The 55196-nt window shown below is 60.4% G+C and carries 59 protein-coding genes and 4 pseudogenes (1 of these 63 running past the window's edge); 39 read left to right on the top strand and 24 right to left on the bottom strand.

The genetic code is table 11. The annotated features are described in order from the left end of the window. Window positions 1-403 precede the first annotated feature (403 nt). A pseudogene (locus NKH17_RS18225) lies at window positions 404-1564 on the bottom strand (IS110 family RNA-guided transposase). A gap of 83 nt (window positions 1565-1647) precedes the next feature. Here NKH17_RS18225 and NKH17_RS33415 point away from each other — a divergent pair. From NKH17_RS33415 to NKH17_RS18235, 3 genes and pseudogenes are all read left to right on the top strand, one after another. Further along, window positions 1648-1913 (top strand): annotated as a pseudogene (locus NKH17_RS33415) (IS91 family transposase); the annotation flags it as partial. A gap of 7 nt (window positions 1914-1920) precedes the next feature. Next, window positions 1921-2427 (top strand): hypothetical protein, encoded by a 507-nt coding sequence (locus NKH17_RS33420; RefSeq protein ID WP_502910602.1) that lies wholly within the window; start codon window positions 1921-1923, stop codon window positions 2425-2427. Further along, a protein-coding gene (locus tag NKH17_RS18235; RefSeq protein ID WP_502910603.1) for an IS630 family transposase occupies window positions 2331-3261 on the top strand; the annotation gives its coding sequence in 2 pieces (ribosomal slippage) (window positions 2331-3184 and window positions 3183-3261; 933 coding nt in all). Before NKH17_RS33420 ends, NKH17_RS18235 begins: the two co-directional genes overlap by 97 nt. Before the next feature lie 59 nt (window positions 3262-3320). Here NKH17_RS18235 and NKH17_RS18240 read toward each other — a convergent pair. Next, a complete protein-coding gene (locus NKH17_RS18240; protein ID WP_352971582.1) occupies window positions 3321-3905 on the bottom strand; it encodes a thioesterase family protein in 585 nt (194 codons plus the stop codon). Window positions 3906-3991: 86 nt separating this feature from the next. Here NKH17_RS18240 and NKH17_RS18245 point away from each other — a divergent pair, with 86 nt between their 5' ends. Continuing rightward, on the top strand, window positions 3992-4351 hold the full coding sequence (locus tag NKH17_RS18245; RefSeq protein WP_352971584.1) for a helix-turn-helix domain-containing protein: 360 nt from the start codon (window positions 3992-3994) through the stop codon (window positions 4349-4351). A gap of 660 nt (window positions 4352-5011) precedes the next feature. On the opposite strand, the gene NKH17_RS18250 is transcribed toward NKH17_RS18245, so the two are convergent. The 3 genes from NKH17_RS18250 to NKH17_RS18260 form a co-directional block, all read right to left on the bottom strand. Then, window positions 5012-5287 (bottom strand): hypothetical protein, encoded by a 276-nt coding sequence (locus NKH17_RS18250; RefSeq protein WP_352971587.1) that lies wholly within the window; start codon window positions 5285-5287, stop codon window positions 5012-5014. 283 nt (window positions 5288-5570) lie between these two features. Next, a protein-coding gene (locus NKH17_RS18255; RefSeq protein ID WP_352971590.1) for an IS630 family transposase occupies window positions 5571-6519 on the bottom strand; the annotation gives its coding sequence in 2 pieces (ribosomal slippage) (window positions 5571-6182 and window positions 6184-6519; 948 coding nt in all). Between the two features lie 193 nt (window positions 6520-6712). Then, window positions 6713-8356, bottom strand: coding sequence for an MFS transporter (locus NKH17_RS18260; protein WP_352971593.1), 1644 nt, complete (start codon window positions 8354-8356; stop codon window positions 6713-6715). Window positions 8357-8976: 620 nt separating this feature from the next. Here NKH17_RS18260 and NKH17_RS18265 point away from each other — a divergent pair. From NKH17_RS18265 to NKH17_RS18275, 3 genes and pseudogenes are all read left to right on the top strand, one after another. Next, window positions 8977-9444 carry a Ros/MucR family transcriptional regulator gene (locus NKH17_RS18265; protein ID WP_352603893.1) on the top strand — a complete coding sequence of 156 codons (468 nt, stop codon included), beginning with the start codon at window positions 8977-8979 and terminating at the stop codon, window positions 9442-9444. A gap of 133 nt (window positions 9445-9577) precedes the next feature. After that, on the top strand, window positions 9578-10255 hold the full coding sequence (locus tag NKH17_RS18270; RefSeq protein ID WP_352971597.1) for a transposase: 678 nt from the start codon (window positions 9578-9580) through the stop codon (window positions 10253-10255). Between the two features lie 145 nt (window positions 10256-10400). Next, window positions 10401-10502 (top strand): annotated as a pseudogene (locus NKH17_RS18275) (HPP family protein); the annotation flags it as partial. Here the strand turns inward: NKH17_RS18275 and NKH17_RS18280 are convergent. Further along, a complete protein-coding gene (locus NKH17_RS18280) occupies window positions 10480-11121 on the bottom strand; it encodes a helix-turn-helix domain-containing protein (RefSeq protein ID WP_352971600.1) in 642 nt (213 codons plus the stop codon). The pseudogene NKH17_RS18275 and the gene NKH17_RS18280 sit on opposite strands and share 23 nt — an antisense overlap. Window positions 11122-11505: 384 nt before the next feature. Here NKH17_RS18280 and groES point away from each other — a divergent pair, with 384 nt between their 5' ends. The 3 genes from groES (at window position 11506) to NKH17_RS18295 (ending at window position 13991) form a co-directional block, all read left to right on the top strand. Then, window positions 11506-11802 carry a co-chaperone GroES gene (gene groES, locus NKH17_RS18285; RefSeq protein ID WP_006199659.1) on the top strand — a complete coding sequence of 99 codons (297 nt, stop codon included), beginning with the start codon at window positions 11506-11508 and terminating at the stop codon, window positions 11800-11802. Between the two features lie 63 nt (window positions 11803-11865). Next, the gene (gene groL / locus NKH17_RS18290) at window positions 11866-13521 is read left to right on the top strand and encodes a chaperonin GroEL (protein ID WP_352971604.1); all 1656 of its coding nucleotides are present in this window, start codon (window positions 11866-11868) and stop codon (window positions 13519-13521) included. A gap of 119 nt (window positions 13522-13640) precedes the next feature. Beyond that, window positions 13641-13991 (top strand): hypothetical protein, encoded by a 351-nt coding sequence (locus NKH17_RS18295; RefSeq protein ID WP_352971607.1) that lies wholly within the window; start codon window positions 13641-13643, stop codon window positions 13989-13991. Window positions 13992-14267: 276 nt separating this feature from the next. Here NKH17_RS18295 and NKH17_RS18300 read toward each other — a convergent pair whose 3' ends face one another. Continuing rightward, window positions 14268-14903, bottom strand: a complete 636-nt coding sequence (locus NKH17_RS18300; protein WP_352971610.1) for a helix-turn-helix transcriptional regulator — start codon at window positions 14901-14903, stop codon at window positions 14268-14270. A gap of 766 nt (window positions 14904-15669) precedes the next feature. Then, window positions 15670-15993, bottom strand: a complete 324-nt coding sequence (locus NKH17_RS18305) for a hypothetical protein (RefSeq protein WP_352757026.1) — start codon at window positions 15991-15993, stop codon at window positions 15670-15672. A gap of 308 nt (window positions 15994-16301) precedes the next feature. On the opposite strand from NKH17_RS18305, the gene NKH17_RS18310 reads away from it, so the two are divergent. Next, window positions 16302-16640: a hypothetical protein gene (locus tag NKH17_RS18310; protein ID WP_245263590.1), complete on the top strand. Its 339-nt coding sequence runs from the start codon at window positions 16302-16304 to the stop codon at window positions 16638-16640. 525 nt (window positions 16641-17165) lie between these two features. Here the strand turns inward: NKH17_RS18310 and NKH17_RS18315 are convergent. After that, complete coding sequence (locus NKH17_RS18315) at window positions 17166-17444, bottom strand: hypothetical protein (protein ID WP_352971614.1); 279 nt, start codon at window positions 17442-17444, stop codon at window positions 17166-17168. Beyond that, the gene (locus tag NKH17_RS18320) at window positions 17441-18502 is read right to left on the bottom strand and encodes an acyltransferase family protein (RefSeq protein WP_352971617.1); all 1062 of its coding nucleotides are present in this window, start codon (window positions 18500-18502) and stop codon (window positions 17441-17443) included. Before NKH17_RS18320 ends, NKH17_RS18315 begins: the two co-directional genes overlap by 4 nt. 67 nt (window positions 18503-18569) lie before the next feature. Between NKH17_RS18320 and NKH17_RS18325 the strand changes: the two genes are divergently transcribed. From NKH17_RS18325 to NKH17_RS18335, 3 genes are read left to right on the top strand one after another with little or no spacing between them, the layout of a single operon-like run. Continuing rightward, window positions 18570-19160, top strand: coding sequence for a hypothetical protein (locus NKH17_RS18325; protein ID WP_352971620.1), 591 nt, complete (start codon window positions 18570-18572; stop codon window positions 19158-19160). Window positions 19161-19218: 58 nt separating this feature from the next. Continuing rightward, the gene (locus NKH17_RS18330) at window positions 19219-19728 is read left to right on the top strand and encodes a hypothetical protein (RefSeq protein WP_352971623.1); all 510 of its coding nucleotides are present in this window, start codon (window positions 19219-19221) and stop codon (window positions 19726-19728) included. Window position 19729: 1 nt separating this feature from the next. Next, complete coding sequence (locus NKH17_RS18335) at window positions 19730-20428, top strand: transglycosylase SLT domain-containing protein (protein WP_352971626.1); 699 nt, start codon at window positions 19730-19732, stop codon at window positions 20426-20428. A 42-nt stretch (window positions 20429-20470) separates the two neighbouring features. Here NKH17_RS18335 and NKH17_RS18340 read toward each other — a convergent pair whose 3' ends face one another. Further along, window positions 20471-20803, bottom strand: a complete 333-nt coding sequence (locus tag NKH17_RS18340) for a hypothetical protein (RefSeq protein WP_352971629.1) — start codon at window positions 20801-20803, stop codon at window positions 20471-20473. A 142-nt stretch (window positions 20804-20945) separates the two neighbouring features. Then, on the bottom strand, window positions 20946-21398 hold the full coding sequence (locus NKH17_RS18345; protein ID WP_352907190.1) for a helix-turn-helix domain-containing protein: 453 nt from the start codon (window positions 21396-21398) through the stop codon (window positions 20946-20948). A 681-nt stretch (window positions 21399-22079) separates the two neighbouring features. Here NKH17_RS18345 and NKH17_RS18350 point away from each other — a divergent pair. The 3 genes from NKH17_RS18350 (at window position 22080) to NKH17_RS18360 (ending at window position 24407) form a co-directional block, all read left to right on the top strand. Continuing rightward, entirely contained in the window at window positions 22080-22382 is a 303-nt protein-coding gene (locus NKH17_RS18350; RefSeq protein WP_352971632.1) for a hypothetical protein, read from the top strand. Between the two features lie 596 nt (window positions 22383-22978). Then, a complete protein-coding gene (locus NKH17_RS18355; RefSeq protein WP_352971635.1) occupies window positions 22979-23731 on the top strand; it encodes a DUF7146 domain-containing protein in 753 nt (250 codons plus the stop codon). Between the two features lie 208 nt (window positions 23732-23939). Beyond that, window positions 23940-24407: an ABC transporter ATP-binding protein gene (locus NKH17_RS18360; protein WP_502910605.1), complete on the top strand. Its 468-nt coding sequence runs from the start codon at window positions 23940-23942 to the stop codon at window positions 24405-24407. Between the two features lie 180 nt (window positions 24408-24587). Here the strand turns inward: NKH17_RS18360 and NKH17_RS18365 are convergent, their stop codons facing one another. Beyond that, the gene (locus NKH17_RS18365) at window positions 24588-25070 is read right to left on the bottom strand and encodes an RES family NAD+ phosphorylase (RefSeq protein ID WP_352795002.1); all 483 of its coding nucleotides are present in this window, start codon (window positions 25068-25070) and stop codon (window positions 24588-24590) included. Further along, on the bottom strand, window positions 25067-25498 hold the full coding sequence (locus tag NKH17_RS18370; RefSeq protein WP_352971638.1) for an antitoxin Xre-like helix-turn-helix domain-containing protein: 432 nt from the start codon (window positions 25496-25498) through the stop codon (window positions 25067-25069). The genes NKH17_RS18365 and NKH17_RS18370 overlap by 4 nt, the downstream gene beginning before the upstream one ends. A gap of 823 nt (window positions 25499-26321) precedes the next feature. Here NKH17_RS18370 and NKH17_RS18375 point away from each other — a divergent pair. Both NKH17_RS18375 and NKH17_RS18380 read left to right on the top strand, forming a co-directional pair. Beyond that, a complete protein-coding gene (locus NKH17_RS18375; RefSeq protein WP_352971641.1) occupies window positions 26322-27341 on the top strand; it encodes a DUF1173 family protein in 1020 nt (339 codons plus the stop codon). A gap of 465 nt (window positions 27342-27806) precedes the next feature. Next, window positions 27807-28091, top strand: coding sequence for a hypothetical protein (locus NKH17_RS18380; RefSeq protein WP_352971644.1), 285 nt, complete (start codon window positions 27807-27809; stop codon window positions 28089-28091). On the opposite strand, the gene NKH17_RS18385 is transcribed toward NKH17_RS18380, so the two are convergent. Together NKH17_RS18385 and NKH17_RS18390 are read right to left on the bottom strand one after the other, a co-directional pair. Further along, entirely contained in the window at window positions 28048-28647 is a 600-nt protein-coding gene (locus NKH17_RS18385) for a thermonuclease family protein (RefSeq protein ID WP_352971647.1), read from the bottom strand. The genes NKH17_RS18380 and NKH17_RS18385 overlap by 44 nt on opposite strands. Further along, entirely contained in the window at window positions 28647-29186 is a 540-nt protein-coding gene (locus NKH17_RS18390; RefSeq protein ID WP_352971649.1) for a hypothetical protein, read from the bottom strand. Before NKH17_RS18390 ends, NKH17_RS18385 begins: the two co-directional genes overlap by 1 nt. On the opposite strand from NKH17_RS18390, the gene NKH17_RS18395 reads away from it, so the two are divergent. From NKH17_RS18395 to virB11, 11 genes are all read left to right on the top strand, one after another. Further along, on the top strand, window positions 29186-30133 hold the full coding sequence (locus tag NKH17_RS18395; protein ID WP_352971652.1) for a lytic transglycosylase domain-containing protein: 948 nt from the start codon (window positions 29186-29188) through the stop codon (window positions 30131-30133). The two genes, NKH17_RS18390 and NKH17_RS18395, sit on opposite strands and share 1 nt — an antisense overlap. 12 nt (window positions 30134-30145) lie before the next feature. Continuing rightward, the gene (locus NKH17_RS18400) at window positions 30146-30454 is read left to right on the top strand and encodes a TrbC/VirB2 family type IV secretion system protein (RefSeq protein WP_023819752.1); all 309 of its coding nucleotides are present in this window, start codon (window positions 30146-30148) and stop codon (window positions 30452-30454) included. A gap of 5 nt (window positions 30455-30459) precedes the next feature. Further along, window positions 30460-30768 (top strand): VirB3 family type IV secretion system protein, encoded by a 309-nt coding sequence (locus NKH17_RS18405; protein ID WP_352971655.1) that lies wholly within the window; start codon window positions 30460-30462, stop codon window positions 30766-30768. A 2-nt stretch (window positions 30769-30770) separates the two neighbouring features. Continuing rightward, window positions 30771-33182 carry a VirB4 family type IV secretion/conjugal transfer ATPase gene (locus tag NKH17_RS18410; protein WP_352971659.1) on the top strand — a complete coding sequence of 804 codons (2412 nt, stop codon included), beginning with the start codon at window positions 30771-30773 and terminating at the stop codon, window positions 33180-33182. A 17-nt stretch (window positions 33183-33199) separates the two neighbouring features. After that, window positions 33200-34060: a hypothetical protein gene (locus NKH17_RS18415; protein ID WP_352971662.1), complete on the top strand. Its 861-nt coding sequence runs from the start codon at window positions 33200-33202 to the stop codon at window positions 34058-34060. 50 nt (window positions 34061-34110) lie between these two features. Further along, a complete protein-coding gene (locus tag NKH17_RS18420) occupies window positions 34111-34785 on the top strand; it encodes a type IV secretion system protein (protein WP_352971665.1) in 675 nt (224 codons plus the stop codon). A gap of 226 nt (window positions 34786-35011) precedes the next feature. Beyond that, entirely contained in the window at window positions 35012-36082 is a 1071-nt protein-coding gene (locus NKH17_RS18425; RefSeq protein WP_352971668.1) for a TrbL/VirB6 family protein, read from the top strand. A 13-nt stretch (window positions 36083-36095) separates the two neighbouring features. Then, on the top strand, window positions 36096-36827 hold the full coding sequence (locus NKH17_RS18430) for a VirB8 family type IV secretion system protein (RefSeq protein ID WP_352971671.1): 732 nt from the start codon (window positions 36096-36098) through the stop codon (window positions 36825-36827). Continuing rightward, window positions 36824-37660 (top strand): P-type conjugative transfer protein VirB9, encoded by an 837-nt coding sequence (gene virB9, locus NKH17_RS18435; RefSeq protein ID WP_352971674.1) that lies wholly within the window; start codon window positions 36824-36826, stop codon window positions 37658-37660. Before NKH17_RS18430 ends, virB9 begins: the two co-directional genes overlap by 4 nt. A 7-nt stretch (window positions 37661-37667) precedes the next feature. Next, window positions 37668-38987, top strand: a complete 1320-nt coding sequence (gene virB10 / locus NKH17_RS18440) for a type IV secretion system protein VirB10 (protein WP_352971677.1) — start codon at window positions 37668-37670, stop codon at window positions 38985-38987. Beyond that, window positions 38953-39999 carry a P-type DNA transfer ATPase VirB11 gene (gene virB11, locus NKH17_RS18445; protein ID WP_352971680.1) on the top strand — a complete coding sequence of 349 codons (1047 nt, stop codon included), beginning with the start codon at window positions 38953-38955 and terminating at the stop codon, window positions 39997-39999. The genes virB10 and virB11 overlap by 35 nt, the downstream gene beginning before the upstream one ends. Window positions 40000-40147: 148 nt before the next feature. Here virB11 and NKH17_RS18450 read toward each other — a convergent pair whose 3' ends face one another. Beyond that, window positions 40148-40372: a hypothetical protein gene (locus tag NKH17_RS18450; RefSeq protein ID WP_352971682.1), complete on the bottom strand. Its 225-nt coding sequence runs from the start codon at window positions 40370-40372 to the stop codon at window positions 40148-40150. Window positions 40373-40375: 3 nt separating this feature from the next. On the opposite strand from NKH17_RS18450, the gene NKH17_RS18455 reads away from it, so the two are divergent. The 3 genes from NKH17_RS18455 to NKH17_RS18465 all read left to right on the top strand — a co-directional run bounded on the left by NKH17_RS18455 (window position 40376) and on the right by NKH17_RS18465 (window position 43124). Next, window positions 40376-42301, top strand: a complete 1926-nt coding sequence (locus NKH17_RS18455; protein WP_352971685.1) for a type IV secretory system conjugative DNA transfer family protein — start codon at window positions 40376-40378, stop codon at window positions 42299-42301. Between the two features lie 221 nt (window positions 42302-42522). Then, on the top strand, window positions 42523-42846 hold the full coding sequence (locus NKH17_RS18460; RefSeq protein ID WP_023819763.1) for a type II toxin-antitoxin system RelE/ParE family toxin: 324 nt from the start codon (window positions 42523-42525) through the stop codon (window positions 42844-42846). Next, window positions 42843-43124, top strand: coding sequence for a helix-turn-helix domain-containing protein (locus NKH17_RS18465; protein ID WP_006205593.1), 282 nt, complete (start codon window positions 42843-42845; stop codon window positions 43122-43124). The genes NKH17_RS18460 and NKH17_RS18465 overlap by 4 nt, the downstream gene beginning before the upstream one ends. 131 nt (window positions 43125-43255) lie before the next feature. Here the strand turns inward: NKH17_RS18465 and NKH17_RS18470 are convergent, their stop codons facing one another. From NKH17_RS18470 to NKH17_RS18480, 3 genes are all read right to left on the bottom strand, one after another. After that, window positions 43256-45328, bottom strand: coding sequence for a relaxase/mobilization nuclease domain-containing protein (locus tag NKH17_RS18470; protein ID WP_352971688.1), 2073 nt, complete (start codon window positions 45326-45328; stop codon window positions 43256-43258). Between the two features lie 194 nt (window positions 45329-45522). After that, window positions 45523-45933: a hypothetical protein gene (locus tag NKH17_RS18475; RefSeq protein ID WP_352971691.1), complete on the bottom strand. Its 411-nt coding sequence runs from the start codon at window positions 45931-45933 to the stop codon at window positions 45523-45525. Window positions 45934-46087: 154 nt separating this feature from the next. Next, on the bottom strand, window positions 46088-46321 hold the full coding sequence (locus NKH17_RS18480; protein WP_352971694.1) for a hypothetical protein: 234 nt from the start codon (window positions 46319-46321) through the stop codon (window positions 46088-46090). On the opposite strand from NKH17_RS18480, the gene NKH17_RS18485 reads away from it, so the two are divergent. The 3 genes from NKH17_RS18485 to NKH17_RS18495 all read left to right on the top strand — a co-directional run bounded on the left by NKH17_RS18485 (window position 46320) and on the right by NKH17_RS18495 (window position 47809). After that, on the top strand, window positions 46320-46949 hold the full coding sequence (locus tag NKH17_RS18485) for a nucleotide-binding protein (protein ID WP_352971696.1): 630 nt from the start codon (window positions 46320-46322) through the stop codon (window positions 46947-46949). The two genes, NKH17_RS18480 and NKH17_RS18485, sit on opposite strands and share 2 nt — an antisense overlap. Next, window positions 46946-47287 (top strand): hypothetical protein, encoded by a 342-nt coding sequence (locus NKH17_RS18490; RefSeq protein WP_352971699.1) that lies wholly within the window; start codon window positions 46946-46948, stop codon window positions 47285-47287. Before NKH17_RS18485 ends, NKH17_RS18490 begins: the two co-directional genes overlap by 4 nt. Before the next feature lie 213 nt (window positions 47288-47500). Next, window positions 47501-47809, top strand: a complete 309-nt coding sequence (locus NKH17_RS18495) for a WGR domain-containing protein (RefSeq protein ID WP_352971702.1) — start codon at window positions 47501-47503, stop codon at window positions 47807-47809. 170 nt (window positions 47810-47979) lie between these two features. Here the strand turns inward: NKH17_RS18495 and NKH17_RS18500 are convergent, their stop codons facing one another. Beyond that, a complete protein-coding gene (locus NKH17_RS18500; RefSeq protein ID WP_352971705.1) occupies window positions 47980-48828 on the bottom strand; it encodes a thermonuclease family protein in 849 nt (282 codons plus the stop codon). A 493-nt stretch (window positions 48829-49321) separates the two neighbouring features. On the opposite strand from NKH17_RS18500, the gene NKH17_RS18505 reads away from it, so the two are divergent. Both NKH17_RS18505 and NKH17_RS18510 read left to right on the top strand, forming a co-directional pair. After that, window positions 49322-49534, top strand: coding sequence for a hypothetical protein (locus NKH17_RS18505; protein WP_352971708.1), 213 nt, complete (start codon window positions 49322-49324; stop codon window positions 49532-49534). Window positions 49535-49861: 327 nt separating this feature from the next. Further along, a complete protein-coding gene (locus NKH17_RS18510; RefSeq protein ID WP_352971712.1) occupies window positions 49862-51157 on the top strand; it encodes a DUF2130 domain-containing protein in 1296 nt (431 codons plus the stop codon). A gap of 147 nt (window positions 51158-51304) precedes the next feature. Here NKH17_RS18510 and NKH17_RS18515 read toward each other — a convergent pair whose 3' ends face one another. The 3 genes from NKH17_RS18515 to NKH17_RS18525 all read right to left on the bottom strand — a co-directional run bounded on the left by NKH17_RS18515 (window position 51305) and on the right by NKH17_RS18525 (window position 54581). Further along, window positions 51305-51616 (bottom strand): DUF736 domain-containing protein, encoded by a 312-nt coding sequence (locus NKH17_RS18515; protein WP_031213246.1) that lies wholly within the window; start codon window positions 51614-51616, stop codon window positions 51305-51307. A 1114-nt stretch (window positions 51617-52730) separates the two neighbouring features. Continuing rightward, a complete protein-coding gene (locus NKH17_RS18520; protein WP_352972015.1) occupies window positions 52731-53657 on the bottom strand; it encodes an ArdC family protein in 927 nt (308 codons plus the stop codon). Window positions 53658-53993: 336 nt separating this feature from the next. Further along, complete coding sequence (locus NKH17_RS18525) at window positions 53994-54581, bottom strand: hypothetical protein (RefSeq protein ID WP_352971715.1); 588 nt, start codon at window positions 54579-54581, stop codon at window positions 53994-53996. Between the two features lie 511 nt (window positions 54582-55092). On the opposite strand from NKH17_RS18525, the pseudogene NKH17_RS18530 reads away from it, so the two are divergent. Beyond that, a pseudogene (locus tag NKH17_RS18530) lies at window positions 55093-55196 on the top strand (alkylphosphonate utilization protein); it runs 204 nt beyond the window's last position.

A 55196-nucleotide genomic window follows, 5' to 3' on the forward strand; every position in this document is an offset into this window, starting at 1 on the left:
AGGAGGACGAGACCATTCTTCCTGTCGGTGGTTCAGACCAGCGGCGGATACGGTTGTCTCCCTGGATCCGCGTGGGGCTGATTGGCCCCTCCGGACAGGTATGGGAGTTTCAGGTCAAGTGATATCAAAGGCGCATAATTCCTCCTTTTCTGTTGGCGGAGCTTCCAGGGTTTGAGCCCAGCTGCGTTGACGCGGCGCGGCGTATTTCCGAGCCTGGTCCAACTCACATGCGGTCGCCGTCCGGGACGGCTGCACCAATATCCCGCTTTCGGCGGGCAAGGGGCTCAGGAGGACGAGACCATTCTTCCTGTCGGTGGTTCAGACCAGCGGCGGATACGGTTGTCTCCCTGGATCCGCGTGGGGCTGATTGGCCCCTCCGGACAGGTATGCAGGGTTGATCGCCTTAGGCGGTTTTCATGACGGCGCCCTCGATGACCACCCCCTGCGGTCGCATATTTCCAGAGAGCGACGAGCAACTTTCGTGCGAGCGCGACGATCGTTGTTTTGCGCACGCGCCCGGCGTTACACTCGGCTCGTTCGCGGAACCAACGAGAGAGCGCTGACTCGGGCTGGTAGCGCAGCCACAGCCAGGCAAGCTCGATCATTGTTGTCCGGAGCCGGGGATTGCCAGCCTTTGAGACGCCTTGCTCGCGGTCGATTGATCCGCTCCGCCAAGGCGTCGGCGCAAGCCCGGCATAGGCTGCAACCTGCCTTCGGTTGTCGAACTTTCGAACAGCCCTTCCGTATACAAGATGGCGGCACTCTCGGTGCCAATGCCTTTGAGGTCGAGCAGCAACGCCACAGGCGTGTCAGCGACATCGGCGGCCAGCAACGCGTCACGCTCGGCTTCGACTGACTTGATCTGCTCGAACAGCAGCTCGAGGCGATCGAGCTCGCGAATGAGCTGCGCCTTGAGCTGCCTGCCCAGCACACGGCCATCACCCGTCCGGAGATCGTCAAGCCGCTCGCGCCGGTCACGTCGCAGCGGATCATAGCCGGTTATCCCTTGCGCAAATAGCAGCCCCTTGATGCGATTGGCGTGGCTCGTCCGCTCACTGACTAGGACCTTGCGCTCCCGGCAGATCCGGCGCCGATCCTCTGCTTCGGGCGTCGGTGGCTTCACCATCGCGCATACGCGTGGCTCGCCGCGTTTATAAGCAAGCAGTGCGCGCACCAACGTTTCGCCGTCGATCTTATCGGTCTTCGCCCGCCGTCGCCGGCGCGAGGTGGCAATGGAGGCAGGGTCAACAACATGGCTCTCGATCCCCTCATGCTCCAGGACACGGTGGATCCAAAAACCGTCCAAGCCGGCCTCTTGGATGACGACAATCCGAAAGGTCTCGCCGGTGCGCACTTGAGCCTTTTCCCGAAGCTGTGCAAAGCGCGCCAGCAGTCCCGCAATATCACCACCTCGCACCGCATGCCTCGACATACGCTCACCCCCGCCTGGTAATAGCGACGTCACCAGCCACGTCGACTTGCTGAGTTCCAATGAAACGAAAATCGCGCCAAGATGGGTGCGGATAGCGGCAGGCGCCGCAGATTGATCGGCTACAACATGCATGATTGGCCTCCACAGAGTTGTTGGTCAGCAACCCCACTCTGCCAGAGCGCGGGTCGCTATCCACCACCCGTCATGGGATCTCACTGCTGCACTGCCTGCCCGACAGCTTCCACGGCATCCGCCACTATGGCTTCATCGCCAATGGATGCCGCCGGACCCGGTGCGCCATCATCCGGCTACTCCTGGTGGCGATGAAACCCGCTCCGACCGCCGCATCCGGCGAGACCACCAGGCCGCTCCCGCGCTTTGACCCAACCGTCTGTCCCTGCTGTGGCGGCATTCTGCGCATCACCGCCACGCTGCCGCGCCGCACACCGGGCCGTCACGACCGCAGCCGGATACCTCATGACGACAGGATGTCGCCCCAGCATCGATCGTGGCAGCGTCGCGGCATCAGCGTCGACGGACGCAATAACCCCCATATCGTCATCTTCCCGACCAGCCCGAAGAGCAGACGCATTACCCCGCAGCACGCTCAAGATGCCGACGGGCGCGTCTATCACCTAGGTCAACGTCGGCGTCTCGGCCTCGTCTTCACCGACATGGCAGCATTGCATCACACCAAGCCGCTCACCTGGAACGGGCTTCGCGACACTAATCCCACAGCGCGTGGCCGCGTCAGCGGGTTCGCTCAATCCGGATTCAATGAGGTCGCGCACCGCCCCAAGCCAGACCATCACCGCCGCGCGACCTTACAGATCCCTCCAGATTCACGACGCGGTGATTTTGTGATTCAAGATGCTGGCTGGGCGGAGGCCAGCATCGGATGCCAAGACCCTATTCAAACGATCTTCGTGAGCGCGTTGCTGCGGCGGTTGCGGCTGGCCGGACATGCCGGGAAACGGCTGCATTGTTCGGGGTGAGCGTGGCGAGTGTTGTGAAGTGGTCGCAACGCCAACGATCGAGCGGAAGCGCGTCGGCGTTGCGCATGGGGCGTCAATCCGGCCGGGATTTGGAACCACATCGCGTGTGGCTGCTGGAGCGGGTAGCCTCACAGTCGAGCGTGCGAGCGCTGTCGGCGGAGCTTGCCGAGCGCGGCATCGTGGCAGCCCCGGTGTCGGTGTGGCGGGTGCTGAAGGAGGCCGGGTTCAGCTTCAAAAAAACGCTGTTCGCCAGCGAGCAGGACAGGCCGGCGATTGCGCGGCGCCGGGCGCAATGGAGGAAGTATCAAGACAGGCTTGATCCACGGCGCTTGGTGTTCATCGACGAAACCTGGGCAAAAACCAATATGGCGCGGCTACGGGGCTGGGGGCCTCGTGGGCATTGGCTGGTCGCCAAGGCTCCGCATGGCAAATGGCGCACGCTGACCTTCCTGGCCGCGCTGCGCTGCGAGCGCATCGACGCGCCCTGCGTTACCGATGGTCCCATCAACGGCGCAAGCTTTGCGGCCTGGGTTGAGCAGTTCCTCGTGCCGACGCTCTCGCCCGGTGACGTCGTCGTCATGGACAATCTTGGCAGCCACAAGGGGCAAGCCATTCGTCGCGCCATTCGCGCGGCAGGAGCCAAGCTCTTCTACCTGGCACCCTACAGTCCAGACCTCAACCCGATCGAGCAGGTCTTCGCCAAGCTCAAGCACATGCGAAAGGCCGCGGAACAGACTGTAGGCCACATGGCGACGTATCGGAACGCTCCTCGAGAGCTTTCAACCCGCAGAGTGCGCCAACTATCTCGTAAACGCTGGATATGCTTCAATCTAAGTGAAACACGCTCTAGCCGATTGTTTTGTGGAGCGAAGGTGTGACTTCGCTGAGCACGCCTACCGCTTGCCGGCGCCCACAGAGCGCCCTGCCCCATCGGGCGAAGGGAGATTGGCATGAGCGTCGAGTAATGGCTGGAGGGTCGCCATGATCTTGGGCAAGGGGGCCACGGAACGACCCTCACTTGAGGAGACATGGAGCATCAAGTTCTCATAGGTAGACAGCAATCGACCGTCCGAGGCTCTGTGCAAGGACATGAACGCATGGACCTTTTTCCCGTCCGAAGGAAGGAGTTGCGCCTCGACGTAGAGGGCGTCACCAAGCTTCGCCTCACCAAGGAGCCGAACATGGCTCTCCACGGTGTAGTAGCTGTGCCCGGCCTTGACATAGTCGGCGTCGGCGCCGATCAGTAGGAGAAGCGCATCGCAGGCGTCGGCGAAGCACTGTGTATACCGGTACTCCGTCATATGGCCATTATAGTCGATCCAGGCGGCCGGGACTGTTACTTCGAGCAGCGTCAACAGATGCTGGCTAGGACTGACCTCGCGTTTTGGCGCGGTTTTCCGAAGATGGGATTCGAAATCTGCCAGAAGCTTCCCAGCCCCCCACCCTCGCCCCTCGTCGCCGGCCTTGAGCGCATGCATAATCCCGACCAGGTTCTGGTCCCGGATGCGTTCGAGCTCCCTTATCCCGCGCTTCCCTGACTGTGCGTCAGAAAAATAATGTCACATTGACGACGCTGCAGATCATGGCAAACGGCTTGCAAGTGTCCTTTGCAGGACTGCTCGCCGGCGGTAAGAAAGTTCCGGAATGGGCGCATCGGTTGGACGACGATGCGATCCGCAAGCGGCTGGCGCACATCATCGATTTTGAGCGACAACGACGTACTTTGCACCGCTATGAGACGGCCGAACTCATCGGTGTGGCGGAGGCGACCTTCACGAAACTGGAGCGCGCGAGCGGCAACATCAGCGTGGACACGATTGCCGCGATCGCTAAGGCGTTGAAACTTGATCCAGCGACCTTCCTCTTTTCCGAAAAGATCTCGCCAACAGGGGATCTACCTGTTTCCGATAAAGTGGAGGGGTAGGCTTCCATTCGAGAGCCGATCCAGCATAATTATCCTTCTGGCGGAGAGTACGGAATGACCTGGCAGGCTCTGACGGTGCTCGCGCACACGGAGACCAGCGCCCTCTCCTCCTCCCGGCTGGCTCGGACGGAGGGCAGGCTGTTCGCGAGCGTAGGGCGCGCGGGGGAGAGCCTTTTTTCAACGAAGGAAGATGTCGCTTGTGCGTTTCGGTCAAGCAGTGGATATGTTTTAGTAACCTATTGCTACAACTGCAGGTTCCACAAGGTGGATGATGGATGATCTCCTCAGTAAGATAATACATCGCATCTAACTTCAGTATTGTTGAGATCCGTCGAAACAATGACGACGGTCATACATCTCGATTCGACAAATCTGTCTTACTTGAAACGCCCTGATCGTCTGGTCAAACTAGACGAACGCTCTAAGCTCCTCTGACCGCGGCTCCCCGAGCCAGACAATCAGGCGTAATGGTGAAATATCTCGCGAGCAAGGTGAATTGGTGCGTCGCGCGAGATACCTTTCGGAGCGCCCCTAGGATCTCGATCGTCTATCCGTGCAAATTCCGCGATGGCGGCTCGATTCCTGGGCCAAGATGCCATTTTCGGGTGGCAGTTCCAGCGCCACCCTTGAGCGGATCATGCCGCTTATCTTTTAGATGTCTCATGTCGTGCCCCGCTTAAGCCGGCCGGGCCTCCCGACCGCCGGATCGATAATGACCATCGCCTCTGGAGAATTGTTCTTGTTGTCGAGCGCGACGGCTTCCACCGTCTTGCCGTGCTCTACTCTTTGCCAATGGCCGGCACGCGGCCGAGCGATGTCATTGGCGTCGCAAGCCTGCCCGACGTGCTGGTCCCTGACGCCATGCAGTCTTGCGATCTCGATCATTGGTTTCGACCAGACCAGCCCATGAAGCTCGAGGCGCGTCATTTTCAGCATGTTTCTTTCCGCTCAGTGGTGAGCAACGCCAGCCAGCCTGCCGACACGTTCGACGAGGTCCCCTGCATTACCTGCATCGTGTGAAGGTTTTGTGGGTTCGCTCGGGCCGCCCCATCCCCAGCCTACCTCCCATCACGCCCAACAGAGAAGCATCCAATCCTAATTCGTGAAGCGTCGAGAAAACAAAAATTTGACTGGCAACCAAGTTTCTGCGGCGCCGACCTTCCTGGATGCGAGAGCCACACAGCCCAACCCACTGGAAATGCTTGCTGCCTAGAGTCTTTCACGTTTTGACGGAAGCGTAGCCGGCGTTTGCGAAGTAGTTGTTGCATTCGGTTGCCTCGATCGTTTCAACGAGGTGGCCGATGTGGCGCCAAGTGTCCTCGACGGTACGCTTCTGCGCTTGGCGCATCCAGTGTTTGATTTTGGCAAAGGCCTGCTCGATCGGGTTGAGGTCGGGAGAGTAGGGCGGCAAATACCAAAGCCTGGCGCCGGCGGCCTTGATCATCTGTCTGATGGCGGCCGACTTATGGCTTCCCAGATTATCCATGATGACGATATCGCCGGGCTTCAGCACGGTGATGAGCTGTTGCTCGACATAGGCGCGGAAGCATTGGCCGTTGATCGGGCCGTCGAAGACGCAAGGTGCCGCGAGCCTATCGCAGCGTAGCGCGCCGAGGAAGGTCAGCGTGCGCCAGTGGCCGTGCGGGGCCAAGCCGCGCAGCCGCTTGCCCTTCGGCCCCCAACCGCGCAGCGGAGCCATGTTGGTCTTGATCCAGGTCTCATCGATGAAGACCAGATGCTGCGGATCGAGGCCGGCCTGCCAAGAGCGCCATCGCTGACGCCTGCGGGCAATATCGGCGCGCGCCTGCTCAAGGGCGAACAGCGTTTTTTTTGAAGCTCAGGCCCTCGCGCCTCAAGAACATCCAGACCGCGTTGTGCGAGACCTTGACCCCGCGTGCGGCCAACTCATCCTTCAGACCGTGCAGCGTCAGATGCGGTGTCTCACGCAGACGCGCCTCGATGAAGGCACGGTGCGGCTCCAGCACCCTCTTGCGATGTCCGCCCATCTTGCCAGGCGCAACCGAGCCAGTCGCCCGATGGCGCTGCAACAACTTCACCGCCGCCGAAACCGAAATGCCGAACCGTTTCGCGGCCGACCGGCGGCTCTCGCCACCCAAAACCGCCGCTACAACACGTTCGCGAAGATCATCCGAAAGCGGTCGCGTCATCCGATGCTGGCCTCCACTCCAGCCAGCATCTTGAATCACAGAACCGACTGATCGGGAATCCCCTTCGATTCCGTCAAATCAGGAACCGCTCTAGACCTCGCTCCGGCCGGCCCACCGCCATCGCTTCCTCGTAAAACAAAGCGAAGGTGATGGACCGCTCAGGACTGACGACCAGCTTCCAACTGCGGAGGCGTTACGGACGGGACACAAAGGGCACAGGCTGAACCTGGCTGCCGGCGGCAGGACCTGTCGAGCGCTCGATCGAAAGTGCGAGACGAGGAGGACAACCATCGACCTGCAGAGCGGCAATGCGCTCGCCTAGCTCCCTGTCGGTTACCGTTAGCCGATGATTCAGGCGAAGATAGTCCGTCCATGTCGGCGTGCGGAATGTCTCGGTCCAAAGCGTCGGCTTCTGAAGGTCGCGCTGGAGGGTCCAGTCCCGCGCACCGGCACGGCTTTGAACGCGGCGCCTTTCGCGCATGCAGCGCAGAAATTCCTCGATGTTTTCCTCGGCGATCGAGTACTCTATCTTGATCACGATCGGACCGCTCCTGGGTTTCGGATCGAGGGCCAGTTCTGGCGGCGTAAAGTCGGAGGCCCCTTGATCCGATTCTTCCCATAGCTGTATCGGCAAGAGCTTTCCCGCTGCTGCAACCAGCAACAGTGCCCCTGCAGCACCTTCCAAAGCCCATGTCAGGGAATAGTTCTGCGCGACAGTACCCCAGATCCAGCTGCCCGCTGCCATGCCGCCGTAGGTCAAGGCGTAGTAGATCGACAGGGTGCGACCAACGACCCACCTCGGGCTTGCCAACTGGACACACACGTCGGTTCCGGTCCAGGTGACAACCCAGCCTGCGCCACCGATTGCAAGCGCGATCGCCGCTACAGCCACCGATGATGTGAGAGCCAGTAAAAGGCAACACGTTGCGCACGCAATGGACGCGAGCGTGATCAATCGATTTTGCGACGTGATGCTTCTCAAGTAGCTATTGCTAATGCCGGCGATCAAGGCGCCTGTGCCGAAGCCGGCCAACAGGACGCCGTAAACAATTGGCCCGCCCGCCAGTTGGTCGCGAACCAGGAGGGGGAGCAAAGCAAGAATCGAGATGCTCGACAGCCCGAACAGGGTAGCACGCACAATGGCCACTCTGATCTCCGAGGAAATCGCCGTGAAGCGCATGCCATCGTGAATGGCCGTCGTCATCCGCTCGCGCGGAAGAGGCGAAGAGCGAACTTGCCATTTGGAGCGCAAGACAGCGCTCAACGGGACCAGGTCGCTCAGCGCCGCGAAGACGAAAGCCGACAGCGGTCCCAGCAACGCCAAAATCACACCGCCCAGCGCCGGTCCTATGCTCCGAACAACGTTGTACCCCACCGACATCAGCGTTACCGCAGCGGGTATCTCGCGCTTTTCCAGGATGTCACCGACCGATGCGTGCCAGGCTGGATCGTTCAAGGCAAAGCCGCACCCGGCCAAGAAACTCAGCCCCAGGATCAGCCATGGACTGACAAAGCCCAGCCCCACAGAGAGCGCCAGCGCCGTGGATGCCAGTGCGATCAGGCAATGTCCGGCAAGCATCACCCCGCGGCGGCTGAAGCTGTCTGCAATTGCTCCAGCAACAATCGACAAGAAGAAGGCGGGCAGCGTCGATGCCGCCTGCACCAGCGCAACCATCAAATCAGAGGCCGAAATCGTGGCCATGAGCCAGCTTATGGCAACGCTTTGCACGAGCCAGCCAAGGCTGGATATCTGCGTGGCTGTCCAGATCGAACGAAAGACCGGGTTTCGAAGAGGGATCAGTGTGGTTGCCGCGAAGGGGCGGGAATCTCGACGCATGACTTCTCACCTCCACCACGTAGTTCTTTCGCTCGCTCACCTGCTGACAGCGGTGCGCTTGCGCCCAGCTGTGTCACAACCAAGTTATGATATCGCGCTCACAACAAAGCCGATGTCGCATCCACGGTGCTGATGCGCGATGTGTGTGCCGGTTGGGCGTCAGCTGGTCTGGGTCGCGCAGCCCGATGGGGTGTGGTCTGCCCTGCGACTCTTGGCCTTGGACGGTGCTACCGCGCCGATCGCTGCGTTGTCAAACTGCCGCGGGGCTGGCAGGGCCTCTAGCATCGGCTGGACGATTTCATGCACGCAACGAGCGACGCCAGTTGACGACGTTCAGCGAAGACCGCTGGGCATGTCGATATGCCCGGTTGGCTACTGCCTTGGCGCGAAGCGGAGTGCCTCGGTATAGGCCAGAAGCGCCAGAGACGCACGCCATCAGCAGCTGAGCCGTGTGATCGGACCACAACGTTGTTCGGCGGTCAGCACGCGCGAGGTGGCGATTGCGTGCACTGGAGTCATGGGCGCCCGGCTATTTGCCCGGTATGGGGTGCGATTGCAGACATCGCGGGGCTACTCTATTCTCGCCATTTGTGCGATTTGTCTGACTAGGAGGGAAAACGTTGGCTGAGGGTGAAACGAGCAACGCGTTTGTAGAGCTAACCGCCGAAATTGTTTCGGCATACGTATCCAACAATCCGGTTCCTATGGGAGAACTTCCCTCTGTGATCGATCATGTATACCGGTCGTTGCACTCGTTGCCGTCTGGTGCCCAATCCCAACCAGAGGCAGAGCCGTTGAAGCCCGCGGTTCCGATCAGAAAATCCGTGACGCCGGATTTTATCATCTCGCTGGAGGACGGCAAGAAGTTCAAGTCTCTCAAGCGTCACTTGGCTACGAGCTATGGTATGACCCCGGCCGATTATCGTGCGAAATGGGGACTGCCATCCGACTACCCAATGGTTGCGCCGAATTACGCGGCAACTCGCTCGTCTTTGGCAAAAAAGGCGGGCTTAGGGCGAAAACCACCCCAGCAAGCTGCAAAAGGACCGCCGGTGCAGAAATCGGGCAATCGGAAGCCAAAAGCCTGATCGAACGTTTTCGCCAAAAATCGCTCCTTCGCTCGGGTAAAGCTCTGCACCAACACTGGGAAGCGCCTGCGCGGTGCTGCTCTCTTCGGCAGTGGTGTCCCTGTTCAATTGGCATGCAATCAAGGATGAAATTATGAGGCGGCAGACCCGACCGTTTATCGTGGAAGTCAAGCAAAGGCGCGGCTATCAAAAACGCGACAATTCCCTTTGGGGCGACATGGATCTCTCAGCTGCTTTCGCCGAGACAACACGGCAACTCGAGGAGATGGACACGTCAAACCGTCAGTTTGTTGATTCCAATATCGTGACTTTTAATGCTGAACGTTTGGACCAGGCAAAAGAGGAGCATCACATGGCAGAGACCGAGCATACTGAACCGTTAAACGCCGCTACGAAAGGCGCTGCGAACATCGAGGCTCCAGAGACGAAGAAGAAGAGCCGCCCGCCGCGAAACACAAAGACGGATTTGAGGTCGGCCCGTAAGAACGGCGCTTCATCCGAGGCCAATAAGAGCGTCGGTTCAGTGCGGCTCGGCCGCAAAATGTACTCCGAAGAGGAGCGCGTCCAAAAGCTCAGTCAAATCGAAAAGTTGCTCAGTGGCGGCGCCACTCTAAAAAGCGCCGTGAAGCAGGCCGGCACATCGGAGCAGACCTACTATCAATGGAAGAAGAAGGCCGCGGTTGCCGCGCCAGCGGGTGACGATCTCAAAAATCTTCTGGCGCTGGAGGAAGAAAACAAGCGGTTGAAGAACCTGCTTGCGGAACGTCTGCGTACAGAGAACGCGGAACTGAAGAGACGGCTGGGACTATAACATGGCAGTCCCAGCCCCACGGGTTTGAATGGGAGCGGCGCCGGTCAAGCCCGGTCCAAGCTACCTCGATGGTCCGGGCGCCGCGGCCTATTAGGGGTCGACCTCGTCTTCCGTCGCTGTGCTCTCGCGTTCCTCGAAGGTGAGAGCATCGGCCGTACTGCTCATCGCCGTGCCGTTGGCGCAACCTTGGCCGTTTATCGGCGGCAATACGATTTCGGCGCTGGTCAGGGTGATCGCGGCGCAATTTGATCTTGGAACAAAAATGTCGTGGGATCCAGACAGAGTGATTTAGCGATGCCAGCAATTGTATCGACACTGACATTTCCAGCGCCGCGTTCCAACTTCCCGAATGTAATCTCCGAGACGCCGATCAACTCTGCCATCTGATACAGCAGAAGGTTCCTGCGCGCGCGCTCGCTGTTGAGAATGGCGCCAAGACGCCTCCGGATTGAGTGGTCTTCAAGCTCATGAACCCAAGGCTCGATATCGGTTCTGGCTGTCAGCAAAGCCGCAATCGAGATCCGAAGAGAACGGGCCATCATGTCTAAGGTACGCAAGGTGACATTGTTCCTACGCCGAGCAGTTTTGATGTAGGTCCGGTAGGCGAGACCCTCACCAGGCGAAGTATGAAACAACTGCGCCATGTCCTGGTGGCGAAGCCGCCTTCGCCGGCGTTCGGCCTCGAGGACCGTCGCAATGTTGGCGCGAAGCGGGTTGTCCACTTCGCCGTTTCCATTTCGTCTCATAAATCGATGCGTGCGCACAACTTGCCTGTCGCTCGGCCCTTTTGCCTCGACGATATAGCCCATAGTAAAATGACAGACAACATAGCTCGAGCGCCTGTCATTTCCAACCCCGGCGTTCATTCGGCAACCTTAGCGATTCCGACTTATCAGGAATGTCAGCGTCGATGGTACTGCACCAAAATTTCTATGCTATGGCGCTTCCGTCGGATGCAGCGTCGATTTGGGCCAACTGGACAGTGACGCGCCTCGCGTTTCCTGCCCTAACGACACCTGTTAGGGGTGCATGAGGAACGGTGGGGCAGTCACAGGCAGTCACAACAGTGACGGCGTCTTGCGCTCGCAGGGCCGCGCGTTTTTTGCTCTTCGCCCGTGCCTTTCTTCAGCGTCTTGACTGGTACGAGCCGACAGCCTATCTCACTGCCGCGTTAGCACTCGCCACTGGCGAGTGCTAACCTTCTCCGGCAACGGAGAACCGTTCAACATCCTCACCAGGGAAATCCAAAAATGGCAAAGTCGAATTTCCGGCCGCTTCATGACCGCGTGGTCGTTCGCCGCGTCGAGTCCGAAGCGAAGACCGCCGGCGGGATCATCATCCCCGATACGGCAAAGGAAAAGCCGCAGGAAGGCGAGATCATCGCCATCGGCTCCGGCGCCCGCGACGAAGCTGGCAAGCTCGTCCCGCTGGACGTCAAGGCTGGCGACCGCATCCTGTTCGGCAAGTGGTCGGGCACCGAAGTCAAGCTCAATGGCGAAGACCTTCTGATCATGAAGGAATCCGACATCATGGGCATCATTGGCTGATATCAGGCCTTTTCATCAACTGAATTCCCGGGCTCAATCTAAAGCCCCTGCCAGGAGCTAAAAATGGCTGCCAAAGACGTAAAATTTTCTCGTGATGCCCGCGAGCGCATGCTGCGCGGCGTCAACATCCTCGCCGACGCGGTGAAGGTCACGCTCGGCCCCAAGGGCCGCAACGTCGTCATCGACAAGTCGTTCGGCGCGCCGCGTATCACCAAGGACGGCGTCACCGTCGCCAAGGAAATCGAGCTTGAAGACAAGTTCGAGAACATGGGCGCGCAGATGGTCCGCGAAGTTGCTTCGAAGACCAACGACATCGCCGGCGACGGCACCACGACGGCGACCGTTCTGGCGCAGTCGATCGTCCAGGAAGGCCACAAGGCCGTTGCCGCCGGCATGAACCCGATGGACCTGAAGCGCGGCATCGACCTGGCCGTGACCGAAGTCGTCTCGGCACTCGGCAAGGCTGCCAAGAAGATCAAGACCTCCGAGGAAGTTGCCCAGGTCGGCACGATCTCGGCCAATGGCGACGAGTCGGTCGGCAAGATGATCGCGGAAGCGATGCAGAAGGTCGGCAACGAAGGCGTCATCACGGTTGAGGAAGCCAAGACCGCCGAGACCGAACTCGAAGTCGTCGAAGGCATGCAGTTCGATCGCGGCTACCTCAGCCCCTACTTCGTCACCAACGCCGACAAGATGGTTGCCGAGCTCGAGGACGTCTACATCCTCCTGCACGAGAAGAAGCTCTCCAACCTCCAGGCCATGCTGCCGGTTCTCGAAGCCGTCGTGCAGACCTCGAAGCCGCTGCTCATCATCTCGGAAGACGTCGAAGGCGAGGCCCTGGCCACGCTGGTCGTCAACAAGCTGCGTGGCGGCCTGAAGATCGCCGCCGTCAAGGCGCCGGGCTTCGGTGATCGCCGCAAGGCCATGCTGGAAGACATCGCCATCCTCACCGGTGGCCAGGTCATCTCGGAAGACCTCGGCATCAAGCTCGAGAACGTCGGCCTCAACATGCTCGGCCGCGCCAAGAAGGTGTCGATCTCCAAGGAGAACACCACCATCGTCGACGGCGCCGGCAAGAAGGCCGAGATCCAGGGCCGCGTTGCCCAGATCAAGCAGCAGATCGAAGAGACCACTTCGGACTACGACAAGGAGAAGCTGCAGGAACGTCTCGCGAAGCTCGCGGGCGGCGTTGCGGTGATCCGCGTCGGCGGTGCGACGGAAGTCGAAGTCAAGGAAAAGAAGGACCGCGTCGATGACGCCCTCAACGCGACCCGCGCGGCCGTGGAAGAAGGCATTGTCGCTGGCGGTGGCGTCGCCCTGCTGCGCGCTTCGGCCAACATCAAGGCCACAGGCGCCAATGCCGACCAGGCTGCCGGCATCAACATCGTTCGTCGTGCGCTGCAGGCTCCGGCCCGCCAGATCGCCGCGAATGCAGGTGCGGAAGCATCGATCGTTGCCGGCAAGATCCTTGAGAACAAGGGCGCGACCTTCGGCTACAACGCCCAGACCGGCGAATATGGCGACATGATCGCCATGGGTATCGTCGATCCGGTCAAGGTCGTTCGTACCGCTCTCCAGGACGCGGCCTCGGTCGCCGGCCTGCTGGTCACCACCGAAGCCATGATCGCGGAGGCTCCGAAGAAGGAGTCGGCTGGCGGCGGTATGCCTGGCGGCATGGGCGGCGGCGGCATGGGCGGCATGGGTGGCATGGGCTTTTAAAGGTCCACGCATCTCGACAATTTCGAAAGGGCGGCAAGCAATGCCGCCCTTTCTTCGCGCCCTTGCGCCGGTTGTCGGCGACCCGCAAGCCGGGGGATACGCCCGCCAAGGGTATGCTTATGTTTGAACGGATTCTGCCTTTTTTCCTGGGGCTGGCCTTACTGTTGGGCAGCGGCTGCGCGCACAGCGATGATGGTACAGTGATTATTCCGAGATCGCTTGATGCCAGGCGATTCTTCGACAAAGAGCCGCCACGCCTGCAGCAGCGGCGGATCGAAGCCAGCGTGTTCCCGGTTGCGCCACAGGAGCCGGAGAGACTCGAACCGCGCCGTACGGCAAGTCTCAAGACATCAAACAGACGGGCATCGCCGGCCGCAAGTCCGCCGCTCTCCTCTTCCGAGCCACACAAGCCGCTTGTCTGCAAGAACATCAGCGAGCCCGGCAAGCGGTACCGTGTGGTTTGCGAATAGGACACTTGGTTTGGCCAGCATTCTACCCTTGGAGCGTCGCGGTGCCTTTCCGGATCAGGTTGTCCAGAGCGACGCCTCCCTTTTTTCCCCATGATTCAGTCGTTCTAGCATTCCCAGCTTCACGAAACGGAACGAGTTTTGCCGGCGGCTTCCCGCGAAGCGCTTGGCTACCGATCAGAACAGTCTTTGAAAGAAAAGGCCGCGCTCTGCCGCGATCGCAACCGCATGGGCCAAGCTTTTGGCACCAAGCTTTGCCCGTGCCAGATCAAGATGAAATCAGACCGTGCGAGGGGATAGCGACAGTATCTCTGCGGTCCGTTTGACCTTCTCTCCCCTCGCGTACCATTTCAGGCATTCGATCTCTCTATCGGAGCAGACAGTCGGATGGCGTGGCCTTCCTTGGATTCGACCGATAGCATTGTGAAATTCACCGGCGAGATGCTGGAAGTCGCGAACCTCGGATTTGAGAAACGTCTGCCACGCCGCTGCGTTCTCGTTGCTCGTCACCGTCAGAATGCCGCGGTCGCCGTCGACACCCCTAACCGGGAACGTGACGCCATGCTTCCCGACACCATGTTCCCTCGCTTCACCGAAGAACGTGCGCACGGGCTTGTCCGATAGGTCGATCTCCTTCCAATCAACCAATTTCACAGCACGCAGCCCATAGCGAAGCACGGGATCGATGTCGAAAAAATCCTTCTCGATGTAGCGTTTCACCCAGTCAGGCGAATAGGTGGTCACATAGAACGGCTTACTCGGTTCCTCGTAAACCGGCCTGACGGTAAGAAAGGCCGCCGTCTCAAGACCGTAACTTTCGACAATTGTGTTCAGAAGGTCCGCCGCGTCCGCAGGAGAGGCAACTGCGTGAATACCCTCCGTCACGTCGTGAAAATTTGAGTCAAATCTCGCCATATCCAGCTTATCTCCTTGCTATCGACGCGCCTCTCCAAGCCATTCGCGCGGCTATCGAACTAGGTTGCTCCTCGCTGGATTCCAGCGTCTCACGACCTGTCAAAAGTGACAGGCAAAACCGCCAGTATACATAGGTTGCAACCCGCATTATTCCAGATTGGATGACCACAACCCGGCGTGGAGGAAACGCCTTGGATACGATTTTACTTTCGTCGAACGATGTGGGTCGGCAGACTAACCCTACGCGTACCTCGCGCCGTGCATCACATCGGAGTTCCGGAACGGACGACCACGAAATTTGCCGTCTCTGCTCGGAGCTAAAACAATTAGACGCTGATCGGGTAGCTCTTTTTGCTTTCTTCCCCCCGCCTGCGCCGGGCAACCCTGCGCAGAGCAGGCAGTTTTTCACAAAGCTGAACTCGATTACGGCTCGCTATTTAGCGCTCGAACAGCGGCTTCGAAAGGCTCGCAGCGATATCAGGCAAGGCCGCCCACGAAGCCGCTGAGTTCGTCCAGCGGATGCCGCTGCGACCGCCACGGCATAGCGCGCATTCAGAGTATCGATTGCCTGATGGCCCCGCGTCAACTCGACACCGAGGCCCTACCCGGCCCATCGGGCGCGGATCCGGATACGAGCACCCCTCCTCCCCTCGCGGGATATGATTCAGAGACACTTGCACAGCGATTTGCAAGATCGTTTACTGACTCAATGAATCTGACGAGGAGTGATCCATGGGAACCAGCAATCAACTTTTGTTTCGTGCACCTATCGCGGCGTCGACGGCTGCGACCTGGGCCAGACCGCGACGCTGGGAAAGCAGGCGTTGCCTTGCGGGGTTGTCGCCATGGCATGGCTCGTAACCGCCACCTTGAAAAAATGGCTTGTCTGCTCGCCGATCCGGAAAGACGAGGGCGTTGTGCAGCCAGCGAAATGGCCGACGTCGCCGGCGAAAGGCGGAAAGCAGGCGTAGCCGTCACCCTCCCCGATGAACTCGATCGTCGCATCCCCCTCTACGCCCAGATCGAGCGTCAGGCTCGCAAAACCCATCGCGGCATTTGGGCCAGCACCTTCCAGATGCCTTGGCTTCACCGGAAATTCTCACCTGCAAACCCATGACCCCCGAGCACGATATGCGTTCTTTTCGTCACATCCTCCACCTCGTCGCATCCGCGGCCTTGCTCGCCGGTTGCGCCGAGCGAGTGCCGGATGCTTCACATTCGGCCGGCCCCGTTTCGGCTACGGACTCCTATTGGAAGCCTGATCGGGTCAGTCGCAGCCGGCAAGAATATGCGCCAGACTGGGGGCGCTTCCCGCCGGTCATTACCCGGCGAGCCGGCTACCCAACCGAAGCTCAGGCGAATAACGCCTTGCGCCGCTCGCATTGGAACTCCGTGCCTGTGCGCACGCTCATCACCAAGGAAGGCATCAAGACGATCTCCGTCCCCGCGGAAGCCCCGGACACGATCGCTGCAGGCGTTCGCGTCTTTGCCTGCCGGCCAGGAGCGCTCAACGGCTATACTGGCCGCGTGCAATTTTACGACGGCCCCGTCGTCGCCTGCGCTTCCGACCTCCTGTCTGCCGATGGTCGCGTGCTCGCCCGAGTACCCCTCAATTTCTACTACTGGCAGAAGGCTTGGCGCGTCCAAGACCCGAGGCCGTCCTACAAGTCTGTCCCGTGGGCCTATCAGGAACCCTCGCCGCCCAAGAGCAAGGGCTGGTTCGGCGACCGCTACTAAGCGGCGGCCGTCACACTGCCGCGTGTCGGCTGGCCAGATGCGCACAGAAGCCGACGGCCAAACCAACGGCGCCGGCGTGGCAAGATTGTCCGCGGGCGTATGAGAGGTACGCTGCGAGCGGCTTTTACGACGCTCCGGATGTGTCGTCACGCAGCGTGCCAATTCACCACCGCGTCTCTTCGTGCAGATCCCAGTTCGAAGATTGCGACGACCGTCTTCGGCGACTTCGAGCGTATTGCGTGTGGTCGCGCCAGCAGTCATGGCGACCTTCACGCATGGAGGCCGCATCGCTCACCTCCGGCCGAAAGATCATGCTTCCCTATGCGAGACCGATCCTGTCGTTCGGCCAAAGCGTTTCGCAAGGCTTTAGTTCAATCTCTTTCCTGGCGAAATCAGTGTCAGTGCATGGCATTGCTGACGGTCGTCCACGAAGATCAAACTGCGGATATCGTGCATTCAGCATTCCGGGGGATCGAGCGGCAGGCCGCACAGCCCCCCAACATGGTAGCTACTTCGCGGTCGAAGTCATCTACCGGTCAGGTTCTGCTCTTCTGCTGGGAGCTCGCTTCGCACGAACACGTCCAGCACTTGCGCGATATCGACCCCTAACGGCGATCCGTTGCGCACCATACCCTTCGATACCGCCGAGCGCATGGCTCCAATGACGCAGCATGCCGCGACGAGCGCTGCCACGGCATCGCCGTCGGTCTCGGTCAAAAGCTGCTCCGCCAGCGCCCTCGCTCCTCGCGGAATTTGATCGACATCTTCACCACCAAGCGACCACTGACGATTTTCTTCCGTCACGGCAACACCTCCCGGACTGTTCGATTTGACCATTGGCGGCCGAGCTGCCGGAGCGGATCTCCGATTGCCACCGTCAGCACATGAGACAGCCCGATCGCGACCGCGATCGAGAGCGTTGCCGTCGCCGGAGCGTCCAGGAATTGGCCAAGCGACCAGTTGAACAGCGCCAGCACCGGCAGATGGATCAGATAGAGGGCATAGGAGATGCCTCCCAAGCGGCGCAGCATCCGCCCCGGCCAGTTCACAGAATCATCCCGCAAGGTCGCCCTTGTCACGATCCACCCGCACATCAGCGCCAGCACGGCAGTCGCCACGCCATGCATCGCCGGCGGCAAGATCGCCAACATGAAGGCCGCGATCGACATCCAGAACGCCGCTTCCATGTTGCCGATCACCCGCAGGTATTCCGTCAGACGGGGCCATGCGCTTGTGCCCATGGTTGCTCCGATCGCCAGCCCGACCGCGATTGCATCGATGCGGAACGTCCAAAGCGTCCCGCCCCAGGGCCGCAGCGTGAACGTCCCGACCACGAGAACGAGTCCGGCCAGCGCGAGGAGCGCCCGCCGCGATAGCAAGAACACCAGGAGCGGAGCCAGTAGATAAAATTGCATCTCGGCGGCAATCGACCAGAATGGCCCAAACGCAAAGGCGTTCCCGCATCCTGTGGCGCCCCCGAAACAGGGTGCCCAATGCGCATTCGAGATGAAGGCGAATGCCGCCTTCGCGTCTGCAGGCTCAACGCCGCTTCCCGGGATGATCAACCCGATCGAGAGGATGGCGCCGACGCACCAGGCCAGCGGCACGATCCGCATAGCACGCCTGACATAGAAGGCGGAGGCCGCCTCGAGCGCACCGCGCTCGAGGCGCAGGCTTCGCAATGAGCGTTCCACCACCAGGCCGGAAATCACAAAGAACAGGTCGACCCCGACGCTCCACGCCGGCGCAAACAGCAGAGCGGCGACCGTCCCGAAGACCGGCCCGACATGCGACAGCACCACCAGCCCGATCGCCAGGCCTCGCAATTCATCTAGCCCCGATAGGCGGGGTTTTTGTCTCATCCAAATATCACGCTCGACAATCATCACAACATTGATTTAATCATAGGGCACACAAGCGAGGCAAGGAATGCATGCACGCCTGACATTTGTCGCAGTCGCGGCTGCCCTTAGATTGGCGCCCCACGCTTCGGCCCAGTCGCTCACGCATGATCCGAACGCCTGGCGCGCCGTCACCTATGCCGATCTCGAGCTCCCGAACTCGGAAGCCGTGCCCTACGCCTCCCTATGGGCCGACCGACTGAAGAAGAACAACGACGCCTACGTGGCCAAAGGCGATACACGCTTTGCGGTCGCCAACGCGCCAGCTTCCGAGAGTCACATCGTCGTTCGCAGCCCGACCAAAACCGTCGTCCTCTCGGTCCTGCACACGCTCACCGGCTGCTCGCCGATCCGCACCGATCCTGTCGGCAATGCCACGCTGAAACGATGTCCCATGCGCTTGGCGATCTACCAGAACGGCCGATCAACGGTCGCTGACGCTGGCTCCGGCTGTTTCATCGAATATGGCGCGCAACCGAATAACGTCCGCCCCGACCTCGCTCGGAATGGTGCGATGGGTGCATATGATGTTCAGGCCAAAAGCATTCGGGCCGGCATCGTATTCCAAGGTGAAATCGCCCAGGAATGCCAATTCCGGGTCCCTATCCCGCAACCCTAGAGGAAGCAGCCCACGCCGTTGTGTTTCGGCAACCTCGATAGCCCCAAGGAGCGCAATCATGATCGACACGGAGAACCTGACGTTATTCAGGACACCAGCCTGCCACCGGCCATCGCCAACGGATCAATGCTTCCCTGACGGCGCGCGATGCGCGGCCTTGACCGCGGCTCCTGCCGGCGGCCACGGCGGGATGATGTTCCGGAGATCTGCCATGGCCAACCGGACAATCTTCGCAACTCTAGCCGTCTTGATCTCGCCGGCAATCGCGCAAGAACTTGATCCGCTCAAGGCTCCGCAGGGATCATATGTAGCGTCCACGCACACATGTGCCGATCTCGACCATGGCGTCGGCGCTCTCGAACTTGCCGAATTCGACGGCGACGCAATCACCGTCGGCGCAAGCACCTGCGAGATAGCAGGCAGCCGTCATGCAGACGATGCGTTCCAAGCCTCATGTACAGAGCGTGGCAGCAGCTCCCCGGTCATCACGCCGATGAAGATTACGCGCCCATCCAGCGACGCGCTCTCCATCAATGGCACCATCTATAATTTCTGCCCGGGGAAGTAAGATGCTGCGTCCCTTCCCAATACTCCTTTCCGCGCTCCTGGTCGTTGCACAAGCGCCTGTTGCGCAAGCGAATTCCTTTGACCAGGATGCAAATTCTTGCGACCTCAATGACAACACAACCTTGCGTTCCCTTTGTACGGACGGAGCGGGTCTGCCGAGCTATCCGCCCACGCAAGAGATGATGGAGCGCAGCCCGAACATCGCCAATATGATTGTCGACGCCGCCAACAAGTATGGTGTTGATCCCAAGCTCGCTCTTGCCGTGTCCGCTCACGAAGGCGCGATGTCAGCATGTGCCGGCTCCTTCAGTGGCGTTCTTGGACCGATGCAGCTTACGGGGGCGACCGGCCGGGCCTACGGAATGGATCGGGGCATCTTGTCCGAAAACATTGAAGGCGGCGTAATGACGCTTCGCGATGCCGTCAAATCGTGCGGCGGCACGTCAAGTATTCGCTGCCTCGCCGATCGTTACAACGGCAGCACTGAAAGCCAGCGCCGTAACTGGACGAACGACGTAAACCGCCGCTATGCCGCCCTCAATTCGGCCGGCCAATCCATTCCTCAGGGATGCGGCGCGCAAGCGGTCTGCCAAATGGGACCAGGCGACTTTCCGACGCCCAATGGTGGTGACACAAAACTCGCTTCATCCGCTCCCGGTCCCGCCGGCAGCGACATCAACGTTGCCCCTGGTCAGGTGTAACCCCGCCTTCCTATTGAGGGCCACGCCGTTGGCCCGCCGCCTTCAATGGGAGAGATTGCGCGACGAGAGCTTTCCAAATCCCCGTTTCAGATGGCTTGCCAACTCCTGGCGCACATCATCAGGCCATTGCTCCATCACAACGCAGTTCACTTCGGCCGCAACCAGCGACCAGTACAGCAGATCCGCGTATTGTCCTTCGAACAGAGCCGCCACGATGAACTGTCCGATCACCAAGGTGATCGTCTCGGGCTTGCCTTTCTTCCGCAGAAATTCCGAAACCTCTTCCACCCATGGTTTCGGGTGGCAATCGACGAACGCCGCCGCTTCCCTATAGAGCGCATTGTCTCCTGCGACTTGCCAGATATTCGCTTGCATCGTGAACCCTTCAGCAATGATGCCAATGCATCGACGCTGGCGGATTTTCTGATGCTAGTCAAAGAAATATAAGATAGATTTTTTGCCTATCGTAGCAAATAAATCTACGCTGATTGTTTAGCACCTTCTACTTTTCTTGTATCTACTGGCTTGTCCTGCGTCCCTTTTTGGCCGGAGGCAGCCGCTTCTTCTCGGAGGTTGCCCCAGCGGGGCTGGCTGCCTCTCTCAAAGAAGGAACACCACTGAACTCCGTCATCGAGCGCTTCACGGCACGCGTGGCCTCAATATGCCGCGCAATCTCGGTGAAGCTGAAGCCGAACGTCTCGATATCCCGCTTCACGCTGTCGTCGTCACCAGTCCGACCAATGAGCGTCCACACCGGAACCTTCAGGTGCCGCGCCAGCCGCTCCAGGGTGACGAATGTCGGGTTCCCCTTCCCCGTCCGCAACTGGTAGAGCGTGCCGCGCGATAGCCCCGTAGCGTCGGCAAAACTCGCATAGTCCGGGTACTCGTTCTCGATTTGGCGAAGTCGCAGCGCGAGCAGGATCGAAAGCCAACCATCGCTGTCTTCTGTCTTGTTTTTAAATATCGGCACAGCTGCCCCCCTGCTTATCGGTCGGAATATGACGGCCATTTTTTGCAGAATGTCTAGTGCTCAGGGCTTGTAGCCGAAACGATAACTCATTGCCCTATTAAAGTGTCGAGGCATCCTCCCCATACTCCGCAAAGTGACGGCGTACAGCTTTTGACCCGCTAAATCGTTCCAGATGCACGATAGCATTTGACGATCTGCATGCCCTGTTGAAAATGTATAATTAAATGAATCCGGTTTGGATCTCGTGGGTCCCCTTGCTAATGAATTGTCGTGTGCCACCTCATCCCCGGACAACCCTGATCTCTGCCCTTGCGGCAGGCAGGCCTTGCAATCGTTGCCCGACCACTTCGAATGACCTGGTTCAGGTCGACCAGAAGCGAGACCTCGACGCCGGTGCTTCGGGCGATTACACTCAAGGCGGGGCCGCAAGGCTTGGCCCCGGAACCAATCTCTATGCCTGTTCGAGATGGAAATGGCGCCGGGTAATACTCTGAAGCCGATACCGCCAAAAACGGCACCATGCCCCCAGCCGTCGAAAAACGCTTGATCCCATGAGGGGCCATCCTATCTCCATTGATCATTATAATGACGATCAATCTGTGATATTATATTGATCAGCATCGAAATAGGAGACATTCTGTCATGTTCATGAGGTTTGCGTTCGCAATTTTCGCCGGCGGCGTGCTCGCTTTCTTCGCCCTGCCCGATCAGGAAGCCGGCCTTCGCATGCTCAGCTTTTCCACTGCTTTCTTGATCCTGTCCCTCGCCGCCGTCTGTGTCATCGAATTTCTAACCCGCAGTATCGGACGTTATCGTCTTCGGTCGTCGTTACAACCGTCGCGCTGTGATGACGATCTTCCTTTGCATGACGCTGCAAAGGTCGAGCGCTCCGCCTGGTCAACGTCGGGCGTCAACCCCAAGGATTCGAAACTGGCCTGGCAGTACCGCGTCAACGATCAGCGCCTTGGCCGCTTCAAACTCTAACAGGCTCTGCGCGCCAGGATCTGCTCAATCACGCACACAGACGACCCTGCTGTTCCGTCAGGTCTGCGAGCTCCTGATACGGTAGCCCCAAATGATTCGAGGCTTGCGCAACGCAGCGTCCCGAATTCCCAAAAGGCCCCGACCGAGCCTCCTAGGAACGCCACAAAGGTGCCGATCGTCTAAAGGTCAGGTTGCGCGTTCGCGCGCAAATGGTTCTCGTAATTACCTCATGCAACGGCTCCTGATCGCTAATCTCGAGTGTTTGCGAACTCAGCGATGCAGGCTTGGGCTACCTGGCCGAGGCGATCCTGCCGTCACGTCACGAGGGCTAAGTCCTGGCCCTTGAACCGCCCCGGCTATTTCGCCGGCAATGTTCAACGCGCTATTGAATCATTCTATTGATCCGATAGCGAGTTGGCGGCATTATCAGGTCCATGACAAAGGTGTCGTGGCCAAGCGCTGCGCAGGTATATCGCGCTTTAGGAGGGTACCCGGCGCGCGGCAGCTACTTGTGCCGTTGCCCTGTACCAAGTCACGGGCAGGGGAAAGGCGACCGCCATCCCTCCCTCTCTGTTCGTGACGGGGATTATCGTCTTATGCTCTACTGCTTTGCAGGCTGCGATCCCGTCGACATCCAGACCGCCATTGCGGACCTGGATTTGTCGAAGCGCGCGGCCGAGCCTCTGCGTCGTGTTCGTCCGGCGGCGCCCAAAACCACGGCAGCGGACGCGCTCGCGCTCTGGTCGAGAGCGACTGCGCTCGCCGGTACGCACGGCGAAGCTTATCTTGCCTCTCGCCGTCTGCCGGCGACGTTGCCAACTTTGCGCTATCTGCCGGATTATCGGTTGGGAAAGAACCGCTTTCCCGCGCTGGTGGCTGCTCTGCAGGCCCCAGACCGTTCAATCTGTTCGGTGCAACTCACCCTCTTGCACCCGACACGGCCAGAAAAGGCAGGGCTGGACGAGCCGCGCCGCGTCATCGGCCCCAGCCGGGGCTTTGCCTTGCGGCTCGCCCCAGCGGCCGCCGTCCTTGGTATTGCCGAAGGCTATGAGACCGGCCATGCCGTAATGCTGCGATACGGCCTGCCCGTCTGGTGCTCACTGGGGGCACCACGTTTGCCGTTTCTTCAGCTGCCCGAATTCGTACAGCGGATCGTCGTCTTCGCCGATCCGGACAAGCCCGGCCTCAGCGCGGCCGAACGCGTTCGCGAAGCCAACCCTGAGCGCCAGGTCCTCATTCACAGACCGCCCGACGACCGGGATTTCGCGAAGCTGTGGGAGGACGATCCGACTCCCGAGACCCTACCCTTGGATCTTCTGCTGCGCGAAACACTCGGCGCAGACACCTGAACCTCTCGGCGGGCCAACTTGCCATCAACTTTGATCACGAATTTGGCACCACTTGTTCTGGCGAAGGGTGCCTTCGAGCATCTAGAACCGGCACCAGATGCGCGCCTATCTCTACTCGACACCCATGCCTTGGCTTCAGAAGACCGGCGCCGAAGTCTTCCGTCAGAGGATACTGTCGACCACTCGGTGAAGGCGCTAACCTACCTCGCTGCACAGTCGCTCAACGAGAACTCACAACCGCCAAAAGCGGAGGAAGGATGCCGAGGAACGGGCTCGCTTCTACATCTCGCTCGTCGGCCTCGCCGAATTCGCCGATGCCTATCCCGCGCAGCTCTCGGGCGGCATGGCGCAGCGCGTCGGCATCGCCCGGGCGCTCACTGTCCAGCCCGAGATCCTTCTGCTCGACGAGCCGCTGGGGGCGCTGGACGCGATGACCAAGATCGGCATGCAGGAGGAACTGGCCCGCATCTGGAGCGAAGAAAACGTCACCATGGTGATGGTCACCCACGATCTGGAGGAGGCGATCTATCTCGCCGACCGGGTGCTGATCCTGCCCACGGAGAAAGGCGGGGCGGCGCGGTTGATCGATGTCGACCTGCCCCGCCCGCGCGAGCGCAGCGAAAGCCGGTTCGTGCGCTACCGTGAAGAGTTGCTGCGCGAATTCGGCCTGCACTGACGGAAGTGAACGGATTAGCCCATCTCTATTGGCCGGTGTGGTAACCCTGCGGGATGGGCAAGAAAAACCGCTGAGGAATGCTCAAGCGCGATCGGTCCAACGCATGAAACGACGATGTCTCAACGCTGTGAGCCCATATGCGATAGCTCTGGAGTAGTAGGGCGCAGAAAGCCCCTCCCCTTACGCGCCAAACAGCCGCCGGTCCCAGTAGACAGGCTGATGGAGACTCGTCTGGATCCTTGAAAACTCCGGATGCGCTGGATTGATCAGCACATTGCTATCGAGACGTGCCACGACGCTCGGCACCAGCAGGATGACGCTGCGCCGTTCTAAACACCAGGTTTCGCCAAATCCCTTGCTTACCGTCGCCGGCATCGTGTCCCAGCCGGGCAGTGACGGCTGCGAAAAAACCTCGTAGCTCAGTCCGCGCGGAATTGTGATTTCGATGTAGTGCTGGTTGGGCGGCAGTCGGCCACTGCCATGCACCAGCTTTTCCAACAGGGCCGTCGAATAGTGCTCGCTGGTGTAGATGATAGGACTTCCGGGCGTGTTCCATCGCCCTGGTGCGACTGTCGAGCCTGTCGCGTCGAAGATCGGGTAGGTGCCGGCCGGATCGCCGACACGAAAGGACAATAGGGTGCGATCGAGAGTCTGCGCCGTCACGCAGCACTGCCATACTTCAGACCTCCGAGGATGTCGACCACCATTTCGGCGCCAAACTCGCTGAGGATAACGATGTCGATCGGTCGCTTGTCCTCAATCATCGGATGCGGCCGAAACAAGAAATCGCGTGCTTCCTCTTCGTTCTGCCAGACATCGACAGCAAGCCCCCAGACCCGCGCCACACGGGCCAATCGTGTGCCCTCATCCGACGACAGGCGATGCGCCGTCTTGCGCCGCTCGTAGGTTGCTTTGGGGATCAGCCGGTATTTGAACTGAGCATCTCCCGGGGCAACGAGATGGGCAACGCGCTCGACCACCCCAATGGGAAGTCCATTCTCGATCCGGGAGATCAGTCCGAATGGCGACCGCGCCGCCACCTCCTTAGCAGGCAGCCCCAACACGTCGGCTACATTTCCGAACGGTAGCATTCCACTTTCCATTCATGTGAGGCACAATATAGCCTCACATGATGCGCCCTGCAAGTCCCTGCGTCAGCGCGAACCGATCCGATCACCCTGCGATCCTTGCTGTCACGCGTTAGCCTTTGGCGCCCGCCAGCAGCATCAGTCCCACCGACACCTCCCCTGCGTAGCCTTCGAAAAGCGCTAAGGCGGCGAGTGCGAACCGCCTTGGTCGCGAATGATTGACACCAGGACAAACGCGTTTCCGCCAGCGCTGAACAAGGAAGCCCGGAAGAAAGAATGGCCGGGCTCGGATACGGCCCGGCCAAAGAAGGTTAAAGCCTTCAGGGAGGAACACCGTCCGGTGGAAATGGGAGGAAACCATCGAACGATTTTACCTGTTTGATCTTATTTCAACGCGTTGGCGACGAATGGGATTCCAAAGAACATATAAAACGGCAGAAATTTGTGCGCCACATTACAGAACGTCACAAGCGCGCGGTTCCGGTCTTGAGAGGTCACCATAGTGGCGTAGCTTCGTCGGATCATCCGGCACGAGGACATGACCGCGTGCTCTTCATGCACGCCATCGATGAAACAGTCTAAGTCGAGGATCGGATTGTCATCATGCTTCACCATCCCAGGCGGATCACGCCGCGGACGGCTACATCGCCGCCACAGCCGCTGCTTGCGGCTCTATGGTCGCCTACCTGAAACATCAGCCCATTCGAGTCTGCTGGGTTAACCACTGTCAATCCATGGGAAGCATCGTTGAACCCAATGGGTTGAACGAAACATCGGTTCAATGATTTAATCATAAGGCGAACAATCTTAAGTCGGATGGCACCTTATGAGTGACTTTGCTGTTCTGGGTCGCACGGTTGGCCCCCAGCACCCGGAAATTCAGACGCTCTTGCGTCAGGCGCGGGATCAGCAGGCTCGCGTCTTGTGTTTGTGTCGGCATCCCGGGGTGCCGATGTACATCGCCGCCGTCGGCGAGGAATTGATCATCAAGCGCATGCCGAACACCGGCAAGGACCATGCGGTCGACTGTGATCGCTATGAACTGCCCCTTGCACTATCGGGAAAGGCGGAGATCCTGGGTCAAGCAATCATCGAGGATCCTGCATCGGAGGCGGCGCAGCTGAAGCTGGCCTTCGCACTGACACAAGGCAAGGCGCGACAGGGATCATCCGGCGAGGGGGCTTCCCACCATACTGTGAAGGCCGATCCGAAGAAGCTCACGCTGCGAGGCTTGCTCGACTATCTCTGGGAAGAAGCGGAGCTGACATTAATGGCACCCGGCTTTGTGGGAAAAAGAAATTGGGGGTTGGTCCGGAAATTTCTTTGGGGCGCGGCCGATGCGAAGTCGAGCCAGAAGTTCCAGTTGCGCGAGCTGCTGTTTATGCCGGCAATGTACTCCCCTGAGTACAAGGATCGCCTGGCAGCGGATCGGGAGCGGGCTTTCGCGGCGGCAGCCAAGGCCAAGCACAAGAAGATCGTGATCGGCATTGTGAAATCGCTCGATCCTGCCCGGTTTGGCGGCAAGCTGTCGGTCAAGCATATGCCCGCCGCGCCGCTCTTCATGGATGAGAAAATGTTCAGGGCAGTGCCGAAGCGCTTTGCAGCAGAATTCGACCTGTGGCGACTGCACGAAAATTCGCACCTGATCACCATCGCAACGGTCATGCAGATGCCGTCCGGCATTCTGGCGATCGACGAAATCGGCTTTATGAACGTGACTGAGAGTTGGATTCCGTTTCAGCACAACGACGAAAAGGAATTGATCGAGGTCCTGACCGGGGAGCATCGGCGGTTTGTGAAAACGTTGCGCTACAACGTGCTGCCGGCATGGCGTTCGGTCTTCTGACCGACGTTGACCAGCAGGGAACCGCGCTTTTTGTCGTACCGCACGATGCTAACGAGGCGGTACGGGCGGAATTCGACAATCTGATTTCAAGCTGCGAGCTCGAGACCTGGCGCTGGGACGCAAGCGGCCCCCGACCGGCGCTACCGGGCAAACAGCAGCGGCTTTCGCCTCCGCCCGGCAGGCAGGCTTTGGAATATCGACCGAACAACTGAAAAGCCGAAGCGCGTGCGAGGCTGCAGCCGTAATTGGACCCAGCCAGGACATAAAAATCGTGAACAAGCGAAAGACAAGATGAGGGCAATGATTCGATGCGGTTGGCGAGGGTCCGTGAGCGCGACGAAGCGCGGACGACGGCTGGCACACCCGTAGGGCAGGCTACGCCTGAGCTTGCGTCTGGCGCCGGCGTTTGCGCTGGAAGCGATCGTTGATGGGGCCGTGACCAGGGAGTGCGACAAGGAGAAAGCGATGCTGAAGAAATTCGACATGGATCCGGGAACGGGCATTGTCATCGCAACAGTCCTCATTTTGGTGCTGTCCGGCGCCCGGCTTTTGAACCAGTGGGACAGTCTATCGTTTTGGCGAGAGCCGGGGCTGGTCGCGGCTATTGTTCTCGGATTGATTTCGGCGATTGCGCTTGCCGTCGCGTTCGTGGTCCGGCGATGGCCTCACCAGAATGTACAGTATGATCCAACGCGCCGGCGACCAGTTATCGATTTGCAGGCGGATTCGAAGACTGACCAACCTGGTTAGATGCGTTTCGGATATCGCGGAGGATGATGGCATTCGGATCGGGCACGTCGGCAAACTGCCACAGGCCAAGGTGCTGCTTTTTAGCGACCTCCTGCGCGACGATATAGGGAGCATGGACCGGAGCGCCGTTCGGAGTGACGGCCGCGAACGCCCAGCCGGTCGAGATCAGCGCCGTGCCGAGATCGATGCGAGAACCTCCCGCGGATCCTGAAGTAGGCTGCGCAACGCAAACGACGAAGCGCGTTTTGGTCGCGGCCTGCCAAGCGGCCGTGTAGCATTGAGGTTTGAGATCCCGGATGAGAGACACGAGCATTGCAAGGCTTGCCTCCCCGCAATCGACATGCCCCCCTGCGCTATTTGTGAAATATGTGCCTCGCAGGCAGGCTTGAACGCCGTAGAGGCGGTGGGTCTCACCGGCATAGGTCCAGGTGTCGCCTGTGCTGAACGATGCTGTGGCGGGGATCGGAAACCAGGGATTGGATTTGTCCTCGGCCAGTGCCGGAACACTGGCGAGGACGGCCGCGAGAATGCCGGCGGCGGCGAAGCCAGGTTTCATTATTGATACCTGCTCAGATTGAACCAGAACCGTTGTTTGCCGTCGTTCGTCGTGAGATCGAGATAGTTTGGCTCCGTCCTCTGCTCGCGCCGCGTCACCGCCGATGTTGGACGCGCACCGTAACCCGAACCTCTCGGGTTCGTGGCCCAAGAGGCATTCGTTGCATTCCGCGCAGCACAGAAAGCGCCGTTGCTGTCTGGCCTGTAGACAGTTTGTGAGCGAGAGCTGTTGTCGCTTCCGCTCGATTCCGTCTCAGGCGAGACGGCGATCGTGCCGTCCGGGCAGGGTTTGAATTTCTCATATCCGATACGACCGGAACTGCCGGCCTCGGGGCACTGGGGCCAGGGCTCCCCATGCGCGACCATACGGAAAGCGCGCTCGACCGGGGGCACACATTCCCCGACGCTCGCCCAACCCTGCGGGTTGAGGATGCACAGCAAGACCTTGCAGCCAAAATCATCAGCACGGGCCGGCGCCGCCGACAGAACCGACAAGGTCGGCAAAAACGCCACAACGGAAAGAACCCTGCTCATTTTCATTGTGTCTGCCTCAATTTCGCGATTGCAGTTCATCGAGTCATTGTATTAATTCAGCATTCCAGAATCGGCAACGGCGCAGGGCTATTTTAATGATTCGATCCCGCAAAACGGTGTTGGCAGCGGGTGCGATCCTGGTGACGTGCCAAGCGGCGTCTGCACAGGAAGCTTCCCGGAACTTCCAGGGCAGCGTCACGGCACCTACCGGTCGCATCGTCAATGCGGCCGTCGACGCCAAAGGCCGGGTGATGCCGGCCTACCAGGTCGAAAGCCAGGACGTTCAGCGGATCGGTGCGGCGGGAGGTGCTGACAGCGCGGCCGCTACGGTGACACCGACCTTGGCTGACAACCCCTGCCCCGGCGTCGCCGCCCTGTCGAAGGAAGAAGGACAGCGGATCGTAGAAACGGTCGCGCGCCAGCAAGGCTTTGCTCCGCCGCTCGTCTTCGCGGTTGCCCGGGCCGAAAGCCGCTTCAATACCGGTGCGCTATCGCCCAAAGGGGCCTACGGCCTGATGCAGCTTCTGCCGTCCACGGCGGCAAGCTACGGGGTCAATATCTGCGATCCCGCGGATAATGTGAAAGGTGGGATCGGCTTTCTGCGGGACCTGCATCGCAAATTTCCGAACCCGATATACATGCTCGCCGCCTACAATGCCGGCGAGATCGCGGTTCTCAAATACAAGGGCGTGCCGCCCTACCCCGAGACGGTTGGCTACGTCGCCAACGTCATCAATGATTTCTACCAATGGCCATCGGTCGGGTCTGAGGCGGTGATGCCCGCCGGGGCGGTGAGCCTTGACCTGGCCGGCGTTCAACCGGCTGCGGCCGGCGCAGCGGATCAACGAAATGATCCGACATCCCGCGCCAACTCCCGCAATGGCAGCACAATGACGTCTCGCGAAGCGACGGCGCCGGTCTGGCAAGGCGGGATGGTGCAAGACTTTGACTGAGGAGAAGCTTTGATGACCTTGTGGAAGATGTTTGCTGCACGCAGCACTGGTGTGGCGATGCCGCTCATGCTCTTGGCAACGCAGGCGATGGCTGGGGGCGGAAATCTCCAGCCGGTGCAAAGCACGCTGCAGACGCTGGTGCAGACCCTGACCGGGCCGATCGCGACGGCCTTGGCCGTTCTGTTCTGCATTTTCATGGGCTTCATGGCCTGGGCGGCACGCCTGTCATGGTTTGTGGCCGGAAGCTGGGTCCTGGGTATCGTGCTGGTCTTCGGCTCGGCCCAGATCGTCGAATTCTTTCAATCCGCGGTCGGCAGGTGATCGGTGTGGCAGACGGCCGGCTCGATCCTGGCGAGCCCAAATTGTTGATCACTCCGCTCGTCAAGGGCTTGACCCGAGCGCCGACGGTGCTCGGCATTCCCTACGAGCTTGCGGGGTTCATCGGCGTGCTGACCGCTGTCGTGTTCCTTGCAACCCATAATCTGGTCATGCTCTGTATCTGCGTGCCGCTCTATGCGGTTGCCAGGATCGCGATCATGCGCGATCCCATGTTCATCGAGATCATGTTCATCCGTTCACGAAAGACGCCGCCCCGAAGCGCCAGCTTCTGGGGTGCGCGCAGTTATCGGGTGTGACCATGGCAATCGCGCGGGCTCTTCGTGATGAACTGAGTTTCGGGGCCGTGTCTCGTCGGGAGAATCCGGTTTCGGCCCATATACCCTATTCGCGGCATGTGTCCGACGAGGTGATCAAGACGCAGGACGGCATGTTGATGTCCTTCGTTCACATGAGCGGACTGTGCTTCGAGACGATCGATATCGCCGAGATCAATTCGCGCCTGCTCGGCCGCAACGATCTCATTCGGGGGTTGGCGAATTCCCGCTATGCGATCTACTCGCATATCGTGCGCCGCGAGGTGAAGCCCGCGATCGAGTCGAGCTTCGAAAACAAGTTCTGCCAAGAGCTGGACCAGCGCTATACGGCGGCCCTGCGCACCCAGCGCATGTTTGTGAACGATATCTACCTGACCATCGTGCGGCGCGAGCTGCAAGGCACGGTCGGGACGGCGGATCTCGTGATCCGCAAGCTTTTGGGACGAAGGGCTGCGGACGGTCGATCTTCGAGCGAGGAGCGGGCGCTGATCGAACTCACGGACGTGATGAAAGCCGTCCGAGAGAGCTTGCAGGCGTATGGCGCGCGGGTTCTCACCGTCGTCAAGCGCAGTGACGTTTGGCATTCCGAGCCGCTGGAATTCCTGGTGCAGCTCGTCAATGGCGGATTTCCACGGCCGATGGCACTGCCGCGCATGAAACTCGCGGAGGCGCTAGCGACGAAGCGGCTGTTCTTCGGCCCGAATGCGCTGGAAATTCGGGGGGCGTTCCCTGGCGAAACGCGATACGGGGCCATCATTTCGGTAGGCGAGTACCCCTCCATCACGGGACCGGGGATGCTCAACCCCATGCTGAAGGTGCCGCACGAATTCATCGTGACGCAATCCTTCGCCATCATCGACAAGCCCCAGGCGCTGACCCAGATGGAGCGGGTCGGGCGCAAGATCGACATGTCGGATGAAGCCGGCTCGATCGTGGCCGATCAACTTGGTGAAGCGCGCGATGAGCTTTTGTCTTCGGAAGCGCTCTATGGTTTGCATCATCTGACGGTGCTGTGCCTTGGGAAAACCATGGACGACGTGGCGCGCTGCGTGACCGACGTCGGCACGGCGCTGACCGAGGTATCCGCCCTGTGGGTTCGCGAGGACCTGAATTGTGAACCTGCATTCTGGGCCACCCTGCCCGGCAATTTCGCCTATGTGGCGCGCAAGTCGATGATCTCATCGAAGAACATGGCGGGCTTCTCCGCCTTTCATAACTATCCGAGCGGCCGGACTGGCGGGGTGCATTGGGGAACACCGATAAGCGTCCTCGAGACGACGTCGCAAACGGCCTACTTCTTCAACTTCCATGTTCGAGACCTCGGCAACTTCACTCTGAACGGCCCCTCGGGCTCGGGCAAGACGGTGCTGCTCGGCTTTCTCGCGGCACAGGCGCAGCGCATCACGCCGCGCCCCAAGCTGGTGATGATCGACAAGGACCGCGGCCTGGATATCTTCGTGCGGTCGCTTGGCGGCCGCTATGATGTTTTGAAGGCCGGCGAGCCTTCCGGCTTCAATCCGTTGCGCTTGCCCGATACGCCGCGCAACCGGGAATTCCTCTTCCAGCTTTTCAGCTTCATGCTGCGTCGATCCGACGGACACGCCCACTCGACGCGCGAGGAGCAAGTCATCCGCAACGCGATCGCCCAGGTGGCGAGCGCGCCGCCGGAAGGTCGAACCATGGAGGAGTTCGCCGAGCTGTTGCGCGGTGCGATGCGCGCCGGCGATGACGATCTCTATTCGCGCTTGCAGCCATGGATGAGGCCCGATCAGCGCGGTTGGTTGTTCAACAACGCGGAAGACTCGTTTTCGATGTCGTCCATTTTCGGCTTCGACATGACGAGCGTGTTGAGCGACGCAACGACCAGCACGGCAGCCTTGCTCTATATCTTCCATCGCATCGAGGAGCTGCTTGACGGGCAACCGGTCATGATCTTCCTCGATGAAGGCTGGAAGCTGCTGGACAATGATATTTTCAGCTACTTCATCAAGGACAAGCTGAAAACCATTCGAAAATTGAACGGCATCATTGGCTTCGGCACGCAGTCTGCGGCGGATATCGTGAAATCGTCGATTGCCAATACGCTGATCGAACAGACGCCGACCAATATTTTTTTCCCCAACCCGAAGGCGGATGAGGATTCTCACAGGGCGTTCGGGCTGTCGGAGCGCGAGATCAAATGGATCCGTGAAACCCCGCCCGAAGCCCGCAAATTCCTGATCAAGCATGATCAGGACAGCGTCATTGCGCGCCTCAATCTGGGCGCGATGCCTGATGCGATCAAGATCCTCTCCGGTCGAATTGAGACGGTTCAGGAGCTCGACGCGCTACGCGCGCGTGTCGGCGACGATCCGCAGGTTTGGTTGCCAATCTTTCTTGGGAGGGACCCGGAATGAAGACCATTATAGGCACGATGGCCGCCCTTGTGACGGTGTTCGCCGGATCGACGGCGATGGCGGCCGTGCCGGTTTCTGACAGCCCTATTCTGTCGCAGCGGAGCGAGGACAAGGCCGACAAGGTTCAGATCAAGCTCATCCAGGAGGACACGAAGTCCGCCACGCAGGGCGTCAATTGCGCGGTGACGACGCCCAAAAAGGCGCAGAACGTGAAGAGCCCGAAGGCTTCGGTCGATCCGGCGAGTGGCCAGGCGTCCTTGGAACAGGCCAATCTGGACATCAAGGGCTCTTCGGCGTTCGCCTCGACCGGGTCGGGATCGGGCGCTGTCGGCGGCAATGCCGGCGAAAGGGGCCAGTTGGATATCACCGGTCAGGTTCTCGGGGGCATGAATGGCAGCATGTCAACGGTGGCCCCCAATAAGCAGTCCTTCGAGACCATGGGGCAGGATATCGGGACTGACAAAACGGTCATGGAAGCCTTCGACCGCAACAGCGCAATCCGCGCCCAAGGCGGGCTGACCTTCAACGAGGTGATCCAGGCGACAGGGTTCTTCGCCCAAGCTTTCAACGTGCGAAACATTGGCACTGCCACACTGACAAGTCGGGGATCGTCCGGCCTGGTGGTGCCCACTCCCGCGTCCCCGCCGCCTGGCTCGGGTGGCTCGACGAGCTGCCCTGGGAGTACCAGCGGCGGCGGCACGGCCGGCAACCCGTGCTGCCCGTCGGCGGACAGCGCATGCACGGCGCCGCGCACGACCGACACGGTTGAAAACGTCTCGCCCGTGCTTTCGCAAATCCAACGGGACGCGAACAGCGTTCCCGTTACCATGACGACCGACGAACTGATGTCGGCCATCAAGCAATATCAGGCTCAATAGGAGAAAGCGCTATGCGTGGAATTCCATTAACAGCGGCACTCTTGCTTGGCTTGGGCGGCATCGCCTTTGCGCAGGTGCCTACGATCGACGAGGCCAATCTGGAGCAGGCACGCCAGATTGCGTCGGCCACGAGCGAGATCCTCAACACCGACCGCAACATCATGAACTATACGCAAAAGACGCTGCAGGCCGTCACCGGCGACCGGTCGAGCCAGGCCGGCCAGCTCGCGCAGATAGCTTTGGGCAATGGCGGCTTCTCCATGGGGGACGCGCCTTCGCTTGGTAGCGTGATCTCGGGCGGCTCGTTGTCGTTCGCCGGCCTCGGCAATGGATCGCAGGGCATCGTTTCGAACATGATCAATGGCTTGCAGCTGGTGAAAACCATTTCGGGCCTGATCAATGGCCAGACGACGCAGATGGATAAGAACTACAGCGCCCTGGTGAACGTCGCGGCCACGGTCACTGGACTGGTCGACTCCTCGCAAAATGGGGTGAAGACCCGTTCCAGCGCTTTTCAGTCGGGCGCTCAACGGATCGGCACGGCGCAGGACATCAAGGGCTCGATCGATCAGAACAGCCAGATCATGGTGCAAACGGGTCTGACAGTGAACGAGCTGATCGGCGCGGTGAACACAGCTACGGCGGCCGCCAACCAGGAAAACATCGATCGTATGAACCTGATCACCCAGGCCTCGCGGGGGCTCGAATACAAATCCGGCCAATGACGGTGCGCTTGCTTCTATCGGCGGCCGCCATCATTGGCGCTGTCGCGACCTCGGGGTGCGGCCACAAGCCGCTCAAGGCTCCATGCTCGCGCGACGAGGGACCGATGCAATCGATGGCGTTCGCGGCGCCCGAACCAAGAACAGAAGCGAAGAAGCCATTCGAGTGCGGTCCGATGAAGGCACTGAATAGCGATCCATCTCTGTTTCCAGGTGGGACGGCGAAAAAATGAACTTCAATATCACGACGCTCCTGCAACAGGTCGATCAGTTCGGCAATAACTATGTATCGCAAGCCTACCAGAACCTCGCGTCGGCCCTGACCGGCGGCGGACAGGTGGGTGTCGCCGGCCTGATGCTGACGCTGTACGTGATATTCTGGGCCATCGGCATCTGGCAGGGAACCTCGACCGGATCGGGAAAAGAGATGGTCTGGCGCCTGTTCCGCGCCTTCGTCATCTACGCTCTGGCGACGAGCTGGGGGGACTTTCAAACATATGCCTATTCGTTCGCGAATGAGACACCTTCCGCGATCGGGAACAGCCTTCTCACGAGCGTTTCGGCCAATGTGACCGGGACATCGGCCGGGCTGAACTCCGTCAACTCCGTGCAGACGGCCCTGCAAAATATCTGGGATTCGCTCGCCAATTCCACCTCCGCCTTTATCAAGAGCCTTGGCGTGTTGAACTTCGGCGGCTACGTACTGGCGGCGATCATCCTTGTCGTCGGCGCGCTGCTCATCGGTTATGCGATCTTCCTCATCATCCTGTCGAAGATCTTTCTTTGGCTTTTGCTGGCGCTCGCCCCAGTGTTCATCATTCTTATGCTGTTCGGCTACACGACCCGGTTCTTCGCCGGCTGGATAACCGCGATCGTGCAGTACATGTGCGTGCAGATTCTGGTCTACGCCTTCTGTGCATTCTTCATCTCGATCACCCAGACCTATTTCGACGCGGTCAACCGGTCGAATGGTGCTGCGACAACGACCTTGACCGAAGCCGCGCCGCTGATCCTGATCTGCCTCGTCGGCGTGCTGCTGCTGTCGCAAATCACCAACGTTGCCGCCTCGCTCGCGGGCGGAATTGGTATTGGAACGCCTTCGTTTGGGCGCTTCTACGGCGGCGCCTTCGCAGCGATGGGCCAAGCCGGTCAGCGCAGGCTGATGGGACGCTTGGGCTGGAGCACCCGGCAGGAACGCCTGGCGGGTCGCGAGCGGGCACGCGTGAGCCTCGCACAGAGAAGGTATGAGAATTCAGCGGAATATGCACGGCTTTCCCGAAAGCTGACGGATCCCGCATAGGTTTGGGGCACCAATGAGCGATGTGAAGGAAAGCGCTGGGGGACCGGCGAAGGAAACCGAGTCTCCCTTGCCGTACTACGTGGATGCGGCAATCTGGGAAAAAGATATCGCGCGGCGCAATGGCTGGTCGCGATCTCTGGCGTGGTGTGTGGCAAGCGTCGCCTCGGTCATTGCCGTTGCAGCGGTGGGCGCGCTGATCCTTGCGCTGCCGCTCAAGACTTATGAGCCCTACATGGTGGTGGTCGACAAATCCACCGGGTTTGTCGAGGTCAAGCGGCCGCTGGCCGACGGGCCTTTGCAGCAGGACGAGTCGATGGGGATGTTCGATATCGTCCGTTATGTGAAGGCTCGCGAGACCTACGATCCGAAGGCGCTGAAGGACAACTTCGATCTCGCGCAATTGCTGAGCGCCGGCGATGCCTCGAGGGAGCTCGTCGAGCTTTTCAGCCCGGCAAACAAGGTGACGAACCCGGTCGTGCTCTACGGTCGAAACACCGTCGTGGCGGTGACCGTGAAGTCCGTGACATTTCCCAACCAAAGGACCGCCCTGGTCCGGTTCATGACGGAGGAAAAGAGCCAGGCGAACACCGTGCAGCGGCATTGGGTGTCGTTGATCCGGTTCCGCTACACCGGCGTGCCGGCCAAAAACGAGATCCGCTTTCAAAATCCGCTCGGCTTCCAGGTGCTCGAATACCGGCGCGATCAGGAGACGGCGCCGGCACCCACCGCGGAGACACCGCAATGAAGGTCGCCGCCATCCTGATGGCAATCGGGCTCGGCGGTTGCGCGGTTCAGCCGGCCCTTGCCGAACAGACCCCTCGGGCGGGATCTCGTGACAGTCGCATTCGCTTCGTCTGGTATCAAAAGGACGATGTGGTGTCGGTGCCGGCCAGCTATGGCGCCTCGACCATGATCGAATTCGGCGATGACGAGAAAATCGAAACCCTCGGCGCTGGCGACGTCCCGGCCTGGAGCATTGAGCCCAACAAGAAGGGCAATGTGCTGTTTGTGAAGCCGATTGAGAAGAATGCGGGCGGGAATCTCAATGTCCTGACCAACAAGCGCAGCTATGTGTTCTTCCTCAACGGCGAGTTTCGGCCGGTTGCGCAACAAGTCTATGCAATCAAGTTCCGCTATCCCGAAGAGGTGTCGGACGCGGCGCTGATGGACGAAGCCCAGGCCCGGGCGGCACAGCCGAACCGGCAGGGTTTCAAGGCCGAAAACGCCAACTCGTCCTATGCCTATAAGGGGTCGTCGGCAAATAAGCCGCTCGTGATCTACGACGACGGCGTGAAGACCTGGTTCCGCTTCGATCCGGCAAGGGAAGTGCCGGCGATCTATGTCGTCGACAGCGAGCGCAATGAGACGCTTGTGAATTATCGCCGCGAGGGCGCGTACATCGTCGTCGACAAGGTCAATTACCAATGGTCGCTGCGCAATGGCAACGAAGCAACCTGCGTCTTCAATCTGAGACTGAACAATGTGAACGAACCGACCGGGCTTGAACCTTACGAGCCGCAGCGTGTCGGCGGTGGGACTGTTCGGAAAGTGAGGGGGCCTGATGCCATCTCCCAATGAGTACAGAATGCTCGCCGAGGAAGGCACGGCGGTCGCCCCGCCAAAATTCGGGGCGAGCACATTCTTCAAGATCGTGGTGCCGCTGGGTGCGGTGGTCTTCGCCGGCTGGATGATCTATGCGGCGACGCGTGCGCCAGACAAGCCGCTGTTGACGGCGTCGGATGGCGAGGAGTTTCACACCACACAGTTTCCCGCACCGGGGCTCGATACGCCGCGTCCTCAGCTTGATAACGGCACCCTGAAAATCCCGACGGCTCCCGAGGAGCCGCCGGCGATGGTCGAGGCTCCGCCTCCCCCTCCACCAGCCTTGCAACCGCCTGCAGCTCCACCACAGGTGCAGGATGATTCCGAGGCCCGTCGTCTGGCTGAGGAAGAACGGCGCAGGCAAGAAGAAGAGGAGCGCCGCAAATGGGAGCGCTTGCGCGCCAAGCAGCTCGTCGTCGATAGCGGCGATGCGCCTGGCAGTGCATCAGCGCTCGGCGGCAATGGAGCGGATGCAGCGGCGGCCGTAAACGCGGGCGAGGGCGAGGGCGAGGAGGACCCCAATCGGCGTTTTTTGGCAAGGGCGAGCCAGAGCGGAGCGGATACATCGAAAGTCACGATGAACCCGCGCACGGACGCTCTGGTCGCCCAAGGGACGATGATCAAGGGCGTACTCGAGACCGCGATCCAGAGCGATCTTGCCGGTATGGTTCGGGCCGTCGTGTCGGAGGATGTGTGGTCATTCGACGGTCGCAGGGTTTTGATCCCCGCTGGCTCCCGCCTTATCGGTGAATATCGCAGTGGTCTCGCAACCGGCCAAACGCGGGTGTTCATAGTGTGGACACGCCTGCTTCGATCGGACGGCATGTCGGTGCAGCTCGGCTCGACCGGCACCGACGAGCTCGGTCGCAGCGGCATGCCGGGCGAGGTCGACAACCATTATTTCGAGCGGTTCGGCTCGGCGATCCTTCTAAGTGTCGTGGGCGGTGCGACGCAATTCATCGCCAACCTTGGCAACGACCAGAATGGGTCGAACACCAACCAGACCTACACGGACCCGCAGACCGGACAGACGGTGACAATCCAGACGCAGCCCAACCAATACTTGCAGAGCGCGCGCCAGATCGGCGCGCAACAGATTTCGCAAAGCCTCAACCGCATTGCCGAAGAGGCGCTTCGAAATTCAATCAATATCGCGCCCACGATCCATGTCGATCAGGGGTCGCGCATCATAGTGTTCGTCCGCCGGGACCTCGATTTTTCCGAGTTCTATCCGGACCCGGTGCGCGAGGCATTGACGGAGATACGACGTGAGCGGGCCGCAAAGAACCGTCTTTCTAAATAAGGCGCTGGAGCCGGTGCGGCGCTGGCTCGACGACGATCGCGTGGTCGAAATCTGTGCAAACGGCCCTGGACTTGTGTGGGTCGAAATTGTTGGCTCGACACATATGGAGCCCTTCGACGTCCCCGAGCTCGACCGCGCCGCGATCACCTACCTCATGGAGCGTATAGCGGCATCATCCTCGCAATCGATCAGCGAGGAAAATCCCTTGCTTTCGGCCGCCCTCCCCGGCGGCGAACGCTTCCAGGGCGTGCTTGCGCCGGCGACGCCGACAGGAGGCGCCTTCGCGATCCGCAAGCAGGTCGTGAAGGATATGCGCCTTGACGATTACCGGAAGCGGGGGTCGTTCGATACGATCTCCGTCCAGGATCCCGGCGAATTGAGCGAGACCGACAGCGCCCTTTGCGAATATCTCGACGCCGGCAAGATCGAGGATTTCCTCCGCCTGGCCGTGCGGGAACGGTATTCGATCCTGCTTTCAGGAGGCACATCGTCGGGCAAAACGACGTTTCTGAACGCGATTTTGCACGAGGTGCCTTCGGATGAGCGGATCCTCACCATTGAGGATACGCGAGAGGTTAAACCACACCAGCCCAACTATCTGCCCCTCGTCGCATCAAAGGGCGACCAGGGCCTGGCGCACGTGACCGTTGAAACGCTGCTGCAAGCCGCCATGCGGTTGCGGCCGGATCGAATCTTCCTGGGCGAGATCCGGGGAGCGGAAGCCTATTCGTTCTTGCGCGCCGTCAACACAGGTCATCCCGGATCGATCACGACGATCCATGCGGACAGCCCGACCGGTGCGTTTGAGCAGCTAGCATTGATGGTCATGCAGGCTGGGCTCGGGCTGAGCAAGGCAGAAATCATCGATTACGTGCGGTCGGTCCTGCCGATTGTGATCCAACAAACGCGCCGGGGCGGCTGGCGCGGAACTTCGGCGATCTGGTTCAACCGCATGACCGAATGGAGAGCCGCCAGAAAGGTTCCCCAGAATGTCTCGCGTATTCGCTTATAGGCTTCTCCTCGGCCTCATCGGCCTCGCCGCCTTCTTTGCCCTTTGGAGCCTGGCCTACGAGCTGGTGGCGACATGGCGGTGGAATCCCGCGCTGCCCTCTGAAGGCTCGCGCTGGGGGCTTCTAAAATACCAGAACGCGCAACGCAGCCTAAGCGGCCTGTTCGTTGCCTGGCAGCATTTCAGCCAGCGCCTGGCCTATCATCCCACGCAGGGCGAGACGATCATCCGGGGCGCGATCGCGGTCGCGGTTGTCGTGGCGATCGGCGTCGGCCTGATCTTTGCAAGCCTGATCAACCGCAAGCCAAAGCACTACGGCAATGCGCGGTTCGGCACGATTATGGACGCCGAAAGGAAAAACCTGCTGGCAAAGCAAGGCTTGATCCTCGGCAAGATGGGTGGGGCGACGATTCGCTCGGACGAGCCCGCGCACGTCTTGGTGGTCGGGCCGACCCGATCCGGCAAGGGCGTCAGCTTTGTCATTCCGAACGGTTACATGTGGCGGGGATCCTCGGTGTGGTTCGATCCGAAGCGGGAGAACTTCGAGGCGTTCGGTGCGCACCGGCAGGCTCTCGGCGATAAGGTCTTTTTCTTTTCGCCCGGCGAGCAGGATTCGCATCGCTATAATCCGCTGGATTTCATCCGGCGCGATGCGCGCATGCCGACGGACTGCGCGGTGGTCTCCTCCTTCATCATCCCCGAGGCGACAGGAAGTTCCGAGATCTGGGCGCGCGCCGGCCGGCAGCTGCTTTCGGCCATGATCGGCTATGTGCTGACGTCACCACGCTATGAGGGGCAGCGTCATTTGCGCGCCGTCGCGATGCTTCTTTCGACCGGCGTGGATTTTCTCAGAGTGCTGACGAATATCCGCAATGAAGAGGAAAAATATCTGCCTTCGTGGGTCGTGCACGGGCTCAACCAGTTCATTGCGCTGGAAAAGGAAACGCGAAACTCGGCCTACTTCAACCTGACGGCGGCTCTCAACCCCTGGACCAATGATCTCGTTGCAGCCGCTACGGCGTCGACCGATTTCGATATCTCGAAGTTTCGCAAGGACCCGACGGCTCTCTTCATCGGCTGCTCGGTGGCGCAGCTCGACGTGTTCCGGCCCATCATCAAACTCCTGGTTCAGCAAATCCATGATGTGCTGATGGCTTCCTCGCCAGGCCCGGACGAGCCCTATCAGGTCCTGGTGATGATCGACGAGTTTCGCCAGCTCGGCAAAATGGAGTCCATCGTTTCCAAGCTGGCGATCAACGCGGGCTATGGCTTTCGCATGGTCCTGATCCTGCAGGATCTTGCCCAGCTTGACGAAGTCTATGGAAAAGCGACGCGGCACACCACGGTGACCGCGTGTCAGGTGAAGCTTTTCATCCGCATGAACGACGTGGAGACCTCGGAACATGTCTCTTTAATGCTGGGACCGACCACGATCGAGGTGCCCACCCCGATCATCAGGGCTGGTCAAGGTATATTTGGGGCCCGAGACAAGAGTTTAAGTTATCAGGAAAGGCCGTTCCGGACGGCGGCGGAGCTTCGGCAAATGCCGGCGAAGCAGGCCGTGGTTCTGGGTTCGAGCCCCCCTGGTTTCATGGTGCGCAAGATCACCTATTATAAGGACGCTCCCTATAAGGCGACCTATCAGGAATTTCGGCACCGGCGCTTGAAGGTTCCGCCTCTCTCACGATGGCAGGATCTTCCGCTGCGCTCCATGGCGGAGGTCGAAGCGGCGGCTAACAACGCGCCGGCGGCACCTTTCGAGTTGGGGGAACCCTATACCGTCGAAGCGCCGGTTTCGGGCGATACAGCCTATGTCGATGCGGTACCGCGTGCGACTGGTGCGGCGGCTGAAAGGGCTGATCCCGTCGCGTTAAAGCCGAAAGTAAAGAGCGACAGCGCGGACGCACCACAGGTGCTGCCAAGCTCAGGCCTTTCCACGGGCGGTGAGGCTGAAGCAAAGAGCGAGGTCGCCGCTGAACTTCCGGAGTTGAAGCCGAAGCGGGCCGATCAGACGGCTGATGATGTGCCGCGGCCGCTTCCCACCCTTGGCCGGCGATCGGCGCCGGCAGCATCAAAGACGTCCGACCCGAGTGCGTCTGAAGGCAAGGCGAGTGTCTTGCAATTCCAAGTCCGGCCGGGAAACAAGTCCACGTCGATCGCCGCGCTGCTCGCATCGCTCGATCAGGAAGTGGAGGCCGGCGCTCGTTCCCTGTCACCGTCAGTGGATAGCGGAGATGTCGACGGGGTACCGTCAGCCGCTCTTGAGGCGCTGCAGGATCAAATTAGACGTCACGGCGATCGCTAGGACGTGAAATTCAGTTGAATACAAATGAGCGATTTGTGCCTTCGGTGCCTATGTCGAGTGTGAGAACAAGACGAAGCGTCTCTAATCCGATGGCGGGCGCATCGAACCGTTTCGTTGCGCCTCCCGGTTCTTGGTGGGGACGTGAGCTGATTGCTGGTCCGTAAAACGCGATTGATTTTCACTCTACCCAACATGTATCAAAACCGATACAGTGCACCCCGATGAAGGTGATTGAATGGCTTGGAAGCAGCCGGGCGGATGTTCGAGCGTTTCCTGACGATGCGCGGATAGAGGCCGGCTGGCAGCTCGAACTTGTCCAGCGCGGCGACGATCCCGACGACTGGAAACCTATGCAGATCGTGGGGGCCGGCGTCAGGGAAATCAGGGTTCGGGAGGCATCGGGAGCGTTTCGCGTCATCTATCTGGCGACCCTAGAGGACCGCGTTTTGGTGCTTCATGCGTTCCAGAAGAAGGCACAGGCCACATCCAAGAAAGACCTCGATCTGGCGGCTCAACGGCTAAAACGATGGAAGGCAGAACGATGAACGTAGAAATCTATGAGAACGTCTGGGATGCCCTGGCGGACACCGAACAGGAGGCAGCAAACCTTAAAGCGCGCTCGGCGCTGCTCTACGAAATCCGTAAGGCAGTCCAGCGTTGGGGCATTCCCCAGGAGGAAGCCGCCAAGCGGCTCGGCCTGACGCGCCCTCGTATCAATGATCTGCTGCGCGGTAAGCTCGCCAAGTTCTCGCTTGACGCGCTCGTCAACATCGCCGCCTCCGCTCACCTGGATATAGAAATCCGGGTGAAGGAGGTTGCATAATCACGAGATATCTAATCCTCGTCTTTCCTCGGAGTACATCCGCGTTTGGACGCGAGCGTGTGCCGAACGGAGCCGCTGCAGCGTCCGGCTTAGGGAACAACGAGCCCACGCAGTGCTGCGTGGCGAGGCAACTACTGCTTTTGCGGCTTCTGTGAATCCGGCTCTTCGCCTTCGACTGGAGCGGTGTTGATGCTCCTCGACTGCAGGCGCTGCAGTTCTTCGAGCCGTTCGCCTTTGACGATCTCGGGATCAAGCCGCTCGTTAGGATTCTGTGCCAATGATCGCGCGGCTTCGCTTGCGGCTTGTGCCTCGCGCGCTTCCTTCGCGGCGATGCTTTCGGCGTTGCGCACCATTTCGCGGTCTTGCGCAACCTGCTCAAGCGAGGTCGGATCAGCCGATCCGGCTCGTTCGTCGCGGATCTCCTGCTCGATGGCGCGATTACGGATCTCGCGAGCGCGATCGGCCTCAAGCCGCTCAGCGGCCTCGATCTCCTGGGCGCGATGGATCAAAGCTTCGGCGCGCGCGCCGGCAATCCGATGGGCCTGGTCTTCGCTGACATGCGTGACGCCGCCTTCCTGCAGGGATTTGAGATCCGTCCGGATCGCCAGCAGTTCCATGGTGGGCGCTGCGCGCCGTAAGAACTCCGCTTTCGTCTGGCCGTTCATCATGGCCGCTGTCTTGTTAACGGTCTCGTTGATCTGTTTTAGGTTTTCCCGCATCTGGTCCGCGGTGGCATCTGAACTCATTTGAACACCCTTTCCATCTCGAATAGCGACCACAACAGTACCGGATCGGGAAGCTTGCGTCATCCGAACAATGAATTGACTCGCTATCGCGTTATCCGGCCGGGAAGCAGCAACCGAGTGCCAGTCCCGAAGGCTTGCCTGGGTGGCCTGCAGCTGGCGCGCCGAAATCGGAATCTTTATCGGGTTGGCCCTCGCGTAGTCGATCCGCTGGCGGGCTTTCTCGATGACGTGCGGGTTTGCACGGGCGTAGGCGCGGTCACGCGCCTCCCTGCCCGGCCGCGGCTTTTCGGCCGTGGCCACAATCGCCTTGTCGCGCGGGCCATAGCTTTGTGATGACGCTCGATAGGCCGCGGAGGTCGCGACGATTTTCATGCCCTGCGCTTGTGCGTGCTGGGCATAGAGCGCGCGCCATTCGCGAAGCTGGGCCGGACCTGGTCGCAAGCGCTCACCGTCCTCACCCTTCACCGCAACGATGGCGTGGACATGAATATGACCGCCCTCCTCGGCCATGTCGGCATGCATGCCGAAGGCGAATTTGTGATTGGGGAACTGCTCATGCAGGAACCCACGTGCGGCCCTTACCAGAGCTTGCCTGTCCTCGCCCGCCTTGGCCGACAGGATCATGTGCATGGTGTCGCGAGGCTTGTAGGAATTCAGGGTCTTGTCCCAGGACTGCGCGGTCTGCCGAACCGCCTCCTCAGACGCGATCGCGGCGCCGTCGGCGCCGATCGCCGCTCCGTCATGGCTAAGGCGCGCGAGCTGGAACACGACACCGGCTTTGCCGTGGCTGGGCTCCCCAATTGGCTTCACCGAAACGGTATCCTCCTTGACCCCAAGCGCCTCGGAGATCCGCGAGGCGATCATGGCCCGGGTCGGTGCCGAGAACTGGCGATCCTGCTGGCGTCGATCCGAAAAGTGAAACCGATGCTTCACCTTGTCGTCCCCGTTCTCACCCCGCACGACGCTGTGTCCTGCCATGGTCGCGACGACGCGCGCGACGCTCGATCCGTCCTGCAGTGTGTCGATACGATAGGCGAAACCGTGGCCGGCGAAACCTGCCTGAACTGCCTGTGAAAGGCGCTCGGCATTCTCCTGCCCTCCCAGCGAAAGCCGAAACGTCGCCACATCCTCGCTCTCCCGCCGCTTGTCGAAACCCTTGCCCCACTGTTTCATTTCCTCGGCAACAGCTTCCTGCGTTGCCAGGATACGCGCGTCATGCGTCTCGAGCGCGACGCCCTCCTTCTGGATATATTGACCGATGGCGGCTGCCCTTGTGACGCCATGCCCGTAGGAAATCACCTTCAGAACGGCCGGCTGATACCCGGCCGCCAGCTTGTCGGCAGCGGCCCTCGGCCGAGGTCCGCCGGCGAGCTTCCGTCGCTTCGCTGGCAGGGCGAGGTTCAGGCGCCCGGCTTTACCGCGCGGCGGCTCCAGTTCCCCGGGAGACGAGCGCGGCACGGCGGGTTCCGGTGGCTGGCTTGCCCCGAGACCGCCCTCCCCCTTCCGGCCGCGAACCGTCTTGAACAACCAATCATCGTCATTTGCAGCAAAGGACAACATGGCCCGATGCCGGCGTTTGCGGTTCTCTTCTTCGAAAGCCGCGCTCGCGCGAATCCGATCGGCTATGGCCTGTATGGAAGACTGGTCGAGGTTCACGCGCCCTCACCATCCAGCAGATGCGCCGCCTTCCGAAGTTTCAGGCCATGGGCGATCGTCATCGCCGTCAATTCGGCGTCGACAGCTTTCACCCTCTCATCCAGCGCTTCCCATATCGGCAACGCCGCCTCCATGGGGGCAGCGTGGCCGGAATGAATGGCATGGCGAAGCTGGCTGAGGTTTCGGCCGACCATCCGGACTTGCGAGGCCAACGCCGCGACAGTGCGTGAATTCTCAGCTGACAGAGCGGGACCGACATCCAGGCTGGCCCGGATAATGCGCCGCAACGTCTCCGCTCGGTCAAGCTGGAACACCTTGCAGGCCTCATCCAGGAGCGCGCCCGCCTCCGGCCCAATATCGATCCGGGAGCGCTTTCGGGTGTCCTTGTGGGCGGCGCTGGTGTCCAAAATTCCTCGCTATGGCGGATGGGCCTCACGCCGAAGACGGCCCAGGTCGAAGCGAAGCGACGACCTGCTCAGCCAATTTGGACCCAAATTGCGTATCTTGTCAATTCAATAGGAAACATTATACTGACTCACTGACACATTAATCCAGAGCCGGTCATGCATCCTGGGACATTGCACCGATGTGCAAATTCATATTATCACACAGGTACTTATGCGCCTCGGCACTTTGTTGCATCGGCGCATAGTCATAATGCAAGAAAGTCACTTTGGCGCCAAATCGCCTATGCGCCTTGACGCCAAGGTACGCAACATTGGAAAAAACAATGCCGGAACAACGCGCGGTGCAAATCACAGTGGCCTCTCCCAAAGGCGGGGTCGGCAAGACCATGACCACCATCCTGCTCGCTGGCGAGTTCGCCGCCGCCGGTCATCGGGTGGCGGTGCTCGACACCGATCCGCAACTGTCAGCGCTGGAGTGGAGCAAAAACAGTCGCCGCGCCGGGTACGCGCTTTCAAACATCGACGTCATCCCCATCAACTCGACCGACGAACTGATCGATCGCCTGGCCCAATCCGACGCCGAGGACCTGCTGCTGGTCGACGTCCAAGGCACGGCCGTGGCCGCCCTCGGACCGGCCGTCGCCAACGCCGACTTCGTGCTGATCCCGACGAAAGCGCATGTCTTCGATGTCAAGCAATGCCTCGGTCTGATCCGGCACATCCGCTCCCTTGGCGGACGCCATCGCGAAATTCCCTACGCGGTGATGCTCAACATGGTTTCGGGGATCGAGCACAACACGATGGCCTTTCGCACGGCGATCCAGCTGCTGCGGCAGGCCGACGCCAGCGTGCTTGAGACCTTTCTGTCGCAACGGCCGACCTTCGCCTCAATCGCAACCGCCGGGACGCTTTACGAAGTCCAGCCCGTGAACAAGGCGGTGCAGGACGCTCGCGACCAGACGAATGCCCTGACCGCCGAGATCATCCGCAAACTGAACGGAGCCACCCCGCAATGAACGAGAAAAACGATCGGACCGCAAACCAATTGCCGCTGCCTGCCTTGAAACCGCGTGCCCGTTCGGATGATCCGTTCTCGCGCAACATGGCTGCCATAGTGGAATCCAGCATCAGCGAAACGGACAACCTGGAGCAGCAGACGAGAACCCGGTCTGCCGGAGAGGCGAAAGCGAAGATTGAAGGGCCAAAGGCAGACGGCGGGACAGCCCGGCTGCACACGCGCATTCCGGTCTCGCAGATGATCGAGCTGCAGGTCCATTGCGCGCGCAACAGGACAACCATGCAGGAGGTGGTTCAGGGTCTGATAACGGAATTCCTTGCCCGGCAGCCGAAGTAGCCAGACGCGCCAATCAGCGTCGATTTTGGTTACGACCGACGGCGCACGATACGGCCCAACGAGGATTGGCTAGATCTCCCCGGGGAAGGCCATCAAAGACGCTGCTGAACGACTGACGTTCGGTTCCATCCATCACCAGAGTGAATCGATCCGCGTCCGCTGATTCAAACCATTCATTGGACGCGCGCGTCCGGCTGCGCGATTCTGTCCGCAATGATCGCGCAGCTCTATCGCCTCTGTATCGAACGCCGCGACGCGGATCGGAACATGGCGCGCTTCTATGCACTGTCGATCGAGGAGACCCTGTTCGGCCAGACCTGCCTGGTCCGGCGTTGGGGCCGGATCGGAACCACCGGCCGCACGGTACAGCACTCCTTTGATACCGAGGGCGAAGCCGTCGCCCTTTTCCTCGCGCTGCTGCGCGCCAAGCGGATGCGCGGCTATCAGCCGCGATCCGCCCTACGCGCAGAAGCGATCCCGTCTGGTTGTCTAGTTGACAGGGTAGCCGCTGGGGCGACGTGAGGAACGGAAGTCGCTCGTGTACGCGGCGCTGGCGCGATGTCGCCAGTCGTGAAGTCAGTGATCTCGACGCTGCCGCATGCTCGCACTTTCGGGGCCCTGCCGAAGCACTCACCGTTCCCACGGCCCGCGCCAGCGCAGTATAAAAGCAGGGCAACACCTGCCCTTGTGGCTTAACGCTTTGCTTTGCGCCAACCGGCGGCCACCGCCTCTTCGTCGCTGCAGAACCACCGCTCTCCCTTGCTGGTCGATATGACGGTGCGATCATAATACTCTTGGCCAGGCATGTGATAGATGTGCTCACCACGGGCGTTGATGTTGCCCTTGATCTTGCAGGCACCGGGCGATGCAGCGAGCAGGGGAGCGATCGTCGATGGCTGTTCGTTGTCAGCGCGATGCTCGGCACGCCAGTCCCAGGGCGCTTCAAACGTTCCTGCCCAGATGCCAACCCTTGCTGCCTTGGCCTTCTCCTGCAGCATGGCGTAGGCACCTTGGCTGTATTTTGGCCAATCAAGAGCTTCGCCGTTCTCGACCATCCAGGCGGCGACGCTGGCACCATCGGCCCGCCTGCAATTGCCGACATAGCGGCCGTACCGATCCCATGACACAAACGTGCACTGGGTCGGTCGCGAGGCGGCGAGAAAGGCATCGAGAGCGGCGGCGGACTTCGCGCCACATTGATAGTGGAAGCCGTTGGCGTCGTCGCACTGCTGTGCTGACTCCGGTGCATCGATACCATTGAAGCGAATGCGCTGGCCATGGATCTCGATCGTGTCGCCGTCGATCACAGATGCGACCCCAGAAATTGCTACCGGTCTCGGCTTGATTACGTTCTGCAGATTGATTTCCGGCAGCGACCCGCTGTTATGCATGACAAACTGCGTCACCAGAGCGGAAACCGCAGCCACGGTCACGAAGACCAGGCGCATCGGCACTCTGGCCCAGCGGCGTACGAGCGAGCGTCCTGCGCCAGTACGCTTGCGCAACGAGCTTGACCGATCATCGTAGCGGGATTTATCCAAGCCCCTTCTCCCCGGCGAAAGAATGCGCCCAAAATACTCGCAAAGTCCAGAATCCTATCGGACCCGCTCAACGGCTCGCTTGTTATGAAATTGAAGGGACGTTGCCTATTCTAGGAGCTGTCATGAAACGGCTTCTATTCGCATCCGCCATGTAGGCCTTGTCTGCGGGCCCTGCATTTGCTCAGTCGAGCAGCACCATGTCATCTCTGCGAGCGATTGATGACGTTCTATCGAACGATCATTCCGCATATGAGTTCGAGGCATACCAGAGGTTCAGATGGACGTGTTTTTTCGCGCCCAAGGGCACGAGTTCAACCGAGCAAGGCCCGTAGAGGTCCTTCACCGATCCTGGTGCCGTTCCACCGGATGAACGCCTCGTCAAAAATATAATCGCATTAGCGGAAGTTAAATTTCGACTGTTTCGGCTTGCCGCAAATTAGGGTCTCGGTGGCATAACTCGGGCATGACTTTCGGGGTGCTGGCAGGAAGACTGATGCGCGGGCGTGGATGGATCAAGGCGTTGCGTCAGGACGATGCCCGACAGGTGCGTGCGCACATTGCCGAACTGGAGCGCAACCTCATTGCGACCACACCTCAGCGGCGCCATCGACGTTTCGACGCCGGGAATGAACTTCGTATTGCGAAATCGCGCCTGGAGCGTCTCGAGGAATGTATCGCCGCAATAGCGGAGAAATGTGGGCGTTAGCGGAAGCTCGCTGCTTGCCGAACAGGCCGAAGCCGCAGCGAGGATTCCGGCAGCCCTGCAGGCGACAGGGCTGGGTCAGCCTCAAGCGGTGTTTGATTTCATTCTCGGGTCAAGTTCCCGCGGATTGCCGATCAGATCGCAAAAGAGAAACAGTCATTCGTAGAAGACGGTGGATTCACCGTGCCGTTTTGCGGGAATTCGACGACGAAATAGCCATTCCGTCCGCACGCTGGGGATAACACCAGTGTTCGCTGTTTGTTCTTTTCCAAAAGCGGTCGATAATATATAGTCTGGGACTACATCAGCCCTCAGTGAGTCAGCCCGCCAATGACTGTCCAGCCCAGGATTCTCAATGAACCGACAATCAGTTGCCCAAGCTGCAAAACGGAGATCAAGCTCAACGAGTCGCTTGCGGCGCCGCTGATTGCCGCGACTCGCGAGGAGTATGAACGGCGCTTGGCGCAGAGCAACACGTCCATGGCGGCCCGGGAGGAAGAGCTTAAACGTGAGCGGGCGGCGATCGACGCCGCCAAAGAGGACATCGGCAACCAAGTGGCTGAGCAAATCAAGCTTGAGCGTGCCGAAATCGTTGTCGAGGAAGCCCGCAAGGCAAAATTGCTGCTTTCGGTAGATCTGGAGGACAGGGATAGCAAGCTTGCCGAGCTCAAGGCTACGTTGAAGGCGCGCGACGAAAAGCTCGCCGAGGCCCAGCAGCAACAGGCGGAATTCCTGAAACAGCAGCGTGCACTTGACGATGAAAAGCGCGAGATGGCGCTGACCATCGAAAGGAAGATCCAGGAAGGATTGGACGCCGTTCGCGTAAAGGCGAGGTCCGAAGCCGAGGACGGCCTCAAAATGAAGGTCGCGGAAAAAGAAGAGCAGATCGCCGGCATGCAGCGTCAGATTGAGGAGCTGAAGCGCCGTGCGGAACAGGGTTCTCAGCAGCTGCAGGGCGAGGTCCTCGAGCTTGAGCTGGAGTCTCTCATAGCCAGCCGATTCCCGATGGACAGCATCGAACCGGTTGCCAAGGGTGAGTTCGGCGGAGATGTCCTGCACCGCGTGGTCGGACCGGCCGGCCAGCCATGCGGCGCCATTTTGTGGGAATCGAAACGCACAAAGAACTGGAGCCAGGGCTGGCTAGGTAAGCTCAGAGGAGATCAACGAGCCGCGAAAGCGGATATCGCGCTGATGGTATCGGAAGCGTTGCCTCCCGGCGTGGAAACCTTCGATCTTGTGGACGGAGTCTATGTCGCCCATCCCAAATGTGCGATCCCGATCGCTATCATGCTTCGGCAATCCCTGATTGAGCTGGCGAACTCCCGCCTCGCCCAGGACGGCCAGGCCACCAAAATGGAGCAGGTCTACGGCTATCTGACCGGTCCGCGGTTCCGCCACCGCGTCGAGGCGATCGTGGAGAAATTCTCCGATATGCAGGAGGATCTCGCCAAGGAACGCAAGGCCACAACACGCCTGTGGGCCAAGCGCGAGGCGCAGATCCAAGTGGTGATCGAGGCGACCGTCGGCATGTATGGTGACTTGCAGGGTATCGCCGGAAAGGTGATGCAGGAGATTGAGGGGCTGGATGTGCTGGCGATTGAAGCCTCTTGGCCTGAAACTGAATAGGAGACCTTCAGGTCGGCCAAGGCGAAGACGGGATCCGAGTCCCTGCTCCGCAGCCATCGCTTCGTCATGCTGATTCCTTCCGCCTGCCCACGTTCGTTTGGGGAAGGCCGAAGGCCCCGCCTTGCGGCGGAGCCCTCGTCGAGGCGATCAGTCCCGGTTGGGGCGAGACCAGATCAGCTGCAGGCCTTCCTCTCCCTCCACCTCGATCAGGGTAGCGTAGATCGGAGCGGGGAAGCTCGGGTCGTCCAGCTTGACCGAGAGGTAGTCACGCCCGGTTTCCCTGGAAACCTTCTGCCAGGCCGCACCCAGCTCGACCGGACCCGAGAAGATGCGGAAGTGGGGACCCTTGTCGGAGGGGTTGTCGACGCGGACCAGCTTGGCCTTGACGTTGAGGTTAAGCGTCTTGATCGTGCCCGCAAAGCCGTTGTCCGAGGAAGTGAAGTTGCCGATGGTAGCCATGATGTCGTCTCCTTGAGTTTCTCGGGTCGCGACCACCGCGACCTCGATGGCGGTCGACAGACCGGAGGCGATCGGCCCGCACCCACCGGGGTCCCCATTGCGCGCGCGCATGGGGTGGTCCTTAGGGCCGCAACGACAGTGAAGGGCAGCCAGGGGGAGGCTTTCTTGTTCCGCGCGGAATGGCGGCGCAGCCGCCAGGGGAAGAAAGTCGCGAACCGGCTGTTGCGGGTTTGAGAACGAGGCGCAGCGAAGCGAAGACGGCCTTCGGTCAGACCAGCCCCATCGAGGACGCAGGTGGTGGGCCTTTCCATGAAACCGCCGGCCAGACGACGGTCGAGCTCCCATCGGCATGATCACCGCAACTTCGACTAACGTCAGGCATCATCAAGCCTGGCCGTCCCCGTCACGCCTCATTGTAGAACGACGGACAGCTCGGAAAGAAACGCACCCGCCTCCTGATATCGGTCGAACGATGACGGGCCGCGAGGCGAGTCCCAGGAGCCCGATAATCTGCTGTTCAAGCAGGAGCGGCCGCATAGCGGACATCGATAGGCATCTTTGGGCTGGACGCCGGCACCAGCCGGCTGATCAGGGTTCGGCCCCGGGTTACCGCCCGAACGGGGCCAGCCGCAAGGCGGGGCCTCAGCCTGGTGTGCTCTGCCGAGCGAACGACGCTTGCCAAACTGGACCACCACACGCCGCACATCCCTCATTTGGCCAAAGGTCGAGCTGGCATTAGCCGGCCACGTCAAGATGTCGACCTAGTTGAGGCAATTCTGCCGAATTATGCGCTTCTCTATGGCCTCGCGGCTCGGCTTATCCGCATGGAAATCCCGGTCGACGGTGCCGGGGTAAAGCGGGAATCGATGCCCAATGCTTGCCCTCAGCGACGTTGGGGAGATTTGGCGCAAAGGGCAGCACATTCGGCGAGGCAACCAGCGAAGATGGTCGTAGACAACGGCCGCTTCCCAGCAAGTATCGGCGAATATAGCGCTAAAATAACCGTGTGCCGCCATCAGGACGAGGGGGTCGATTGCACTCCCGCGCCCAGACTGATGACGCGAAAGCGGATCGAGGGGGCTCGGGCCCCCTTGTAACAGTTGAGCGCGTAACATCAGGCCGCACTCGCCAATTCTTCCGCCTGCGGCTGGAATTCGTGGAGATAATTGACCGCGCGTTGTGCGTGGGCGGCTGCCTGAAAGATCGCCCGCTTGTCGCTGCCCAGCAGGCTGGCCCAGCCCTGAATATAGGCGGCATGATCGGGCCTCGGCTCGAGCTCAGGGACGATATCGAGGTCCGCGCAGAGCATCGCAGCACCCAACTCCACGAGCAATTCTTCGCGCGCGCGATCCGTGCGGTCCTTGTGGTAGCGGCTGAGGTCCCTGTTCAGCCGGTGAGGAGCCGATGTCCAATGCAGGGTCTCATGCGCTCTCGTAGCGACAAATGAAGCCATGTCCCGGAAAAATTCCGGCGACGGCAACTGCACATGGTCGGAAGAGGGAGAATAATAGGCCTTGTCTCCGCCATACCGCACAACCGCTCCGGTGTTGTCGAAAAAACGGTCGGCGTGCTCGATGCGCTGGACAGGATCGGCGGCAGGCTCTGGCGCCGCATGATAGTGGGGCGGCAGACCTTCAATCTGGTCGGCGCAAAACACCGTGTAGGCCTTGAGGAAAGGAATACCCCGCTCGACTTCCTCGCCATGCGCGTCAGTTTCCGTCGTAGTGAACCGGCTGGCGTAAACAACCATGGAGCCGGTCTCGCCCTTGCGAACATGACCCCCGAGCTCCGCACTCTGCTTGAACGTCATCCAGACCGGAGAGACAAAGCCCCTCGCGACCGCCTCCGACCACAAAAGCAGTGTATTGATCCCTTGATACGGCAGGCCGTTGTGACGGAGCGGCCGTGTGATGCGACCGGTCGTATTCGCAACGCTCCACGGTTTGACCCAGGGACGCACGCCCTTCTCCAGATCCGCGACGATACGATCGGTGATTTTCGCGTAGATGTCGACGCGGGGCTTGTTGCTCTTCCTGTCCATTTCAAACCTCCATTCGAGGCCGCGCCAATCGCGGCCGTCACGAGGTCCGCACGCGCAGGACCGCAGGTCCGCGAACCCGCGGACGATCGATGGGGAAGCTGAGTACCGTCGCTTGCGGGCCGCAACGTCAGTGGAGGACGGCGCAGCCGTTTCGCGGCACGAGGACCGGAGCAGGACCATCATTCGTGACGGCCGCGATTGGCGCGGTCTCGACGACCGGCCCATCTCCATCTTTGAGTTCGGTGCCTTTGGCACACGCAAAGAGGCCGGCGCCCCAAACGGACACCAGCCTCAGTATGAGAGGATTGGGCGGAGCCGAAGCTCCGCCCATTGGGATTAGCCAAGGGCTGCCATCTGGAGATCGGCTGCCTGCCGGTTGACTGTCTGGCCGGGGTTCTCGGTCTGGCGTTCGTAGGGCTTCCAGCTCTCGCCGACGATGTGCTCGTAGGCGGCAACGGCGCCCTCGGCCGCCATGCGCAGCGCATGTGCCTGAAGGCCCATTTCGGCGGCGAATTCGCGCTTGCGCTGGGCCTTGCTGTCGAAGCCGACCGGACCGTCAATGTCCTCGTCGCGGGTGTCATTGGCGAGCTTGGCCGTGGCGTCCTTCGCCTCGGTTACGGCCTTCGAGTAGAACTGGCCTGCTCCATAGGCCGAACCGACATGGGAGCCGACGATCCTTTGCAGGTGGATCTGCATGGCCTTTTCGGAAAGGCCTTCGGAGAGCGTATCGGCGCTCTCGATCAGGCTGCGCTCATGGAACTCACGGATGCCGTCGCTGTCGAGGACGGGGAGGCCGAAGCTTTCGAAAATAAGGGTGGCCTGGTGGCCATCCGGGCAGCAGAGCCTGACCATTTCGAGGGTTGTGCCCTTGCGGAGCTGGACGACGCGGGCGTTGGCCTTGGTGGAGCGGGTTGAACTGGACATTGAGCTTTCCTTTCTAGCGATGCCCTTCAGGTGTTCCGGCCCTTGCCGGTCTTTCCTGCGGGTGCGGTCAAAAGGAACCGGCGGAAGCTGGACGCTTCAGGGTCCGGAGCCTGCCAGGCGAGCGAGGTTGGCTTGCGGACAAGCGGGGTCAGTTCTTCACTGGCCCTGCGCGGGACGCGGGCCAGCCTTGCCGAGATCGGCGGGATCCGGCCGCCCCGCGGCGCGATAGCGGCCTTGAAGCGGACAGCCGCCGGTTCAGACCGCAGCAAACCCGCCGGGAAGACCGGCAAGGGATGAATTCGGACATCGGCATGCGCGAGGAAATGCAGTGTTCATTCCCGCCGCCAATCCGCCTGCCCGCCAGGCTGCGCGAGGGACGTCAGCGGTTTGAACTTCGGCTCCTGCCGGTATAGATGAGCTGCGCCGGTCCGCCGCTGCGGATCAACTCTTTGGCCTGCTCCCATGTCGGGCTGACAGCGTAGCGTGTTCGACTCCGAAAACGAGGGCAGCGATGACCGATCACAAAGACGATTATGTCTATGACGACGCAACAGGGGAATGGCGACCAGCGTCGGAGATGGCTGCCATTGCAGCTTCCGCCGGCAGCATCGAAGT

Origin of the sequence: Mesorhizobium sp. M1334 (assembly GCF_040317995.1) — a bacterium.
In the GTDB taxonomy this organism is placed as follows: domain Bacteria; phylum Pseudomonadota; class Alphaproteobacteria; order Rhizobiales; family Rhizobiaceae; genus Mesorhizobium.

Coding starts and splice junctions, on each gene's coding strand:
- NKH17_RS18295 (WP_352971607.1), top strand. CDS start 13,641: ATGTTTGAACGGATTCTGCCTTTTTTCCTGGGGCTGGCCTTACTGTTG.
- virB9 (WP_352971674.1), top strand. CDS start 36,824: ATGAAGGTCGCCGCCATCCTGATGGCAATCGGGCTCGGCGGTTGCGCG.
- NKH17_RS18240 (WP_352971582.1), bottom strand. CDS start 3,905: ATGCATGCGCTCAAGGCCGGCGACGAGGGGCGAGGGTGGGGGGCTGGG.
- NKH17_RS18300 (WP_352971610.1), bottom strand. CDS start 14,903: ATGGCGAGATTTGACTCAAATTTTCACGACGTGACGGAGGGTATTCAC.
- NKH17_RS18425 (WP_352971668.1), top strand. CDS start 35,012: ATGAACTTCAATATCACGACGCTCCTGCAACAGGTCGATCAGTTCGGC.
- virB10 (WP_352971677.1), top strand. CDS start 37,668: ATGCTCGCCGAGGAAGGCACGGCGGTCGCCCCGCCAAAATTCGGGGCG.
- NKH17_RS18370 (WP_352971638.1), bottom strand. CDS start 25,498: ATGCTACCGTTCGGAAATGTAGCCGACGTGTTGGGGCTGCCTGCTAAG.
- NKH17_RS18390 (WP_352971649.1), bottom strand. CDS start 29,186: ATGAAAATGAGCAGGGTTCTTTCCGTTGTGGCGTTTTTGCCGACCTTG.
- NKH17_RS18385 (WP_352971647.1), bottom strand. CDS start 28,647: ATGAAACCTGGCTTCGCCGCCGCCGGCATTCTCGCGGCCGTCCTCGCC.
- NKH17_RS18325 (WP_352971620.1), top strand. CDS start 18,570: ATGCATGCACGCCTGACATTTGTCGCAGTCGCGGCTGCCCTTAGATTG.
- NKH17_RS18330 (WP_352971623.1), top strand. CDS start 19,219: ATGATCGACACGGAGAACCTGACGTTATTCAGGACACCAGCCTGCCAC.
- NKH17_RS33420 (WP_502910602.1), top strand. CDS start 1,921: ATGTCGCCCCAGCATCGATCGTGGCAGCGTCGCGGCATCAGCGTCGAC.
- NKH17_RS18270 (WP_352971597.1), top strand. CDS start 9,578: ATGAGGCGGCAGACCCGACCGTTTATCGTGGAAGTCAAGCAAAGGCGC.
- NKH17_RS18485 (WP_352971696.1), top strand. CDS start 46,320: ATGACCACCATCCTGCTCGCTGGCGAGTTCGCCGCCGCCGGTCATCGG.
- NKH17_RS18490 (WP_352971699.1), top strand. CDS start 46,946: ATGAACGAGAAAAACGATCGGACCGCAAACCAATTGCCGCTGCCTGCC.
- NKH17_RS18260 (WP_352971593.1), bottom strand. CDS start 8,356: ATGCGTCGAGATTCCCGCCCCTTCGCGGCAACCACACTGATCCCTCTT.
- groL (WP_352971604.1), top strand. CDS start 11,866: ATGGCTGCCAAAGACGTAAAATTTTCTCGTGATGCCCGCGAGCGCATG.
- NKH17_RS18380 (WP_352971644.1), top strand. CDS start 27,807: ATGCTGAAGAAATTCGACATGGATCCGGGAACGGGCATTGTCATCGCA.
- NKH17_RS18375 (WP_352971641.1), top strand. CDS start 26,322: ATGAGTGACTTTGCTGTTCTGGGTCGCACGGTTGGCCCCCAGCACCCG.
- NKH17_RS18480 (WP_352971694.1), bottom strand. CDS start 46,321: ATGGTCTTGCCGACCCCGCCTTTGGGAGAGGCCACTGTGATTTGCACC.
- NKH17_RS18430 (WP_352971671.1), top strand. CDS start 36,096: ATGAGCGATGTGAAGGAAAGCGCTGGGGGACCGGCGAAGGAAACCGAG.
- NKH17_RS18510 (WP_352971712.1), top strand. CDS start 49,862: ATGACTGTCCAGCCCAGGATTCTCAATGAACCGACAATCAGTTGCCCA.
- NKH17_RS18505 (WP_352971708.1), top strand. CDS start 49,322: ATGCGCGGGCGTGGATGGATCAAGGCGTTGCGTCAGGACGATGCCCGA.
- NKH17_RS18525 (WP_352971715.1), bottom strand. CDS start 54,581: ATGTCCAGTTCAACCCGCTCCACCAAGGCCAACGCCCGCGTCGTCCAG.
- NKH17_RS18335 (WP_352971626.1), top strand. CDS start 19,730: ATGCTGCGTCCCTTCCCAATACTCCTTTCCGCGCTCCTGGTCGTTGCA.
- NKH17_RS18250 (WP_352971587.1), bottom strand. CDS start 5,287: ATGCTGAAAATGACGCGCCTCGAGCTTCATGGGCTGGTCTGGTCGAAA.
- NKH17_RS18355 (WP_352971635.1), top strand. CDS start 22,979: ATGCTCTACTGCTTTGCAGGCTGCGATCCCGTCGACATCCAGACCGCC.
- NKH17_RS18340 (WP_352971629.1), bottom strand. CDS start 20,803: ATGCAAGCGAATATCTGGCAAGTCGCAGGAGACAATGCGCTCTATAGG.
- NKH17_RS18465 (WP_006205593.1), top strand. CDS start 42,843: ATGAACGTAGAAATCTATGAGAACGTCTGGGATGCCCTGGCGGACACC.
- NKH17_RS18520 (WP_352972015.1), bottom strand. CDS start 53,657: ATGGACAGGAAGAGCAACAAGCCCCGCGTCGACATCTACGCGAAAATC.
- NKH17_RS18400 (WP_023819752.1), top strand. CDS start 30,146: ATGACCTTGTGGAAGATGTTTGCTGCACGCAGCACTGGTGTGGCGATG.
- NKH17_RS18460 (WP_023819763.1), top strand. CDS start 42,523: ATGAAGGTGATTGAATGGCTTGGAAGCAGCCGGGCGGATGTTCGAGCG.
- NKH17_RS18495 (WP_352971702.1), top strand. CDS start 47,501: ATGATCGCGCAGCTCTATCGCCTCTGTATCGAACGCCGCGACGCGGAT.
- NKH17_RS18320 (WP_352971617.1), bottom strand. CDS start 18,502: ATGAGACAAAAACCCCGCCTATCGGGGCTAGATGAATTGCGAGGCCTG.
- groES (WP_006199659.1), top strand. CDS start 11,506: ATGGCAAAGTCGAATTTCCGGCCGCTTCATGACCGCGTGGTCGTTCGC.
- NKH17_RS18410 (WP_352971659.1), top strand. CDS start 30,771: ATGGCAATCGCGCGGGCTCTTCGTGATGAACTGAGTTTCGGGGCCGTG.
- NKH17_RS18415 (WP_352971662.1), top strand. CDS start 33,200: ATGGCCGCCCTTGTGACGGTGTTCGCCGGATCGACGGCGATGGCGGCC.
- NKH17_RS18280 (WP_352971600.1), bottom strand. CDS start 11,121: ATGAACGCCGGGGTTGGAAATGACAGGCGCTCGAGCTATGTTGTCTGT.
- NKH17_RS18515 (WP_031213246.1), bottom strand. CDS start 51,616: ATGGCTACCATCGGCAACTTCACTTCCTCGGACAACGGCTTTGCGGGC.